At 73.3% G+C, this 55798-nt stretch carries 52 protein-coding genes, 1 pseudogene and 1 riboswitch (1 of these 54 cut by a window edge); of the genes and pseudogenes, 18 read left to right on the forward strand and 35 right to left on the reverse strand.

Going from position 1 to position 55798, the window contains the following annotated elements; all coding sequences use genetic code 11:
- Positions 1-112 precede the first annotated feature (112 nt).
- Positions 113-337, forward strand: coding sequence for a DUF2277 domain-containing protein (locus tag ACIQZN_RS11450; protein WP_073965355.1), 225 nt, complete (start codon positions 113-115; stop codon positions 335-337).
- Here the strand turns inward: ACIQZN_RS11450 and ACIQZN_RS11455 are convergent.
- From ACIQZN_RS11455 to ACIQZN_RS11475, 5 genes are all read right to left on the reverse strand, one after another.
- Positions 324-983, reverse strand: a complete 660-nt coding sequence (locus tag ACIQZN_RS11455) for a DedA family protein (RefSeq protein ID WP_026171563.1) — start codon at positions 981-983, stop codon at positions 324-326. The genes ACIQZN_RS11450 and ACIQZN_RS11455 overlap by 14 nt on opposite strands.
- Before the next feature lie 237 nt (positions 984-1220).
- A complete protein-coding gene (locus ACIQZN_RS11460) occupies positions 1221-1679 on the reverse strand; it encodes a DoxX family protein (protein ID WP_403990886.1) in 459 nt (152 codons plus the stop codon).
- 469 nt (positions 1680-2148) lie between these two features.
- Positions 2149-2793, reverse strand: coding sequence for an HNH endonuclease family protein (locus tag ACIQZN_RS11465; RefSeq protein ID WP_403990889.1), 645 nt, complete (start codon positions 2791-2793; stop codon positions 2149-2151).
- Between the two features lie 358 nt (positions 2794-3151).
- Positions 3152-3814, reverse strand: coding sequence for an HAD-IA family hydrolase (locus ACIQZN_RS11470; RefSeq protein ID WP_403990892.1), 663 nt, complete (start codon positions 3812-3814; stop codon positions 3152-3154).
- A 164-nt stretch (positions 3815-3978) separates the two neighbouring features.
- Positions 3979-5022, reverse strand: coding sequence for a peptidoglycan-binding protein (locus ACIQZN_RS11475; protein WP_403990895.1), 1044 nt, complete (start codon positions 5020-5022; stop codon positions 3979-3981).
- A gap of 33 nt (positions 5023-5055) precedes the next feature.
- Here ACIQZN_RS11475 and ACIQZN_RS11480 point away from each other — a divergent pair, with 33 nt between their 5' ends.
- Entirely contained in the window at positions 5056-7218 is a 2163-nt protein-coding gene (locus ACIQZN_RS11480; RefSeq protein ID WP_403990898.1) for a DHA2 family efflux MFS transporter permease subunit, read from the forward strand.
- A 7-nt stretch (positions 7219-7225) separates the two neighbouring features.
- Here the strand turns inward: ACIQZN_RS11480 and ACIQZN_RS11485 are convergent, their stop codons facing one another.
- Positions 7226-7729, reverse strand: coding sequence for a GNAT family N-acetyltransferase (locus ACIQZN_RS11485; protein WP_403990901.1), 504 nt, complete (start codon positions 7727-7729; stop codon positions 7226-7228).
- A gap of 81 nt (positions 7730-7810) precedes the next feature.
- On the opposite strand from ACIQZN_RS11485, the gene ACIQZN_RS11490 reads away from it, so the two are divergent.
- Positions 7811-8875 (forward strand): serpin family protein, encoded by a 1065-nt coding sequence (locus ACIQZN_RS11490; RefSeq protein ID WP_403991597.1) that lies wholly within the window; start codon positions 7811-7813, stop codon positions 8873-8875.
- Here ACIQZN_RS11490 and ACIQZN_RS11495 read toward each other — a convergent pair.
- Entirely contained in the window at positions 8872-9963 is a 1092-nt protein-coding gene (locus tag ACIQZN_RS11495; protein ID WP_403991600.1) for a DUF2330 domain-containing protein, read from the reverse strand. The two genes, ACIQZN_RS11490 and ACIQZN_RS11495, sit on opposite strands and share 4 nt — an antisense overlap.
- 353 nt (positions 9964-10316) lie before the next feature.
- On the opposite strand from ACIQZN_RS11495, the gene ACIQZN_RS11500 reads away from it, so the two are divergent.
- A complete protein-coding gene (locus tag ACIQZN_RS11500) occupies positions 10317-12266 on the forward strand; it encodes a bifunctional glycosyltransferase 87/phosphatase PAP2 family protein (protein WP_403990904.1) in 1950 nt (649 codons plus the stop codon).
- Between the two features lie 116 nt (positions 12267-12382).
- Here the strand turns inward: ACIQZN_RS11500 and ACIQZN_RS11505 are convergent, their stop codons facing one another.
- Positions 12383-13333, reverse strand: coding sequence for an AEC family transporter (locus ACIQZN_RS11505; protein ID WP_403990907.1), 951 nt, complete (start codon positions 13331-13333; stop codon positions 12383-12385).
- A gap of 124 nt (positions 13334-13457) precedes the next feature.
- On the opposite strand from ACIQZN_RS11505, the gene ACIQZN_RS11510 reads away from it, so the two are divergent.
- Positions 13458-14735, forward strand: coding sequence for an alpha/beta hydrolase family protein (locus tag ACIQZN_RS11510; RefSeq protein ID WP_403990910.1), 1278 nt, complete (start codon positions 13458-13460; stop codon positions 14733-14735).
- A gap of 81 nt (positions 14736-14816) precedes the next feature.
- Here ACIQZN_RS11510 and ACIQZN_RS11515 read toward each other — a convergent pair whose 3' ends face one another.
- The 6 genes from ACIQZN_RS11515 to ACIQZN_RS11540 form a co-directional block, all read right to left on the reverse strand.
- Positions 14817-15254, reverse strand: a complete 438-nt coding sequence (locus tag ACIQZN_RS11515) for a transglycosylase SLT domain-containing protein (RefSeq protein WP_330311860.1) — start codon at positions 15252-15254, stop codon at positions 14817-14819.
- Positions 15255-15555: 301 nt separating this feature from the next.
- The gene (locus ACIQZN_RS11520; protein ID WP_403990915.1) at positions 15556-16380 is read right to left on the reverse strand and encodes an ECF transporter S component; all 825 of its coding nucleotides are present in this window, start codon (positions 16378-16380) and stop codon (positions 15556-15558) included.
- The gene (locus ACIQZN_RS11525) at positions 16377-18101 is read right to left on the reverse strand and encodes an ABC transporter ATP-binding protein (RefSeq protein WP_403990918.1); all 1725 of its coding nucleotides are present in this window, start codon (positions 18099-18101) and stop codon (positions 16377-16379) included. Before ACIQZN_RS11525 ends, ACIQZN_RS11520 begins: the two co-directional genes overlap by 4 nt.
- Positions 18098-19258 carry an energy-coupling factor transporter transmembrane protein EcfT gene (locus ACIQZN_RS11530; protein WP_403990921.1) on the reverse strand — a complete coding sequence of 387 codons (1161 nt, stop codon included), beginning with the start codon at positions 19256-19258 and terminating at the stop codon, positions 18098-18100. Before ACIQZN_RS11530 ends, ACIQZN_RS11525 begins: the two co-directional genes overlap by 4 nt.
- Positions 19255-19965 (reverse strand): SCO2322 family protein, encoded by a 711-nt coding sequence (locus ACIQZN_RS11535; RefSeq protein ID WP_403990924.1) that lies wholly within the window; start codon positions 19963-19965, stop codon positions 19255-19257. Before ACIQZN_RS11535 ends, ACIQZN_RS11530 begins: the two co-directional genes overlap by 4 nt.
- On the reverse strand, positions 19962-21224 hold the full coding sequence (locus ACIQZN_RS11540) for a prenyltransferase/squalene oxidase repeat-containing protein (RefSeq protein WP_403990927.1): 1263 nt from the start codon (positions 21222-21224) through the stop codon (positions 19962-19964). Before ACIQZN_RS11540 ends, ACIQZN_RS11535 begins: the two co-directional genes overlap by 4 nt.
- 122 nt (positions 21225-21346) lie before the next feature.
- A riboswitch (cobalamin riboswitch) is annotated at positions 21347-21420 on the reverse strand.
- A gap of 256 nt (positions 21421-21676) precedes the next feature.
- Between ACIQZN_RS11540 and ACIQZN_RS11545 the strand changes: the two genes are divergently transcribed.
- The 3 genes from ACIQZN_RS11545 to ACIQZN_RS11555 all read left to right on the forward strand — a co-directional run bounded on the left by ACIQZN_RS11545 (position 21677) and on the right by ACIQZN_RS11555 (position 23669).
- Positions 21677-22339 carry an HAD-IA family hydrolase gene (locus ACIQZN_RS11545; protein WP_403990930.1) on the forward strand — a complete coding sequence of 221 codons (663 nt, stop codon included), beginning with the start codon at positions 21677-21679 and terminating at the stop codon, positions 22337-22339.
- A gap of 176 nt (positions 22340-22515) precedes the next feature.
- The gene (locus ACIQZN_RS11550; RefSeq protein WP_403990933.1) at positions 22516-23154 is read left to right on the forward strand and encodes a helix-turn-helix transcriptional regulator; all 639 of its coding nucleotides are present in this window, start codon (positions 22516-22518) and stop codon (positions 23152-23154) included.
- Positions 23155-23201: 47 nt separating this feature from the next.
- The gene (locus ACIQZN_RS11555; RefSeq protein ID WP_403990936.1) at positions 23202-23669 is read left to right on the forward strand and encodes a DUF3291 domain-containing protein; all 468 of its coding nucleotides are present in this window, start codon (positions 23202-23204) and stop codon (positions 23667-23669) included.
- Here ACIQZN_RS11555 and ACIQZN_RS11560 read toward each other — a convergent pair.
- The 4 genes and pseudogenes from ACIQZN_RS11560 to ACIQZN_RS11575 form a co-directional block, all read right to left on the reverse strand.
- The gene (locus ACIQZN_RS11560) at positions 23666-25888 is read right to left on the reverse strand and encodes a CDP-glycerol glycerophosphotransferase family protein (protein ID WP_403990939.1); all 2223 of its coding nucleotides are present in this window, start codon (positions 25886-25888) and stop codon (positions 23666-23668) included. The genes ACIQZN_RS11555 and ACIQZN_RS11560 overlap by 4 nt on opposite strands.
- Before the next feature lie 229 nt (positions 25889-26117).
- Positions 26118-26555: pseudogene (locus tag ACIQZN_RS11565) on the reverse strand (DNA glycosylase AlkZ-like family protein); the annotation flags it as partial.
- An 18-nt stretch (positions 26556-26573) separates the two neighbouring features.
- Complete coding sequence (locus tag ACIQZN_RS11570; RefSeq protein WP_403990942.1) at positions 26574-28556, reverse strand: helix-turn-helix domain-containing protein; 1983 nt, start codon at positions 28554-28556, stop codon at positions 26574-26576.
- A gap of 34 nt (positions 28557-28590) precedes the next feature.
- Positions 28591-29409, reverse strand: a complete 819-nt coding sequence (locus ACIQZN_RS11575) for a 3-hydroxybutyrate dehydrogenase (RefSeq protein ID WP_403990944.1) — start codon at positions 29407-29409, stop codon at positions 28591-28593.
- 44 nt (positions 29410-29453) lie between these two features.
- Between ACIQZN_RS11575 and ACIQZN_RS11580 the strand changes: the two genes are divergently transcribed.
- A complete protein-coding gene (locus ACIQZN_RS11580; RefSeq protein ID WP_403990947.1) occupies positions 29454-29648 on the forward strand; it encodes a hypothetical protein in 195 nt (64 codons plus the stop codon).
- Positions 29649-29692: 44 nt separating this feature from the next.
- Positions 29693-30943 (forward strand): alpha/beta hydrolase family esterase, encoded by a 1251-nt coding sequence (locus ACIQZN_RS11585; RefSeq protein WP_403990950.1) that lies wholly within the window; start codon positions 29693-29695, stop codon positions 30941-30943.
- Positions 30944-30997: 54 nt separating this feature from the next.
- Here the strand turns inward: ACIQZN_RS11585 and ACIQZN_RS11590 are convergent, their stop codons facing one another.
- The 7 genes from ACIQZN_RS11590 to ACIQZN_RS11620 all read right to left on the reverse strand — a co-directional run bounded on the left by ACIQZN_RS11590 (position 30998) and on the right by ACIQZN_RS11620 (position 37402).
- Complete coding sequence (locus ACIQZN_RS11590; protein WP_403990953.1) at positions 30998-31891, reverse strand: alpha/beta fold hydrolase; 894 nt, start codon at positions 31889-31891, stop codon at positions 30998-31000.
- Positions 31888-33000 carry a branched-chain amino acid ABC transporter permease gene (locus ACIQZN_RS11595; protein ID WP_403990956.1) on the reverse strand — a complete coding sequence of 371 codons (1113 nt, stop codon included), beginning with the start codon at positions 32998-33000 and terminating at the stop codon, positions 31888-31890. Before ACIQZN_RS11595 ends, ACIQZN_RS11590 begins: the two co-directional genes overlap by 4 nt.
- Positions 32997-33884, reverse strand: coding sequence for a branched-chain amino acid ABC transporter permease (locus ACIQZN_RS11600; RefSeq protein ID WP_073965380.1), 888 nt, complete (start codon positions 33882-33884; stop codon positions 32997-32999). The genes ACIQZN_RS11595 and ACIQZN_RS11600 overlap by 4 nt, the downstream gene beginning before the upstream one ends.
- Positions 33884-34630 (reverse strand): ABC transporter ATP-binding protein, encoded by a 747-nt coding sequence (locus tag ACIQZN_RS11605; protein WP_403990960.1) that lies wholly within the window; start codon positions 34628-34630, stop codon positions 33884-33886. The genes ACIQZN_RS11600 and ACIQZN_RS11605 overlap by 1 nt, the downstream gene beginning before the upstream one ends.
- Positions 34627-35415 (reverse strand): ABC transporter ATP-binding protein, encoded by a 789-nt coding sequence (locus tag ACIQZN_RS11610; protein ID WP_403990963.1) that lies wholly within the window; start codon positions 35413-35415, stop codon positions 34627-34629. The genes ACIQZN_RS11605 and ACIQZN_RS11610 overlap by 4 nt, the downstream gene beginning before the upstream one ends.
- A gap of 3 nt (positions 35416-35418) precedes the next feature.
- Positions 35419-36666 (reverse strand): substrate-binding domain-containing protein, encoded by a 1248-nt coding sequence (locus ACIQZN_RS11615; RefSeq protein WP_403990966.1) that lies wholly within the window; start codon positions 36664-36666, stop codon positions 35419-35421.
- A gap of 136 nt (positions 36667-36802) precedes the next feature.
- Positions 36803-37402: a TetR family transcriptional regulator gene (locus ACIQZN_RS11620; RefSeq protein ID WP_403990969.1), complete on the reverse strand. Its 600-nt coding sequence runs from the start codon at positions 37400-37402 to the stop codon at positions 36803-36805.
- A gap of 176 nt (positions 37403-37578) precedes the next feature.
- Between ACIQZN_RS11620 and ACIQZN_RS11625 the strand changes: the two genes are divergently transcribed.
- The 3 genes from ACIQZN_RS11625 (at position 37579) to ACIQZN_RS11635 (ending at position 40800) form a co-directional block, all read left to right on the forward strand.
- A complete protein-coding gene (locus ACIQZN_RS11625) occupies positions 37579-38910 on the forward strand; it encodes a glycosyltransferase family 4 protein (protein WP_403990972.1) in 1332 nt (443 codons plus the stop codon).
- Positions 38911-38980: 70 nt separating this feature from the next.
- Complete coding sequence (locus ACIQZN_RS11630) at positions 38981-39730, forward strand: class I SAM-dependent methyltransferase (RefSeq protein WP_403990976.1); 750 nt, start codon at positions 38981-38983, stop codon at positions 39728-39730.
- On the forward strand, positions 39727-40800 hold the full coding sequence (locus ACIQZN_RS11635; RefSeq protein ID WP_403990979.1) for a prenyltransferase: 1074 nt from the start codon (positions 39727-39729) through the stop codon (positions 40798-40800). Before ACIQZN_RS11630 ends, ACIQZN_RS11635 begins: the two co-directional genes overlap by 4 nt.
- A 9-nt stretch (positions 40801-40809) precedes the next feature.
- Here the strand turns inward: ACIQZN_RS11635 and ACIQZN_RS11640 are convergent, their stop codons facing one another.
- Positions 40810-41097, reverse strand: coding sequence for a hypothetical protein (locus tag ACIQZN_RS11640; protein WP_403990981.1), 288 nt, complete (start codon positions 41095-41097; stop codon positions 40810-40812).
- 148 nt (positions 41098-41245) lie between these two features.
- On the opposite strand from ACIQZN_RS11640, the gene ACIQZN_RS11645 reads away from it, so the two are divergent.
- From ACIQZN_RS11645 to ACIQZN_RS11655, 3 genes are all read left to right on the forward strand, one after another.
- The gene (locus tag ACIQZN_RS11645) at positions 41246-41800 is read left to right on the forward strand and encodes a hypothetical protein (RefSeq protein WP_403990984.1); all 555 of its coding nucleotides are present in this window, start codon (positions 41246-41248) and stop codon (positions 41798-41800) included.
- A gap of 41 nt (positions 41801-41841) precedes the next feature.
- Complete coding sequence (locus tag ACIQZN_RS11650; RefSeq protein WP_403990987.1) at positions 41842-42618, forward strand: maleylpyruvate isomerase family mycothiol-dependent enzyme; 777 nt, start codon at positions 41842-41844, stop codon at positions 42616-42618.
- 92 nt (positions 42619-42710) lie between these two features.
- The gene (locus ACIQZN_RS11655; protein WP_403990990.1) at positions 42711-43745 is read left to right on the forward strand and encodes a PHP domain-containing protein; all 1035 of its coding nucleotides are present in this window, start codon (positions 42711-42713) and stop codon (positions 43743-43745) included.
- Positions 43746-43816: 71 nt separating this feature from the next.
- On the opposite strand, the gene ACIQZN_RS11660 is transcribed toward ACIQZN_RS11655, so the two are convergent.
- From ACIQZN_RS11660 to ACIQZN_RS11685, 6 genes are all read right to left on the reverse strand, one after another.
- Entirely contained in the window at positions 43817-44599 is a 783-nt protein-coding gene (locus tag ACIQZN_RS11660; protein ID WP_403991650.1) for a hypothetical protein, read from the reverse strand.
- Between the two features lie 223 nt (positions 44600-44822).
- Positions 44823-45755, reverse strand: coding sequence for an N-acetylmuramoyl-L-alanine amidase (locus ACIQZN_RS11665; protein WP_403990993.1), 933 nt, complete (start codon positions 45753-45755; stop codon positions 44823-44825).
- Between the two features lie 83 nt (positions 45756-45838).
- Positions 45839-46483, reverse strand: coding sequence for a class I SAM-dependent methyltransferase (locus tag ACIQZN_RS11670; protein WP_403990996.1), 645 nt, complete (start codon positions 46481-46483; stop codon positions 45839-45841).
- Positions 46484-46583: 100 nt separating this feature from the next.
- Positions 46584-47909, reverse strand: coding sequence for a M20/M25/M40 family metallo-hydrolase (locus tag ACIQZN_RS11675; protein ID WP_403990999.1), 1326 nt, complete (start codon positions 47907-47909; stop codon positions 46584-46586).
- Entirely contained in the window at positions 47906-49297 is a 1392-nt protein-coding gene (locus tag ACIQZN_RS11680) for a cytosine permease (RefSeq protein ID WP_403991002.1), read from the reverse strand. Before ACIQZN_RS11680 ends, ACIQZN_RS11675 begins: the two co-directional genes overlap by 4 nt.
- Entirely contained in the window at positions 49297-50250 is a 954-nt protein-coding gene (locus ACIQZN_RS11685) for a DUF1177 domain-containing protein (protein WP_073863382.1), read from the reverse strand. The genes ACIQZN_RS11680 and ACIQZN_RS11685 overlap by 1 nt, the downstream gene beginning before the upstream one ends.
- Positions 50251-50398: 148 nt before the next feature.
- Here ACIQZN_RS11685 and ACIQZN_RS11690 point away from each other — a divergent pair, with 148 nt between their 5' ends.
- Positions 50399-51232 carry an IclR family transcriptional regulator gene (locus tag ACIQZN_RS11690; protein WP_403991005.1) on the forward strand — a complete coding sequence of 278 codons (834 nt, stop codon included), beginning with the start codon at positions 50399-50401 and terminating at the stop codon, positions 51230-51232.
- Between the two features lie 43 nt (positions 51233-51275).
- A complete protein-coding gene (gene pepE, locus ACIQZN_RS11695) occupies positions 51276-52004 on the forward strand; it encodes a dipeptidase PepE (protein ID WP_403991008.1) in 729 nt (242 codons plus the stop codon).
- Here pepE and ACIQZN_RS11700 read toward each other — a convergent pair.
- The 3 genes from ACIQZN_RS11700 to ACIQZN_RS11710 all read right to left on the reverse strand — a co-directional run.
- A complete protein-coding gene (locus tag ACIQZN_RS11700; RefSeq protein ID WP_403991011.1) occupies positions 51967-53760 on the reverse strand; it encodes an MFS transporter in 1794 nt (597 codons plus the stop codon). The two genes, pepE and ACIQZN_RS11700, sit on opposite strands and share 38 nt — an antisense overlap.
- 322 nt (positions 53761-54082) lie before the next feature.
- Positions 54083-55522 (reverse strand): hypothetical protein, encoded by a 1440-nt coding sequence (locus ACIQZN_RS11705; RefSeq protein ID WP_403991015.1) that lies wholly within the window; start codon positions 55520-55522, stop codon positions 54083-54085.
- Between the two features lie 40 nt (positions 55523-55562).
- Positions 55563-55798, reverse strand: the 3' end of a protein-coding gene (locus ACIQZN_RS11710; RefSeq protein ID WP_403991602.1) for a response regulator. Its footprint extends 397 nt past the window's final position; 236 of the gene's 633 nt are visible here — the last part of the coding sequence; its start codon lies beyond the right edge, outside the window; the stop codon is at positions 55563-55565.

Consider the following 55798-nt stretch of genomic DNA (forward strand, 5'->3'; position numbering starts at 1 on the left):
CGGACAGAACAGCGGGAAGACAGCCCAGCAGGGCGTCAGTCAGTGGCAGAGCCACGACCACCGGGACCTGAGTATCAGCATCAATGTCAGTGGCGCGCGTCACGCTGGACACATGTGCCGCAGTATCAAGACCCTCCGACCGCCCGTCCTGCCCGAAGAGGCCACCGAGGACGACATCCGTGCCGCCGCCCTGCAGTTCGTCCGCAAGGTGTCCGGTTTCCGCGCCCCGGCCGCGCACAACAGGGAAGTCTTCGACCGTGCCGTGGACGAGATCGCCGAGGCGACCGCCCGGCTGCTCGACGGCCTGGAGATACGGGGTGGTGTCAGGACGCCATAGGGGGCGCGGCGGCCGCGGCGGCGGCCGGGCGCCGCATGAGCAGTGCGGCGAAGGAGCCCGCGAGGAACAGGGCGAGGACCGAGACGGCCGTGCCCAGCCAGCTCGCGCCCAGCCACTGCGCGCCGAAGTAGCCGAGCCCCACGCTGTAGCCGGCCCAGGCCACGCCCGCGACGGCCGACCAGGGCAGGAATTCCTTCACCTTGCGGTGCGAGGCGCCGGCGCCCAGCGAGACGACCGAGCGCCCGGCCGGGGCGAAGCGCGCGATGACGACGAGGATGCCGCCGCCCCGGCTCAGGGCGGCGCCGAGGCGCTCCTGCGCGGAGGTCAGGCGGCGGGAGCGGGCGATGGCGCGGTCCAGCCGCTCACCGCCGTGCCGGGCCAGCCGGTACGCGGCGAAGTCGCCGAGCACCGAGGCGGTGGCGGCGCACAGGACGAGGGCCAGCAGGGAGGGGACCTCGGTCACCTGACGGGCGGCGCCCGCCGCGTCGGCGGCGACACCGGTGGTGCCGGCCGCGGCGGCCGTGGCGGCGGTGATCACCAGCACACCGCTGGGCAGTACGGGGAGGAAGACGTCCAGCAGCACGGAGAGGGCGACCGCTACGTAGATCCATGGGCTGCCGGTCAGCGCGCCCACACTCTCTAGCACCTTCTACTCCCCGATCGGTAACAACGCCGCGACGTCGCAGGGGAGCGGCAGGAGCGGCAGGGTCAGCTGTACAGCGTACGCCTGCCGTTCACCCGGTGATCCCTATATATGCGTGATGTTGGGCACCCCCGGTCGAGGGCGACTTGAGCGCGTACCGCCGGGGAGCGGTTTTCCCGGCGGTACGCGAGGGGTGCGGGGCCCGGTCGGTCCGGCGGGCCCGGGGAGCGGGGAGAGGGGTCAGACGGCGACCGGGGAGTTCTGTTCCTGGGTGTGGTCGCGGTCCTGACGGGCCGGGGTGCGGGCGGTGAGGAGGTTGTCCAGGGCCAGGGCGCCGGGGCCGGTGAAGACGAGGAGCAGGAAGACCCAGCAGAAGACGGCCGACGGCTCGCCGCCGTTCTGGAGGGGGAGGAGGGCGCTGGACTGGTGGACCGTGAAGTAGGCGTAGGCCATGGAGCCGGAGGAGACCAGGGCGGCGGCACGGGTGCCGAGGCCCAGGGCCACGAGGATGCCGCCGACGAGCTGGATCACCGCCGCGTACCAGCCCGGCCAGGTGCCGGCGGCTATGGAACCGCCGCCGTGGGCGCCGCCGAGGACGCCGAAGACCGAGGCGGCGCCGTGGCAGGCGAAGAGTCCGCCGACGACGATGCGGAAGAGCGCGAGGACATAGGGCTGTGCGCGGTGGAGGTGTGGGGTCATGGGGGGAGGCTCCTTCGGTCTGGTGGGGACGTGAACCGACTGGGCGCAAAAGATTAGGTAGACCTCACCAATACTTGCAAGTTCAACGTTTCGCTGACTGGCTGAAATTCGACGGTCTGTTGTGAGCCGTTCGGCGCGCCAATACCGCCTCGAACTGGGCAGCCTCGTTCGTTTGCTTGGCCTGAACCAATGGCGGCGCAGTTTTCCGGCCACCGGCGTCCGGTTCGGGCGGTGGGTGCTCCCACCACGGCACCCCCGACTTCCACTGGAGTCCCACTGGAGTTCCGGGCCCCTCGCGCCCCGTTGGCGGACTGGGGGCCCGTCGGCCGACCCGCGGGATGGTGTGTGGCTTGTCATGTACGGCCGTAGTAGGCCGAAAACACGTCGGTGGCCCCGCCGGCCGGCCCGCCGTCGGGGCATCGGCCGGTGGGGCCACCGGGGTTGGGGTTTCGGTCGGGTGTTTCCGGGTTCAGCAGCCGCTGAGCGCGGACTGGAGGGCCGTCTTCTCGGCCGAGTCGACGGACAGGTTGTAGTAGTGCTTCACGTGGATCCAGGCGCGTACGTAGGTGCACTTGTACGCGGCGCGCGGCGGCATCCAGGACGCCGGGTCCTTGTCGCCCTTGGACTGGTTGACGCTGTCCGTGACCGCGATCAGCTGCGGGCGGGTCAAGTCGTTGGCGTATGCCTGCCGTTGGGTGTTGGTCCAGCTGGACGCGCCCGAGCGCCACGCCTCGGCGAGCGGCACCATGTGGTCGATGTCCAGGTCGGACGCGGCGGTCCAGGTGGCGCCGTCGTACTCCGAGTACCAACTTCCGCTGGTCGCCGTGCAGCTGGAGTTCTGGGAGACGTTCGTACCGTCCCGCTTGAGGACGACCTCACGGGTGTCGCAGGCTCCCGACTGGGTGATCCAGTGCGGGAACTTGTCCCGGCTGTACCCACTGGACGAGCCCTCCGCTTTCACGGTCAGTTCGCTCAGATAGGTGCGGGCGGTGGACGCGGAGACCGGGGTGGGCATGGCCGCCTGGGCGCTCGGGGCGGTGAGCAGGCCGGTGGTGGCGGCGAGTGCGGCGGATGCGGCGAGGACGGCTATGTGACGCGCGTAGACACCTGACATGCGAACTCCCTTGACGTGGGGGGATGTGGACGGGCTGTCATGAACGGCCCGGCCATCGTGGCGGCGCCGGGTTTCCGTGGGGTGGGCGCCAGGTAACAGGGTGGCGACATGGGCACGTCACATCAAGGGATCTGACAAAGGGCTTCGTGGTGCGGGGGGCGTGCGGACCCGTGCGCGCGGGCGCGGTGAGCCGGGCCGGTGCGGAGCGGGCACCCGTGACCTGCGCGGGAGCACATGCGAACGGCCCCCGCCCGGGGTGGGCGAGGGCCGTACGGAGGTTCGTGGTGCTGGTGTTTGACGTGGGGTCAGCGGCCCCGGCGTGCTCGGTGGGCGGGGCTTCGGGCGCCCCGCCGGGAGACTACCGCGCCGCGACGTGCAGCGTGATCGCGCCGTCCGCCGCCGCCTCCACGCGCAGCTGCGTCAGGTCGGCCACATGGGCGTCCGGGGTGTGGGCCCCGGCGCGCGGGCCGACGCCCACCACGCGCATGCCGGCCGCCCGGCCCGCCGCGATGCCCGCCTCGGAGTCCTCGAAGACCACGCAGTCCTCCGGGGCGAAGCCCAGCGCCGCGGCGCCCTTGAGGAAGCCCTCCGGGTCCGGCTTGCTGGCCCCGACGCTCTCGGCGGTGACGCGGAGGTCCGGCATCCGCAGCCCGGCGGCGCCCATCCGGGCCGTCGCCAGCGCCAGGTCGGCCGAGGTGACCAGGGCGTGCGGAAGGGCGGCGATGGCGTCCATGAACGCGGGGGCGCCGCCGATCGGGACGACCCCGTCGGTGTCGGCGGTCTCCTCGGCGAGCATCACCTTGTTGTCCGCGTAGTTCTGCTCCATCGGGCGCTCCGGCAGCAGGACCGCCATCGTGGCGTAACCCTGGCGGCCGTGGACCACCTTCAGCGCCTCTTCCGGGTCCAGCCCGTTCCGCAGCGCCCAGCGGCGCCAGCAGCGCTCCACGACGGCGTCGGAGTTCACCAGGGTGCCGTCCATGTCGAGCAGCAGGGCGCGGGCGGTGAGGGCGGTGGCCGGCATGGGCGGGCTCCAGAACGGGGGGAAGCGATCGCCGCGGGGGTGAGCGGCGCGGGAGATCAAGCGGCCCCCGCCCGCCGGTCAGGGTGTGCGCGCAGGGGCCACTTTGTTTCTCCACGATACAAAAACGGGGTCGCGAATGCGAATCCCCTCCGGGAGGCGGCCCGTCAGCGGCGCCCGCGCCCGGTCGTCATCGCCTCCAGGCGGCTCCGGGTGTTCGGGCCGTAGACGCCGTCCGGGTCGCCCTCGATGCTCCACCAGGTCTGGAGGTCGCTCACGGCCTTCTCCGTGCGGTCCCCGTAGTCCGAGTCGACCGGGCCGTTGTACACCCAGACCTCCCGCAGCCGGTTCTGGAGCTCCGCGACCTCCGCACCCTGGTCGCCCCGCCGCAGGGTCCCGGCGTCGTCCGGCGACGAAGGGGGCGGGGCCACGCCCTCGACCGGGGCGCTACTGCTCGCGGTCGCCGACGGCGACGACGCCGCGCCCGTGCCCGGCGCCGTGGAGGACGCGGTGGCGGAGCGGGACGGGGAGGCGGAGGGCGAGGCGGAGGCCGACGAGGACGCGGAGGCCGAGGCGGACGAGGTGGGGGAGGCGGAACGGCTGGGCGACGCGGAGGCGGAGGACGAGGCGGAGGGCGCGGGCTCGCCGCTCTCCTCGGGGAGGCTGGTCACCGTGGAGGGCAGGGCCTGGTCCAGGTCGGCCTCCCCGCCGCCGTCCCCGTTGAACAGCCCGCCGACGAAGGCCGCCGTGCCGACCACCGCGACCACGGCCGCCCCCGCGATCACCGCGGCGAACGGCTTGCGGCGGCGCGGGGCCACCGGGTCGGGCCCGGTGAGGAGGAGGGCGGTCTCGGGCTCCCCGGCCTCGGGTGCGGCGCCCGCCGGGTCCAGGAACAGCGGCATCGTGGTCGCCGCGTCGCCCTCGGGGCCGTAGACCCGCGGAGCGCCCGGCGGGGGCGTCGTGGGCGCCGTCGCGGTGCCGTCGCCCAGGGTCACGTACGGGCGGATGCGCAGCGGGTCGAAGTCCTCCGCCGCGGCCATCTCGGCGGACCGGCCCGCGTGGTGCTCGTCGGCGATGCGCTGCTGTTCGGCGGCCCGCTCCGGGTCGGTGACGTAATCCGGCGTACCGGTCTTCCGGCCCGCGCAGGCGCAGCCCGGACCGGCGCCCGGTCTGCTCTCCGTACCGCACTCCGGGCATATATGTCCGGCCATCGTGGGTCCCCTCCCCTTGAACTGCCTGCGATTATGCAGCCCGCCGCCGAGAAGCCCAATCATCCGGCCTCCCGGCAGGCCATAACGGGGCAGAACAGACAGGATGGGGGTGTAGCGGATCCGAGGAGATGTCTCATGGCCCAGCAGCTGAGCCCGACCGCCCAGGCCCCCGGCGGGGACCGCTCCACGCGGTCGGTCCTGGTGGCGATCGGCGCACTGCTCCTCGGCATGCTGCTCGCGGCACTCGACCAGACCATCGTCTCCACCGCGCTCCCCACCATCGTCAGCGACCTCGGCGGGCTCGAACACCTCTCGTGGGTGGTCACGGCCTATCTGCTGGCCTCGACCGCCGCGACCCCGCTCTGGGGCAAGCTCGGCGACCAGTACGGGCGCAAGAAGCTGTTCCAGACCGCGATCGTCATCTTCCTGATCGGCTCCGCGCTCTGCGGCCTCGCCCAGAACATGCCCCAGCTGATCGGCTTCCGCGCCCTCCAGGGGCTCGGCGGTGGCGGTCTGATGGTGCTGTCGATGGCGATCGTCGGCGACATCGTCCCGCCGCGCGAGCGCGGCAAGTACCAGGGGCTCTTCGGTGCCGTGTTCGGTGCGACGAGCGTCCTCGGGCCGCTGCTCGGCGGCTTCTTCACCCAGCACCTCAGCTGGCGCTGGGTCTTCTACATCAACCTCCCGATCGGCGTCGTCGCCCTGCTCGTGATCGCCGCCGTGCTGCACATCCCGGTCCGCCGGACGAAGCACACCATCGACTACCTGGGCACCTTCCTCATCGCCTCGGTCGCCACCTGCCTGGTCCTCGTCGCCTCGCTCGGCGGCACCACCTGGGCCTGGGGCTCGTGGAAGATCATCGGCCTCGCGGTGCTGGCCGTGGTGCTCCTGATCGCGTTCGTGTTCGTGGAGCGGCGCGCCACCGAGCCGGTGCTGCCGCTGAAGCTGTTCCGGATCAGGACCTTCAGCCTCGTCGCGGTGATCAGCTTCGTCGTCGGATTCGCGATGTTCGGCGCGATGACCTATCTGCCGACCTTCCTCCAGGTGGTGCACGGGATCACGCCGACGATGTCCGGTGTCCACATGCTGCCCATGGTGTTCGGGCTGCTCATCACCTCGACGGTGTCCGGGCAGATCGTCAGCCGTACGGGCCGCTGGAAGGTCTTCCCGGTCGCCGGTACCGGCATCACCGCGATCGGGCTGCTGCTCCTGCACCGGCTGACGGTGTCCAGCGGCACCTGGGAGATGAGCGTCTACTTCTTCGTCTTCGGCGCGGGCCTCGGCCTGGTGATGCAGGTGCTCGTCCTGGTCGTGCAGAACGCCGTCTCGTACCGCGATCTCGGCGTGGCGACCTCGGGGGCGACGTTCTTCCGGTCCATCGGCGCCTCGTTCGGTGTGGCGATCTTCGGCACCATCTTCACCAACCGGCTCACCGACAAACTCGGCGCCGCGCTCGACGGCCGGCCGCTGCCGCCCAGTGTGGACGCGGACAGCCTGGCCGCCGACCCGCGCGCCATCGGGCAGCTGCCGGACGCGCTGCGGGGGCCGGTGCTCCAGGCGTACTCGACGTCCATCACGGACGTCTTCCTGTACGCGGCACCCGTTGTTCTGGTCGCCTTCCTCTTCGCCTGGCTGCTCAAGGAGGACAAGCTGCGCGGATCGGTGACGGCGCCGGACCCGAGCGAGACCCTGGCGTCCAACCCGGTCGAGCGCTCCTCGTACGACGAGTGCGCCCGGGCCCTGTCCGTGCTGGCCACCCGGGAGGGCCGCCGCGAGGTCTACGTCAAGATCACCGAGAAGGCGGGCTTCGATCTGCTGCCCGCCGCCAGCTGGATGCTGCTGCGGATCAAGCGCCACGGCACGGTGGAGCCCGCCCGGCTCGCCGAGGTGGCGCCCGTGCCGCTGCGGGTGATCAACGACGCGGCCAGGCAGCTGGAGGGGCGCGGGCTCGTCCGGCGGGTCGGGGTGCAGATGGTGCTCACCGAGCCGGGGGCCGAGGCGGTGGTGAAGCTCTCCCAGGCCCGCGAGGACTCCCTCGCCGAGCTGCTGGGCGACTGGTGGGGGCCGGACCGGCCGACGGACCTGGTCGCGCTGGTCTCCGAGCTGACCCGGGAGACCAGCGGGTCCAGCAAGGAGCGCCCGCACAGCCCGGAGCCGAAGCGCGACCACGCGGCGGGGCACCCGTACCGGGACTGACCTGCTGTTATACGGGGAAAGCCCCGGGCTCCGGGGCCACCTCCTTGGCGAACCAGCGCTCGCGGTACGGCCCCTGGCTGAACGCCGGGACCTCCCGGTAGCCGTGCTTCGCGTACAAGCCCCGGGCCTCCACCAGGTCGTGCCGGGTGTCCAGCCGGAGCACCGCCACCCCCAGCGCCCGGGCCCGCTCCTCCAGCGCCGCCAGCAGCAGTCCGCCGCCGCCGGTGCCCCGGAACTCCGGGCGGACGTAGACCCGGGTGACCTCGGCGATGTCCTCGGCCACGACGATCAGTCCCGCGCAGGCCGCCGCCCGGCCGCCGGAGCGGCCGACGACGAAGTCACCGGTCGGGGCGGTCAGCAGCGCGGCGCCGTCGTCGGTGAGCCCGTCCTCGATCTCCTCGGCGGTCGCCGGGCGCCCCCAGTAGCGGCTGGCCACCTCGTCGTAGTAGTCCCATCGGAGCAGGGCCGCTTCCGGGGAGTCGAAGGGTTCGGGTGCCACGGTCCAGGTCATTGGGCCATTCTTGCTACCGCACGGGTGTATGAGCCAAGCGATTTCTAGGGGGGCGCGGTGGCGCAGGGGAACGGGGCCCAGATGGTCCGGCGGCTCGGCGAGCGGTGGATCCGGGAGCTGGCCGGTCCTGGCGGCGACTTCGTCTGCTCGCCCGCCGGGCTGTGGCTGGCCCTGACCGCGCTCGCGGCCGGGGCGCGCGGGGAGACCGCCGAGGAGCTGCGGGCGGTGCTCGGGGCCGCCGGGGACGAGGCGGCCGGGGCGGCGACGGCCACGGCCCGGGCGCTGGCCGCCACCGACGGGCTGGGCGTGGCGACCCGGGTGTGGACGCGGACCCCGGTGCACCGCAGGCTCCGGAAGGCGCTGCCGGACATCGGCTTCGGGCCGATGGACCCGGACGAGGTGGACGCGTGGGTCCGGAAGACGACCGGCGGGCTCATCGAGCGGCTGCCGGTGGCCGTCAACGACCAGATGCTGCTGGTGCTCGTGAACGCGCTCGCGCTCAAGGCGGACTGGGCGATGCCCTTCGTCCGTGAGGCGACCGAGGACCGGCCGTTCACCGACGCGGACGGCGTCACCCGCGAGGTCCCGACGATGTTCGGGACCCCCTTGTCGTGGGACGTCTGGATGACCGGGGGCACGTTCGTCGTCGATCTGCGGTGCGCCCGGCAGCGGAACGGGCCGGACCCGGTCAAGGTGCGCCTCGTGCTGGGGCGGCCGGGCGAGGGGGCGGCCGATGTGCTCCCGGCGGCCTGGGCGCCGAAGGAGGCGCGGACCGCCCTGAACGCGGACGTCGTGACCCTCGCGGTCCCGCGCTTCACCCTTCGTACGCACATCCAGGCCACCCGCCAGCTGCCGGCGCTCGGGATCCGCCTCGCGTCGACCCCGGCCGCCGACTTCTCCGGGCTCTCGGCCACCCCGCTCATGCTCTCCGAAGCGGTGCAGGAGGCTGTGCTGAAGGTGACCGAGGAGGGCCTGTCGGCCGCCGCCGTGACGGTGCTGCCCGCACCGGCCGGAGCGGCGCCGGGACCGCCCCCGCGCCGCCTGCACCTCGCCTTCGACCGGCCCTTCGGCATCGTCGTCCTGGACCCCGGCGAGCAGGTCCCGCTCTTCGCCGGCTGGCAGGCGGGAACCCCCTCCGAGGACTAGCGCAGCGGCGGTGGCGTGAACACCGGCGGCGGGGGCAGGACCGGGCGCCGCCGCCGGGCGCGTACGACCAGGGACAGCGGCAGGGCCACCACCAGCAGCGCGCCGCCGAGCAGCGTGAGCAGCCAGGCCGGCATGCCGGCCCAGGTCAGCAGCGTGTCCCGGTGGACCACGGTCCGGTACGGGGCGTCCTCGGCCGTCGCCCGCAGCTCGTGGTCGCCGTCGATCCGCTCCGGCGACGGGAAGTACTGGTCGATGGCCGTCACGAAGACCGGCTTGTCCCCGGTGACCGCCCCCAGTGCCTCGTACGGCTCCTTCGCGGGGTCGACGCGGCCCGCGAACGCGACCTTCGGGGGCCGCCCGCCGATCGCGCCGCGCGGTTCCATGCGGTGGTCGGCCAGGACGTACAGATCGAGCGACTGCGGGGTGGCGGCGAGCTTGGACAGGCGCATCGGATAGACCAGCCGGTCGCTGGCGAACTTCAGCCGCAGCGGGTCGAGCGTCCCGCTCAGCGTGCCCCCCTGCTTCTCCGGCGCCAGGCGCACCGCCACGTACTCCCACTTCTGCTCGACGTACGGGCTCAGGGCCGTGGCGAGGCGGTCCGGCAGCTCGAAGCCGTTCTCCTTCAGCCAGCTCTCCAACGCCTCCGGGTCGGTCGCCGCGAGCCGCGCCACGTCGAACGGGCCGAGCCGTTCCCGGCCGATCACGTCGACCGGGGCGGCGGCCTTGGGCGCCCCGGCGCTGTCGCCCGAGGAGTTCCCCGAACCACCGAACGGCCAGTCCTTGTCACGGGGCCAGAAGTAGTGCCGCTCCTCGGTGACCGGCGCGGTGATCGCCTGGAGCTCGTAGAACAGCTTCGCGTCGCCCAGCTCGACCGTGGCGCGGTGAGGCACCGGCATGATCCAGGCCGCGTCCGGCGCGTTCCCCCGGACGCTGAGCTGCATCACGATCTGCTCGGTGCGGCCGTCCCAGCCGACCGCCGACGTCTCCCGGTCGACCGCCACCTGACTGTCCCGGTGCACCACCATCGCCCCGCAGCCGCAGGCGTACGCCGGTGCGATCAGCGACCCCACCTGGAGCGACACCAGCATCAGGAGCAGGGAGAGCCCCCGGGCCGCCCAGCCCCCCGTCCTTCCGTTTCTTCCCGCGCGCCGCATCTTCCGTCCTCCCCGTCGTTGCTGATCACGGGCTCAGACGTGTGCGGGCCCCGGCCGGTTCCGGGCCCAACGTCCACCCGGGCGGGCGGACTTTCGGACAAAGCGGAGTGACAGTCAGGCGTAAAAGGGGTTGATTGGGTCTACCCAAGAGCACAATGCGAAGGTTTCACACATGCCGGACAATCACCCGGCATCAGACCTTGGAGGGTCGGCGCAGCGTGGCGAACGCGGAGCACGGTGGCAGCACAAGCGCGACGGCGGGAGCGAGGACCGGAACGGTACGGGCGGTGCTCTGGCTGCTCGTGGCCGCACTGGCCGTCCGGCAGATGGCGGTGGTGCTGCGGCAGCCGCCGGGCGAACGGCTCACCGATCTGGAGACCTGGATCGGTGACAACGGGGTGCTCCATGTGACCGGTTCGCTGTACGACACCGACCGGTTCACCGGCACCCCGTTCTCCGGGCTCGTCCTCAAGCCGCTGACCCGCACCGCCGAACAGAGCCTCGGGGTCGCCTGGACCTTCGGCTCGCTGCTGCTCGTCGCCGCCCTCGGCCTCGTCGCCGCCCGCGCCCTGCCGGGGCCGGTCGGCCGGCGCACCGCGCTGCTCGCCGCGCCCGTCGCGATCAGCCTGCTGATGCTCTCGCTGCCGGTGCGCAACGCCCTCCACCTCGGCCAGGTCAGCATCCTGCCCGTCCTCCTGGTCCTCGTCGGCCTCTTCGCCGTCCGGGGGGAGCGCAAGGCCGGGGCCCTCATCGGCGTCGCCGCCGCCCTCCAGCCGACCGTGCTCCTCTTCGCCCTCCTGCTGTGGCTCACCGGAAGACGCCGCTCCGCGCTCACCGCGGCCGCCGCCTTCGCCGCCTGCACGGCGCTGGCGTGGGCCGCGATGCCGCACGACTCGTGGACGTACTGGGTGCACCACGTCGCCGGGGCGGGCCTCGGCGACCAGGCCGACAGCCTCGCCAACCAGTCCCTGCACGGCGCGCTGCTGCGCCTCGGCCTCGCCGGGCCGGTGGAGATCGCGCTGTTCCTGGCGCTGGCCGCCGCCGTCTGCGTCATCGGCCTGCGCCGCGCCGTGCGGTACGCGCGCGACGGGCAGCTGCTGCTCGCGGTGGCCGTGACCGGCTGCGTGGCCGTCGCCGTGTCCCCGACCGCCTGGCAGCACCAGCTGCTCTGGGTGCTGCTCGCCGTGGCCGGCCGGGCGGGCCGCAGCGCCTCCGACCGGCTGGTGTGGCCGGCCGTCGTGGTCCTGGTGACGACGCTGCCGGGCACGATGCTGCTGCCGAACGTCGGAGCGCTCTTCCCGGTACGCGACAACGTGCTGCTGATCGCCGCGCTCGGGGCCGCCTGCGTCACGCCGTTCCTGCCGCGCACCTCCCCGTACTGGCAGAAGCCCGTGCCCACCGCCTACGCGGAGCCGGTCCCGGCCCGCTGGAGCCGGGTGCCGCTGCTGCCGGTCTGGCGGCGGGTGCTCAGCCGGCCCAACCTGCTCCTGGAACTCCTCCTGATCCGCGTCGTCTACTCGGCGTACGGACACGTCAGGCTGGCCGCCACGGCCGGGCGGGGCACCGCCGAGCGCCACGGGCACCAGATCCACTCGCTCGAACAGTGGCTGCACATCGACATCGAGCACCGGATCAACCACGCGGCCGCGGGCGTGGGCGGGCTGCGGGACTTCTTCGACTATTACTACTCGACGTTCCACTTCATCGTCCCGCTGGTGATCCTCGCCGTGCTGTACGTGCGCCGCCCCGCCGATTACCGCTGGGCCCGGTCCACCCTCGGCTTCGCCACGCTCCTCGCGCTCGTCGGCTTCTGGCTCTACCCGCTGGCCCCGCCGCGCCTGATGCCCGGGCTCGGCTTCATCGACACGGTGCACGGGGTCCAGGACTTCACCAAGCCCGACTACGGGGCGCTGACGGCGGTGACCAACCAGTACGCGGCGATGCCCTCGCTGCACTTCGGCTGGTCCCTGTGGTGCGGGGTGATCATCGTGCTGCTCGCCCCCAAGGTGTGGATGAAGGCGCTCGGGGTGCTGCATCCGCTGTTCACGGTCTCCGCGATCGTCGCGACCGCCAACCACTGGGTGCTGGACGCGGTGGGCGGGGCGGCCGTCGTCGCGCTCGGCTTCCTCATCACGTACGTGCTCGCGGGGCCGCGCCGGCTGCGGGTGGCGCCGGAGGCGGCGGAGGGCGAGGCGGTCCGTGCGCCGGAGGGCGGGGCGCTGGCGGGCAGGCGGTAGCCCGCGCGCGGACGAAGGGGTGCGGGAGACGTGAAAACGTCCTCGCACCCCTTCGCCCTGTGGATCGTCGCCCCTCCAGCATCCGCCCGCCGCCCGCGCCCCGCCACCCGAACGGCTCACGCCCCCAGCGCCCACGCGGCCACCGACAGCGTGACCATCGAGACCAGCGTGGAGGCCACGATCGCGTCGCGGGCGGGTCCGGTGTCGAGGCCGTACTCGCGGGCGTAGATGAAGGAGTTCTGCGCGGTGGGCAGCGCCGCGCACAGCACGACCGCGAGCAGCTGGTGGTCCGGGAGGCGCAGCAGCGGCCCCGCGACGAGCAGCGCGGCCAGCGGCTGGCCCAGCGTCTTCACGGCGACGACCACCGCCGTCTCCGCCCGCTCCCGGCGCGCCCGGCCCCCGCCGCCGCCCGGCCCCCGGTGCAGTGACAGGCCGAGCGTGATCAGGGCCGTCGGCACCGCCGCCGCGCCCAGCACATCGCACGGGTGCGTCACGGCGGCCGGCAGCCGGAGCCCGGTCGCGGAGACGGCCACGCCGAGCAGCGAGGCCAGGATGATCGGGTTGCGCAGGGGCATCGTGAGCAGCCGCCGCACCCCGCCGCCGGGGCGCCGCCCGTCCGCCCCGCGCGTCCCGGAGTCCAGCAGCGTCAGGATCACCGGCGAGAGCACCAGCACCTGGAAGAGGATGACCTGGGCGACGAACGAGGCGTCGCCCAGCACCTGCACCGCCACCGGGATGCCCAGGTTCGCGGAGTTCACATGGCCCGAGGACATGGCGCAGATCGCCGCCTCCGCCCGCCCCCGGCCGAAGACCCGCCGGGCGAGGACGAACCCGGCCCCGGCCGCCACCGCCGTGCTCGCCGCGAACGCCACCATCGACGGATGGCCGAACACGTCGGGGCTCGCCCCCGAGACCATTGTGAACAGGGCGGCGGGCATGGCCACATGGAAGACGAACCGGCCGAGCACGGCCTCCGCCTGCGGCCCCAGCAGCCCGCCGCGCCCGACCGCGTAACCGATGCCGGTCAGGACCCAGATGGGGGCGAAGGCGGAGAACAGGGCGTGCATGGCCGCCATGATCCCCGTACGTCTGTTCGGCCCGGTGGCTGACCCCCGGCCCGGGGTGCACTCAAGTGCACTCCGAGCCGGGGGTCCACGCGGATGCCGGTGCGGAGATTCCTTTTCTACGGTCATGGGCATGAACAACAACGCGAGCAACTCGCCCCGGATCCCCGGCGCTCGGCGCCTTCTCGCGGCGGCCACCGTGGTGGTCCTCGCCGCACTGGGCACCGCCCCGGCCACCGCGGCGGCCCGCCCCACGACCGGCCACGGGCAGACGGTCGCCGGCCGGCACGAGGCGCGGGGCGCCCTCCTCGCGGTCGCCCCCGTCGCCCGCCACGACCGGGCCGGGGTGACCGCCTTCCTCGCCGAGGCCGGAATGGCCACGGACACCGTCCGCCACGGGGTCCGCGCCTACCGCCTCACCTACGCGACGATCACCCCGCAGGGCCGCCCCACCACGGCCACCGGCCTCCTCGTGCTGCCCGACGGCGGCGCCCACCGGCTGGACCTCGTCTCCGACACCCACGGCACGATGGCCCACCGCGACTACGCGCCCTCGGTCGGCGAGGACTTCGGCCGCTACGCCCCTTATCTGCACGCCTCCGCCGGGCGCGCGGTCGCCGCCCCGGACTACCTGGGGCTCGGCAAGGGCCCCGGCCGCCACCCGTACATGGACACCGCGTCGGCGGTCAGCGCCTCGCTCGACATGCTCCGCGCCTCGCGCACCGCGGCGGACCGGCTGGACCGCCCGCTCACCGGCGAGGTGTACGCGAGCGGCTTCTCGCAGGGCGGCCAGGTCGCCATGGCCCTGGGCAAGGCCCTTCAGGGCGGCGCCGACCGGCATTTCCGGCTGCGCGCGCTGGCACCCGTCTCCGGCCCGTACGACATCGAGCACGCCGAGACGCCCGCCCTCTTCGACGGCCGCGTCAACGACACCAGCGGCCTCTTCTACATGACGTACTTCCTCACCGCGCAGAACCGGCTGCACCCGCTGTGGAAGGACCCGTCCGACGTGTTCCGGGAGCCGTACGCCGATGTGGTGGACGGCCTCTTCGACGGCGAGCACTACGAGGAGGAGATCATCCCGGCCCTTCCGGCGAACCTGAAGGAACTGCTCACCGACGCCTACTACCGCGAGCTCCAGCACCCCACCGGCGCCCTGCTCGCCGCGATCCGCGCCCAGGACGGCACCTGCGCCTGGAAGCCCGCCGTCCCCGTGCGGCTCTACACCTCGTCGGGCGACACCGACGTGCCCCTCGCCAACGCCCGCAGCTGCGCGGCCGATCTGGCGCGGCGGGGCGTGAAGGCGCCGGTCATCGACCAGGGTGACCTGAGCCACAACGAGACGTATCTGACGTCGGGCCCGCAGATCGTGCGCTGGTTCGACCGGTTGGCGGCGCGCCGCTGACGTCCGGCTTCGGACAGGCCGAAGCCCCGACCGCGCAGGGCGGTCGGGGCTTTCGGGTTCACTGGCTCGGGCCGGGCCGGCTCAGTACCAGTTGTGGGCCTGCCAGAAGGACCAGGCGCCACAGGGGCTGCCGTAGCGGGAGTTCATGTAGTCCATGCCCCACTTGATCTGCGTGCCCGCGTTGGTCTTCCAGTCCGAGCCGGCGGACGCCATCTTCGAACCGGGCAGGGCCTGGACCAGGCCGTAGGCGCCGGAGGAGGCATTGGTCGCGCTCGGGTTCCAGCCGCTCTCGTGGCTGACGATGTTGCTGAAGCACTGGAACTGGGCGTCGTCACCGATCATCTGCTTCGCCGTGTCCTGGGCACTCCCCGCGGAGGTCGGTGCGGCGGACGGGGCCGCCATGGCCGGGGAGACACCCAGGCCGATGCCGGTGGCGCCCAGCAGCACGGAGGCGCCGGCGATGGCGGCCTTACGACGGGTGGTGCGGGGCTTGGCGATGAGGTTACGGGCGAACGTCACAGGGAACCTAACGTCGGGAACGGGGGAGTCGCGGCTCGGTCCGAATCCTGCGCTGACCGGCGCTCGTTGACCGCGATCCCGGTGAGGACCCTGCGGTGCTCGGCGACGAGATCCAGTCTTAGCGAGCCCGTTCGGCGGTGGCAACGACCCCTGTTACGACCCCGCCTCGCACCCGGGGCCGAAGGTCCCGAACCACCCCAAACCGCTCCATAGCAGGTCGGTCAGGGTGCGGCGGGGGCCTATCAGCCCCGTGCGCGGCTCCTAAGCCGCTTCGTACAGGACCAAGGTCCTGTGGGTGCCCTCACTCGCCAGGGACGTCGAATGTGACCTGGGCCTCGAAGGAAGCGCGCCGCGTCGCCCGCCGCAGCGCCTTCAGCAGCGGCGCCCCGACCGCCAGCGTCAGCACGATCGTGAGCACCGCCCGCCCCAGGTCCCAGCCCAGCGAGGTCGTCGCGCAGTACGCGAGGAAGCGGACCAGGTTGTCGCCCAGCGGGTCACCGGCCTGGAAGGAGATGCCCGAGGCGAGGCCCGGCACGATCGTCCACCCGTACAGATTCATGATCGTCCCGTACGCGAGCGAGGCGACGGCCCCGTAGGCCGCGAGCATCAGCAGCTCGCCGCGCCCGCGCAGCCGGTCCGGTCCCGGCAGCAGCCCCGCGCCCATCGTGAACCAGCTCATCGACAGCATCTGGAACGGCATCCACGGCCCCACCCCGCCGGTCAGCAGCGCGGAGGCGAACATCGTCACGGACCCCAGCACGAAGCCGAAGCCCGGCCCCAGCACCCGCCCGCTGAGCACCATCAGGAAGAACATCGGCTCCAGGCCCGCCGTGCCCGCCCCCAGTGGGCGAAGCGCGGCCCCGACCGCGGCCAGCACCCCCAGCATCGCCACCGCCTTCGCGTCGAGCCCGGCGTCCGCGATCATCGCGACCACCACCCCGACCAGCAGCGGCAGCAGCGCGGCGAACAGCCACGGCGCGTCCTGCGCGTGCGCGAGCCCCGAGTCCCGGTCCGCGAGCAGCGGCCACCCGAAGGCGGCGATCCCGATCGCGCTGATCAGCACCAGCGCCACGATCGCCCGGGGGCCCAGCCGGACCGGGCGGCCGCGCCTCAGCACCTCGCTCACGCGCCACCTCCCAGGGCCGCGCGCACCTGGGAGACGGTGAGCCACTCCTGCGGGGCGAGGATCTTGGCGGTCTGCGGGGCGAACGCGGGAGAGGACACCACGACCTCGGCGGTCGGCCCGTCCGCGACGACCTCCCCGTCGGCGAGGATCACCACCCGGTGTGCCAGCTCGGCGGCCAGCTCCACGTCATGGGTGGCGAGCACGATGGCGTGCCCCTCGGCGGCCAGCGCGCGCAGCACCCCGACCAGCCGTGCCTTCGCCGCGTAGTCCAGACCCCGGGTCGGCTCGTCCAGGAGCAGCAGGGGCGGCCGGGCCGTCAGCACCAGGGCGAGGGCCAGGGCGAGGCGCTGCCCCTCGGACAGGTCGCGGGGATGCGTGTCGTCCTCGACCCCCGGCAGCAGCTCCGAGACCAGGGCCCGGCAGCTGCCCGGCTCCGCCCCGGCTTCCGCGTCGGCCGCCGCGCACTCGGCGGCGACCGTGTCCGCGTACAGCAGATCGCGCGGCTCCTGCGGTACGAGGCCGACGCGGCGCACCATCTCGCGCGGCGGGGTCCGGTGCGGGGGAAGGCCCCCGGTCAGGACGGTGCCGGAGGTGGGCTCGACCATGCCGACGAGCGCGCCGAGCAGCGTGGACTTGCCCGCGCCGTTGCGCCCCATCAGGGCCACGGTCTCCCCGGCCCGGACGGTGAGCGACACCCGGCGCAGCGCTTCGACGCGGCCGCGCCGGACGCCGAGCCGTTCCGCCTGGGCGGCGGGGGCGGCGGTGCCGCCGGGGGCGGGGTCGGGGGCCTTGTGCGGGTCGCGCCGCAGGAGGCGGGAGAGGGCGCCCCGGCTGGGGGCGGGGCGCGGCGGAAGGGGGGCGGCGGGGGCGCCCGGCGTGTCCGGGGCCGGGTGCCCCGGCGCCACGTCCGCCAGCCGGTCGCGCAGCTCGCCGGCCCTCCGTCGCGCGTCCCGGACCGTGAGGGGCAGCGGGTCCCAGCCCGCGAGGCGGCCGAGCGCGACGACCGGGGGGTGCACCGGGGAGACCGCCATCACCTCGGCGGGCGTGCCCATCACCGGGGCGGCGCCCGGCGAGGGGAGCAGAACGACCTGGTCCGCGTACTGCACCACGCGCTCCAGGCGGTGCTCCGCCATCAGGACCGTGGTGCCCAGGTCGTGGACGAGCCGTTGGAGGACCGCGAGGACCTCCTCGGCGGCCGCCGGGTCCAGCGCGGACGTCGGCTCGTCCAGGACGAGGACGCGGGGGTGCGGGGTGAGGACCGAGCCGATCGCGACCCGCTGCTGCTGGCCCCCGGAGAGGGTGGCGATCGGACGGTCGCGCAGCCCGGCCAGGCCCAGCAGATCAAGGGTCTCCTCGACCCGCCGCCGCATCACGTCCGGGGCCAGGCCCAGCGACTCCATGCCGTAGGCGAGCTCGTCCTCGACCGTGTCGGTGACGAAGTGCGCCAGGGGGTCCTGGCCCACCGTGCCGACCAGGTCCGCCAGCTCGCGGGGCTTGTGCGTCCGCGTGTCGCGCCCGCCCACGGAGACCCGCCCGGTCAGTCGGCCGCCCGTGAAGTGCGGCACAAGACCCGAGACGGCACCGAGCAGCGTGGACTTGCCGACCCCGGAGGGGCCGACGAGCAGCACCAGCTCACCCTCCGGGATCGTCAGGTCGACCCCCGAGAGCGTGGGGCGCTCGGCCCCCTCGTACCGCACCGAAACAGCGTCGAACCGGATCACACGCGCTCCTCGAAGCCTGTGGGGGAGGGCGGGACGGGCGCGACCGCCGCCGGAAGCAGCCCCAGCAGAACGGCGGCGGCCGGCCACAGCGGCAGTACGGGAGCGGTCAGCGGTACGACCCCGGGGTGCAGCGCCGCCGGGTCGGCGTTCCCGGCCCAGATCATCGCCGCCGCGACCGCCGCGCCGGACCCGGCGACCAGCCAGGCCCGTACGCCCCACCGGTCGGGCCGGTAGCGGGTCCGCACCGAACGCGCCCCGCCGAGCCGGAGCCCCGCCATCGCGGCGGCGAGGCCGGCGACGAGCAGCGGCATCCCGTAGCCGGCGCCCTCGGCGGCGAGCAGCCCGTACGTGCCGGCGCAGACGCCGAGCAGTCCGCCGAGCGTCAGGACGTTCGTGGTGTGCCGGACGGCGGCCGGGACGTGGGCGGTACGCCCGTAACCGCGCGCGTCCATGGAGGCGGCCACGGCGACCGACCGTTCGAGGGCGCCCTCCAGGACCGGAAGGCCGATCTGCAGGACGGCCCGCACGCCGCCGGTCGGGCGGCCGCGCAGTCGGCGGGCGGTGCGCAGCCGCAGCACGTCGGCGACCATGTTCGGCGCGAAGGTCATCGCCACGACGACGGCCACCCCGGCCTCGTACAGCGCGCCGGGCAGCGACTTCAGCAGCCGGGCCGGGTTGGCGAGGGAGTTCGCCGCGCCGACGCAGATCAGCAGGGCCGCCAGCTTCGCCCCGTCGTACAGCGCGAACAGCAGCTGCTCGGCGGTGACCCGGCCGCCGATCCGGACGCCCTTCGCCCAGTCGGGCAGCGGGACCTCGGGCAGCGTGAACAGGGTGTGCGTGCCGGGGATCGGCGAGCCGAGGAAGACGGAGAACAGCAGCCGGACCGCGATCACGAAGAGCCCGATCCGGATGAACATCCCGTACGACCGGGCCCACGGCGCGTCCGTGCGGCGCGCGGCCACCACGTATCCCGCGACCCCGACCAGCAGGCCGAGCAGCAGCGGGTTGGTGGTCCGGGACGCGGCGGTGGCCAGGCCCAGCGCCCACAGCCACCACGCCCCGGCCGGCAACGCGTTGGAGCGCGTCGCGGCCGGGGCGCGCCAGGCGGGGAGCCGGTCCGCGGCGGTGTCCGTGCGGCCGGCCGTCGAGCCGGTCATCCGCGGCGGCGGCGGGCCTGCGCGACTGCGGCGATGCCGAGGAGCAGCACGGCGCCGATCCCGACGAGGATGCCGGCGGACGGGCCGCCGTCGTCGCCGTGGCCGCCGGTGGAGGAGGCGTCGGAGGCGGTCGTGGTGGGCGCCTCGCTGCCGCCGTCCGTACCGCCGTTGGAAGCGCCGCCGTCCGTGCCGCCGCCGGTTCCGGAGACCTGTTCGCCGCAGCCGGTGGCCGGGTAGCCGGAGATCGCGCAGAGCATCGCGCTCGCGTCGTAGCGCAGCGGCTTGGCGACCGCCGCCAGGGCCTCCGCGCTGCTCGCGTCCTTCGCGACCCGCGCGCAGGCGGTACGCGGCGGGGGCGGGGTCTCCCCGTCCGGCGCGTCGGCCGCGGTGCCCGGGTCGATGACGACCGCGACGCGCTTGCTGCCGTCCTTCGCGGGGGTGCCCGCGCAGACCTTGGCGAAGTCGGGGGCGCTGCGCGGCTTGGACGCGTCCTGGGAGTCCGCGCTCACCGCGAAGCGGAAGCCCGCCACCGAGCCGTCCTCGGGCCGTACGAGCGACGGCCCCTGGGTGGCGTACGACCAGCCGTCCGCCGAGCCCTCCCAGAACGACCAGTAGCGGTAGCCCGCCGCCTGGGCCGCGCCCGCGCCGAGCAGCGCCAGGACGGCGCCGACGACGAGGAGCGCGAGCGCCCGTGCGACGCGGCTCACAGCTGCTGGTTCTTGCGGCGGCCGCTGATCAGGAAACCGGCGCCCGCGCCGACCGCGAGGCCGATGCCGACGAACCACCAGACGCCGCCGATGCCGTCGCCGTCACCGCTGTCCTTCTTCTCCTCGTCCTCCGTGGCCGTCGGCTGCGGCTTCTTCACGGCGGCCGGCTCGGGGCCGGTCGCGTTCAGCTGGGAGACGAGGTCGGCGCCGCCGAAGTCGCGGACGTCGGCGCCGGTGGCGTGGGCGGCCAGGATCAGCTGGGCGTAGGCGGCGGGGCCGCTCTGCTTCGCCCAGGCGGCGGAGTTCTTCTTCAGCCAGGCGACCGGGCCGGCCGCCTTGTCCTTGTGCCCGGCGGCGGACAGGGCGACGACCGCGTCGGCGGTGTTGCCGAAGTCGGGCTGCGGCTTGCTGTCCTCCGCACCGGGCATCGGGGCCGCGTCGAGGTGGCCGCTCTTCGCGAGTGCGGTCGCGAGGTAGGAGGCGCCGTTCTGCGCGGCCTGCTCCGGTTCGAGAGGGGAGCCCTTGTGGCAGGCGGGGTCCTTCACGGCCGCGTTGTCCGAGACGACCAGGCCCTTGCCGAGCGCGCCGAGGACACCGGCGGCGGTGGCGTCACCGTTGGCGGCGAGCTTGCCGGCCTTGTCGGGCTGGTAGGCGAAGGCGCCGCCGTCCTTGCCGCCGCAGGGGATGGAGAACGTGAGCAGGGCGGCGTACGGGGTCTTGCCGCCGTGCGTCGTCACGTCGCCCAGCTTCTCGCCGGCCCGGGCGAGGGTGCCGATCACGATCGACGTGGAGTTCGCGTCGCTGGGGCTGCCGGCGGTGTAGCCCCAGCCGCCGTCCTCGTTCTGGACGGACTTGAGCCAGCTGACCGCGTTCGCGACGGCGTCCTGGTGCCCGCCGACCGCGCGCAGGGCCTGGGCGGCGGCGGCCGTCGCGTTGGTGTCGACCATCGTCTTGTCGGTGCAGGGCGCGGAGGCGTCCGGGCGGTACGCGGGGAACGCGCCGCTGTCGCACTGCTGGCCGGTCAGCCAGTCGACGGCCTTCGTGGCCGGGGTCACGCCGGTGGCCTGCTGGGCGAGGAACGCGAGCGACTGCCGCCACACCCCGTCGTACGTGGGGTCGCCGGTGCCGTAGAGCCCGGAGGGCAGCGCGGCCGAGGGGGAGGGCGACGGAGACGGCGCGGCGACGGCGGCCGGGGCGGCGGCCGCGCAGAGCGCGGCGGCGGTGACGGCGAGCGCGGCGGCGCTGCGGCGTGCGGTCATGGCGGGCGGTGCCTCTCCTGGGGGCCGGGGCAGGCACACACGGCACCAGGCTCCGGCTCCGTATACCTCGACGGGGCGGGCCACCGGGGTTCCGGCGGCGTGAGCCGGTCACGACTCGGACAGGGCATTCCGGCTTCCGCCGTTGGTGGCGGTTTACGGCTGCGGGTCAGCGCCGGATTCGCACCGGCTTCCCCCTGAACGGGCATAGTGACGACGCGGCCAGTCTAGCGGGCGGTGTTTGTTCCCCTACCCGCCCCTTCCCGTAACCGGGGCCCTGCCCCGGACCCCGCGCCTCAAGCGCCGGCGGGGCTGGATTTCGGGGCTCCGCCCCGGACCACGCTTTTCACGCGCTGGTGCAGGCACTACTCCTCGTTACGACCGCGAGACGTCGTGACGGTGGCTCGGTGCGGGTAGCGTCCCCGCTAGACCACTCGCGGAAGGGGCATCACCGCATGTCGCACAGCACTGTCGCCGCCGACGGGCACGAACAGCGCGGCCTGATCCTTGACTTCGCCGGTGTGCTCACCGCCAGCCCCGTCACCGTCCACCGTGCCTGGTGCGTATCCGAAGGGCTGGCCCCCGGAGCGTGGCGCAGCACCCTCAACGATCATCCCGAAGGGCGGCGGCTTTACGCCGCCCTAGAGATCGGGAAGATGGGGCAGGCCGAGTGGAACGAGGGCACGGCCCGTCTCCTCGGCAAGCATGTGGATCCGGTGAACCTGATGGGCCGCGCCTGGGCCGAGGTGCCCGTTGCCCGCCGGATGGTCGCGCTCGCTCGCGCAGCCCGCGCCGCCGGTCACCGGCTCGCGCTGCTGTCCAACAGCTTCGGCCTCGACCCGTTCAACCCGTATGAACACGTCGGCATCTGGGACCTGTTCGACGTGCACGTCGTGTCCGAGCTGGTGGGCCTGGCGAAGCCCGACCCGGAGATCTACCGAGTCACCCTCGATCTCATCGGTGTCCCGGCCGAGCAGTGCGTCTTCGTGGACGATCACGCGGTGAACCTGCCTCCGGCGGCCGAACTGGGTATCACCACCGTCCACGCGACGGACGAGGACACGGCCGTGGCCGAGCTGGAGACACTTCTCGGCGTGACGGCGGCGTTCGCCACGTAGATCCCACTGCGGCTTGATTTGAGGCTGTCAGTCACGCCGCTTGAACCAGTACTGTCCGTGTGGGACCCATCACATGGAGGTCTGGATCATGCAGTGGTCGGAGTGCACCACCTCCGAGCGCATGAAGGGGTTCGGGGGCAGCGCCCCCGAGAGGCGCGCCGCCTAGACTTGGGCTCGTGAGCAGTGATGACGCCGCCCTGGACGCGCTAGCGATGCTCGGGGACCCCGTACGCCGTGGGCTGTACCGACACGTGGCCGCCGCCCCCGGCGACGTCACGCGGGACGCCGCGGCCGACGCGGTCGGGGTGACGCGGGCCGTGGCGGCGTTCCACCTGGACAAGCTCGTGGACGCCGGGCTCCTGGAGACCACGTTCCGCCGGCTCTCCGGGCGCACCGGACCCGGCGCCGGGCGGCCCTCCAAGCTGTACCGGCGGGCGGACGGCGAGCACGCCGTCTCCGTGCCGCCGCGTTCGTACGACACCGTGAGCGCGTTGCTGGCCGAGGTGGTCGAACGTGCCGGGCTCGACACCGAGTTGCAGGCGGCGGCCCGCGCCGCCGGGGAGGCGGCCCGCGCGGCGGACCCCGTCCACGCGCTGCGCGAGCGCGGCTACGAACCATACTGGGACTGCGGGAAACTCCGCCTCCACAACTGCCCGTTCCACGCGCTGGCGGAGCAATTCCCGGCCCTGGTCTGCGGGATGAACCTCGCCGGCATCGAAGGACTGCTCACCGAGGGCTGGAGCGCCGCCATGGACCCGCTGCCGGAAGGCTGTTGCGTCGCGATCGAGGGGCCCGAAGGGGCCGGCGAAGTCTAAAAAAGAATCCGTTGACTTTAGAAGGTTCACCCGGCCATGCTGAGCCCGTGAACGACTTCCACCTTGCCCAGGTCAACGTCGGGCGCCTCCTCGCCCCGCTCGACAGCCCGCAGATCGCCGACTTCGTCGCACAGCTCCCCGAGATCAACGCCCTCGCCGACCACGCCCCCGGCTTCGTCTGGCGGATGGTGGACGAGGAGGGCGCCGACGCCACGAACCTCCGCCCCGAGGACGGTGACGACCTCTTCCTGATCAACTGCTCGGTCTGGGAGTCGGTCGACGCGCTGAAGGCGTACGTGTACCGCAGCGACCACCTCAGGGTCCTGGCCCGCCGCCGCGAATGGTTCGAGCGCCTGGCCGAGCACCACGCGGCCCTGTGGTGGGTCCCGGCAGGCCACCGCCCTAGCACCCAGGAAGCGATGGACCGCGTCGTCCTGCTCCGCGCGAAGGGCGACACCCCCGACGCCTTCACCTTCCGCGCCCCGCACCCCCCGCCGACGGGGAGCGCTTCCTAGACTCGGCCGGGCCTCGGCGCCGGCGTGCGCCGCGCGAGCGGAACCGGCGCGGGGCCCGCGTCCTCGGAGAGGAAGAGGCGGCGGACGACGCGCTCGGCGGCGTGCCCGTCGTCGTACGGGCAGAACCGCTCCCGGAACGCGGCGCGCAGCGCGGCCGACTCGGCGTCGCGCCAACGACCGCTCCGGAAGACCTCGGTGAGCTCGTCCTCGGTGGCCGTGACCGGCCCCGGGGTGTCGCCGGGAAGGCCGGAGAGCAGGTCGAAGGTGACCCCGCGGACCTGGTTGTACGTCTCCCAGTCGTTGGCGTGGATGACGATGGGGCGGTCGAGATTGGCGTAATCGAAGATCGTGGACGAGTAGTCCGAGACGAGTACGTCGGCGGCCAGGCACAGTTCCTCGACCGAGGGGTGGCGGGAGACGTCGATGACGCCGTCGTGCCCGGCGAGTTCGCTCAGGAGCGGGCTCCGACTGTCGAGCGGGTGCGTCCGGACCAGCAGGACGAACTCCTCGCCCAGCGACGCGGCCAGCCGCGCCGGGTCGAAGGGTGGCGTCCACTCCTTCCGGTAGTCCCGGTGGGTCGGCGCGTACAGCACGGCCGTCCTGCCGGGGGCGATGCCGAGCCGGGCCCGGGCGGCGGCGACGTCGTCCGCGCCGGACGTGTAGAAGCGGTCGTTGCGCGGGTACCCCGTGGCCAGGGACGCGAAGGTCCCGGGGTAGACGCGCTCCCACTGGGCCGTGGAGTGCTGGTTGGCGGAGACGCTGAGGTCCCACTGGTCCACCCGCTCCAGGAGCCGGTCGAAGTCCATGTTCCGGGCGGCGGCGGGATAGGCCTTCCGGTCCAGGCCCATGCGCTTCAGCGGAGTGCCGTGGTGCGTCTGCGCGTACACCTGGCGCGGGCGCTTGACGATGCCGTCCGGGAAGTCGCCGTTGCTCACGAAGTACGTGGCGCGGGCCATCACCTCCCAGGAGCGGCGCGACCCGTGAACGACGTAATCGATGCCCTCGGGCACCTCGCGAGCCAGTTCCGCGCGCACCAGCCACACACCGCGCACCTCCGGGGCCAGCTCCCTCGCCTTCTCGAAGACGGCCAGCGGATTGCAGGAGGGCAGCCCGCCCCCGTACGAGGAGAAGACCGCGAGGTTCGGGTCCAGCGGGCGTCGGCGGTGCACGCCGTACAGGCGCTCAGCCACGCGCTCGCCCGCCTTCGCCGTGATCCTCCGGACCTTCTTCGGCCCCTTTCGCCTGGCCCGGACGGCGAGTTCGGTCGCCCGATAGCCGCCGAACGACCGCTTGGCAAGGGCCCGCATGGCTGCCCCGACCGCCCCGCCCGGCGGCGTGAACCCGGCCGGGAGATGCTTCGCGTAGAAGTCCGCGGTGAGGGCGAAGAAGTCCTTGCGGTCCGCGACCTGCACCCGGTCGGGGCGCTTGAGCACGAACAGCATGTGGTCCATGGCGCGCCCGAACAGCAGGCTGTGCGCCCAGGCCAGTCCGGGACGCTCGGCGAGGGCCGCGAACAGCCCCTCGTACTGCCCGAAGATGTCGAAGTGCTTGCGGCCCGGCGTCTTGGTGATCGCGCCGTGGCGGCGCTGGCGGTATTCGACGCCGACCCGGTCCAGGCAGCCGATGCGCGCGGCGGTGACCATCGCCAGATGGGAGACGGGCGCGTCCTCGTACAGGCCGGGCGCGTACTGGAAGCCCTCCTTCAGGAAGAACTCCCGGCGGAACGCCTTGTTCCAGGCCACCAGGAACAACTCTATGAACTCGGGCCGGTCCTGGATGCGGAAGACGTCCGTGCCCGCCCGCGCGACCAGCTCCGCGGTCTGGCTGCGCGGGCCCTTGCCGTACCAGTGGGTGCGCACATGATCGAAGACCAGGATGTCCAGATCCCCAGCCGCGTCGAGCCGTTCGGCGAGCGCCTGGAGCAGGCCGGGGGTGTAGGAGTCGTCGCTGTCCAGGAAGAGCACGTAGTCACCCTGGGCGTGTTCCAGTCCGGCGTTGCGCGCCCGCCCCAGGCCCACGTTCTCGGGCAGGTGCACCGCCTTGACGCGCGCGTCGCGGGCGGCGTACTCGTCGATGATCGCCCCGCAGGCGTCCGGCGAGCAGTCGTCGACCGCGATCACCTCGATGTCCCGGAACGACTGCCCCAGCACCGAGTCCAGGCACGCGTGCAGGTATCCCTGCACCTTGAACACGGGCACTACGATGCTGAATCGGGGCATTCGGGAACTCCAGGTGACGTACGGGACTGCGGAAGGTCGGACAAGGAAGACTCCCGACCCCGCCGAAGCGTTGTACGAGGTGAGGAGGGGTGCGTCCGCACTCTGCCGCGTACCTTATGGGCTGACGCCGGACGGCACGCCCTGGGTGTACCGACCTGTGGGTCGGGGGGCCGTGAACCGAGGGACGGAAGAGTCAGAGCATCCGCACCTCCGCGTCCGGAAGCTTCGCCCACCAGTGGTGGTAGCGGTTGTAGACCCCCCGCTCACGGTCCCCGAGGAACGCGGCCAACGCCTCCACCTCCGCGACCAGTTCCTCGCCGTCCGCCGGGGTGAGCCCGGACGCGGTGAACCGGGAACCCAGCCGCGAGGCGTACAGCACCGGCTGCATCGCCGCCCGGAAGGCCGGGTAGTCCTCGGCGTGCACCGCGTGCAACGTGATCCGCATGAGCGTCGCCTTGACCACCGACCGCTCCGCGAAGGCCGCGTCGAGGTCCGCCGGGGCGAAGCCCGAGAGCCGGTTCCACAGGGCGATGTACGGCGAGGCCGGATGCTGGGCCTGGAGCGCGACCACCCGCCGCACCCCCTCGGACGCGGTCAGCGGCTCACGGGCCAGCAGCAGTTGACGGCTGAGGGTCGCCCGGTTCAGGGCGCGCGCGGTGATCGTCACGGTCCAGGATTCTGCCCGTCAGGCCGGCCGCGTGTCCCGCGAGGACCCCGACAACAGGTGCAGCCGCAGCGCCAGCTGGAGCTCCAGCGCCCGGTCCGGCTCGTTCCAGTCGCGTCCCAGGAGCACCTGGATGCGGTCCAGGCGCTGCACCACCGTGTTCACATGGACGTGCAGCTCGTCCTTGGCCCGGATCAGGCTGCCGCCCGCGCCGAAGTACGCGCTGAGCGTCCGCACCAGATGCGTGCCGCGCTGCGCGTCGTACTCCAGCAGCGGCCCCAGCGCCGCCGCCACGAAGCCGTCCACGTCCTGCGCGTTGCCCAGCACCACGCCCAGGAACCCCAGCTCCTCCACGCACGCGCCCTCGCCGCTCCGCCCCAGCACCCGCATCGCCCGCAGACAGCGTGCCGCCTCCGCGTACGCGGCGGCCAACTCCCCGGGGCCCCGGGCCGGACCGGCGGCCGCCACCGTGACGGGGGCCTGGGCCAGCTGCCCCAGCTGGGCCGCCGCCGCCCGGGCCGCCGCACCCGCACCCGTACCGGTGTCCTCCGTCAACAGCACCACCGCGCCCGCGTGTTCGGCGCTCACACCCTGGTGCTCGCCGCCGAACAGGAAGCGCATCGCGGCCGGGGCAAGCCGCTCGCGCGCCCCGGTCTCCGCCACGAGCAGCAGATGCGGGCGGTCCAGGTCGATGCCGAGGCGGCGGCCCCGCTCGGCCAGCCCCGCCGGGTCACGGGCCGGGTCCGACAGCAGGTCCGCGATGAGCTCACCGCGTATCCGGTTCTCCGTCTCGGCCACCGTGCGCCGCAGCAGCAACAGCAGCCCCGTCACCACCGCCGACCGCTCGAACAGCCGGCGGTCCGAGTCGTCCAGCGGGCGGGCCCGGTGCAGGACGAGCCCGGCCAGCAGCTCCTGGCCGGCGAGCACCGCGCACACCACCCGCCCGTCGCGGTGCACGGCCCGCGCGCCCGTACGCGACTCCTCGGCCGCCTCGGCCAGCCAGCCGGCGTCCATGCTGTCGGCGGCGAAGCCCGTACCGTCCGGGCGGACGGCGGCCAGCGGGCGGCCGCCCGGGTCGTGGATGGTCAGCGGCGAGCCGAGCAGCCCGGCGACCGCCGCCGCCACGTCCTTGACGTCCCGGCCGCGCAGCACCAGGTCGGTGAGCCGGTCGTGCGACTCCTCCGCCCGCCGCATGGCCGCCGAGTGCGCCCGCACGGAGGCGTTGGCCTCGGCCAGCTCCGCGTTCGCCTCGGCCAGTTCGGCGAGCGCCGCCGTGGTGTCGGCGAGGGCGCGGGCGGTGTCGATGGCGATCGCCGCGTGCGCCGCCAGCGAGCAGAGCAGGGCCACCTCGTCCGGGCTGAAGACCCGGGGCGAGCGGTCCGCCGCGAAGAGGACGCCGATCACCTTCCCCGTACCGCCCCGGCTCGACCCCAGCAGCAGCGGCACGCCCAGGATGGCGACCAGGCCCTCGTCCAGCACCCCGGCGTTGATGTTGCGGGTGTGGCGGAAGCGGTCGTCGGTGCGGTAGTCCGGCGTCGCGTACGGGCTCGCCGTCTGCGCCACCAGGCCGCCGAGACCCTCGCCCAGCTCAAGCCGCAGCCGCTGGAAGAGCACCGAGACCGAGCCGTCCGTGACCCGCATGTAGGTGTCCCCGGCCTCCTCGTCCGGGAGCGTCAGATACGCGGTGTCCGTGCCCAGCAGCATCCTGGCCCGCCGCACGATCGCCTTCAGCACGTCGTCCAGGTCGCGCGACGCCGCCAGGTCGCCCGCCGTGTCGAACAGCGCGGTCAGCTGGGCCTCGCGGCGCCGGTGCTGGCGCAGCGCGCTCCTGATCCGCAGCGCGGTCGCCGTCGCCCGCTCCACCTCCGCCAGCTCCCCGGCGGGCACCCCGTCCGCCCGCGCCTGCGAGGAGACCGCCCCCAGCGCCTCGGCCGGGGCGTCGTCGGCCAGCAGGTCGAACAGGCGCCGGAGGTGGGGCGCGGCGGCGGGGAGCGGTTCAGGCATGGCGTCCAGTGTTCCTCGGGGGTCGGGGCGGCGGTCAGTTCGCGGTCCAGCCGCCGTCCATGGAGAGCGAGGAGCCGGTGATGTGCCCGGTGCGCGGGCCGCACAGCCACAGGACCGCCTCGGCCACGTCCGCCGGTTCGATCAGCCGCTTGACCGCGCTGCGCTCCAGCATGACCCGGCCCACCACCTCCTCCTCGGAGATGCCGTGCGTGCGGGCCTGGTCGGCGATCTGGTTCTCCACCAGCGGGGTGCGCACGTACCCGGGGCAGACGCAGTTGCTCGTCACCCCGTGCTCCGCCGCTTCGAGCGCGACCACCTTGCTCAGCCCCTCCAGTGCGTGCTTGGCCGTCACATAGGCCGATTTGTACGGGCTCGCGCGCAGCCCGTGCACCGACGAGATGTTGACCACGCGCCCCCAGCCGCGTTCGTACATGCCCGGCAGGGTCCGGCGCAAGACGCGGAACGGGGTCTCCACCATCACGCGCTGGATCAGCGCGAACCGGTCCGGCGGGAATTCGTGCACCGGCGCCACGTGCTGGATGCCCGCGTTGTTGACCACCACGTCCACATCGGCCGGCAGGGTGTCCACGACATCGGGATCGGAAAGGTCCACCACCCAGGGCGTCCCGCCCAGCTCCTTCGCCAGGCGCTCGGCGGCCTCACCGGCCCGGTCCACGACGTGCACATGGGCGCCCGCGCCGGCGAGCGCCCGCGCGCAGGCCCGCCCGATGCCGCTCGCCGCCCCGGTCACCAGCGCGGTGCGCCCGGCCAGGACGGGTTCTGCGGGCGCCTGCGCGGGGCCGCCGGACGCGGCGGCGGCGGGCTGGTGATCCGGTCTGCGGGAAGTCTCCATGGCCGTCACCGTAGGTACGCGCGGGCCCGCGTCACACGGCGTCGGTGCACACACCCGCGTACCGGGGCATGGTGCGGGCGTACATGGTGCGGCCCGGCGCCCGGCCGCCGGGCCGCACCCGCCGGGGCACGCTTCTCCCGGTCCACCGCCGCACCCCGCCGCGCAAGGGCGTCGGGGCACACAGCGGGGGCCGGGGTGTGGCCACCGGTCCCATGGGCGGGGGCCGGTGGCGCTCGTAGGTTCCGGCAGCAACCCGTACCCCCACGGCAGGGAGAAAGCACCCGTGCGCCCACCGATCCTGAAACGCCTCTGCCGCCGCATCGCGGCGACGGCCGTCCTCGGACTGCTCGCGGCGACGCTGAGCGTCACCACCGCGCAGCCCGCCGCTGCCGCCGGCCTCCAGCAGGTCACCGGCTTCGGCTCCAACCCCGGCAACCTCCAGATGTACGCGTACACCCCCGCAGGACTCCCCGCGAACGCCCCCCTGGTGGTCGCCCTGCACGGCTGCACGCAGACCGCGAACGCGTACTACACCAGCTCCGGCTGGCCGAAGTACGCCGACGAGTGGGGCTTCGCCGTCGTCTTCCCGCAGACCACATCGGCGAACAACGCGCTGTCCTGCTTCGGCTGGTTCGACCCGAACGAGGACACCCGGGGCAAGGGCGAGGCCGCGTCGATCGTGCAGATGGTCGACTACGCGAAGAAGACCTACGGCTCCGACGGGCGCCGGGTGTACGTCACCGGGCTCTCGGCGGGCGGCGGGATGACCGCCGACCTGCTCGCCGCCTACCCGGACGTCTTCGCGGGCGGCTCCGTGGCCTCCGGGCTGCCCGCCCAGTGCGCGACCAGCCAGGCCGCCGCGTCGGGCTGCCAGACGGGCCCGCAGAAGCTGACGCCCGCGCAGTGGGGCGACAAGGTCCGCGCCGCCTACCCCGGTTACAGCGGTCCCTGGCCCAAGGTCGCGATCTGGCAGGGCACCTCGGACTACACGGTCTATCCGGCCAACGCGACGGCCCTGCGCGACCAGTGGACCAACGTGTGGGGCATCAGCCAGACCCCGTCGTCCACGGACAGCCTCCCCGGCAGCACCACCCGCACCGTCTACAACGACGCCTCGGGGAAGCCGGCGGTGCAGATGTACTCGGTCTCCGGCATGGGCCACGGCCTGCCGGTCAGCCCCGGCTCGGGCGCCCAGCAGTGCGGCTCGACGGCCGCGTACTTCCTGAACACCCTCTGCTCCACGTACTACACGGGCGTCTTCTGGGGCCTGGACGGCGGCACCGACCCGGGCGATCCCGGTGATCCCGGCGACCCGGGGGACCCCGGTGACCCGGGCGACCCCGACCCCGCGCAGTGCTACACCGCCACCAACTATGCCCACGTCGCGGCGGGCCGGGCACACATGTCCGGCGGGTACGTCTACGCCAACGGCTCCGACCAGAACATGGGCCTGTACAACGTCTTCGTCAGCCACACCCTGAAGGAGACCCCGGCCGGCTACTTCGTCATCGCGGACAGCGGCTGCACCGCCTGACGCACACGACGAGCGGGGCCCGGCACACCCGCCGGGCCCCGCTCGTAGGGGCTTTCAGCCCCGCGCCAGCGCCACCAGCCGGTCCGCGATCTCCCGGCCGCCCCGGTCGCCCGTGAGGACCGTGTAGTGGTTCACGTCCTTCACCGCGACCGGCTCGACGCGGGTCCCGTCAAGACCGGCGGCGGCGAGCCGGCCCTCGTCGTACAGGCCCTGCTCCTCGTTCATCAGGCCTCGCGCGGCCCACAGCAGCGTCGCGTCGACGGGCAGCTTCCGCACCGCCGACAGGACCTCCTCGTCGAACAGCCCGACCCCGTCCGTGCGGATCGCCTCGATCCGGCAGGACGAGCGCAGCTCCGGCTCCTCGCCCGTCAGGTCGCGCTGGATGTACGCGTCCACCTCGTCCGACCACGCCCCCGCGAACGCCGGATGCGCCTGCCAGAACGCCCGGTAGGCGGCCCGGTCCGGGAAGGTCATCGACAGCCGGTCCATCGCCGGGCCGATCACCGCCGTCATCAGCTCGTCGGGCGTCAGGTGCGTCGGCGCCGGGAAGCCGATGCCGCCGTCCACGAGCAGCAGCGGTCCGAAGCGGTCCGGGTGGCGCACCGCCGCGAGGGCCGCCACGAACGCGCCCATCGAGTGGCCCGCGAGCACCACCCGGTCCCGGCCCAGGGCCTCGGTCAGGGCGGCGATGTCATCGGTGTGCGCGGCGATCCCGTACGGGCCCGGCAGCCGTGCGCTCCCGGCCCGGCCGCGCAGATCCGGGGCGACCAGCGTGACCCGGCCGTCCAGCAGCCGGGCCACCGCCGCCCAGGACAGGGCGTTGGAGGTGATGCCGTGCAGGGCCACCACGACCGGGGCCTCCGGGGCGGCGGCCGGCCAGCGCAGGGCCGCCAGGGAGCCCCCGCGCACGGGGACTTCGATCTCTTCGTACTCCGCGAGCGGGCTCAACTGACTCCGGTCTCCTTACGGTTGGACGCGCCCCTGAGCCGGGACGGAAGGCGGGCCAGGCCGCCGGGCAGCAGATGTACCACGGCCACGAACAGCGCGCCCAGCAGGAACAACGGCTGCGACAGGGGTACGCGCAGCACCGCCGGCAGGTCCGCGACCGCGCCCGAACCGGCGAGGTCGCCGAGCCGGTGGTCGGCCCAGGTGTACAGGATGCCGCCGACCATCGGGCCCCACCGGGTGCCCGAGCCGCCGAGTACCACCATCACCAGCAGCGACAGCGTGAAGTCCGACGTGGTCGTCTGCGGGGTCGAGCCGCCTGTCAGCAGCAGGTGCACGATCCCGCCGAGCGCGGCGAGCGCCCCCGCGACCACGAAGGCCGTCAGCTTGAACCCGTACGGCTTCAGGCCCAGGACCTCCACCCGGCGCTCGTTCTCCTTGATCCCCTCCCAGACCCGGCCGGTGGGGGAGCGGACCGCCCAGTGCACGACGCCCAGGGTCAGGACGAGGTAGGCCAGCGCGATCCAGTACAGGTTCGCGGTGTTGTCGATGCCGACCAGCGAGGACGGCAGCAGGTCCGAGGGGGCAGCCCGGCCCTCCTCGCCGCCCGTGACCCCGCCGGGGTTGCGCGAGACCAGGATCGAGCCCGCCTGCGCGAAGGCCAGGGTCACCATGGAGAAGCCGATCCCGGTCACGCGCAGGCTCACCGAGCCCAGGGCAAGAGCGAGCGCGATCCCGAAGAGCAGCCCGAGGACCGTGGCGAGCGCGAACGGCAGCCCCGCCTCAAGGAGGAACAGATTGGTGGCGTAGCTGCCCGCCGCGAAGTACAGGGCGTGCCCGAAGGAGAGCAGCCCGGTCCGCCCCAGCAGCAGGTCGTAGCCGGTGGCCAGGGCGCCGAACAGCAGGCAGGTCGCCAGGAGTTGCAGGCTGCCCGCCGAGCCCAGCGGCCCGTCGAGCAGGCCCGGCACCGGCACCGCGCTGAACGGCGCGACCACCAGGACGAGCAGGACGGCGGCGGGCCACCAGCGCAGCAGCCGGGCCCGCCCGGCCGGGGCCGGGACGGTGGCCGGGCGGCCGGCGGTGCGGTCGGGTGTGTCGGTGGCGGTGCTCACGCGAGCCTCCCCGTCAGTCCGCGCGGCCGGATCAGCAGCAGCACGGCGAGCAGGACGACGACCGCCAGGTCGCCGAGCCCCGCTGCGGTGTAGTAGTTGGCGAACTGCTGGACCAGGCCGATGACCACCGACGCCACGGCGGCGCCCGTCACCGAGCCCATGCCGCCGGTGACCACGACGACGAACGCGAAGATCAGCAGCGAGGTCCCCTGGCGCGGGTCGACCGAGCCGAAGTACAGCCCGCCGAGCGCCCCGCCCAGCGCCGCCGCGCAGCCGCCGATCGCGAAGACCAGCGTGAACGCCTTGCGGACGTCGATGCCGAGCGCGGTGACCATCGCCCGGTCCTCGACACCGGCCCGGACGACCAGTCCGTGCCGGGTCCGCCCGAGGAACAGCCGGAGCGCCACCAGCACCACGACCGCCGCGCCCACCAGGACCAGCCGGTTGACCGGGACCTGCGCGCCCAGCAGCCCGAAGGTCCCGGACAGCGCCTCGGGCCCGGGGAAGGTGTGGGCGTCCGAGCCCCAGATGCCGGAGAGCAGCGCGGGCACCGCGAGCCCCACCCCGACCGTGGCGAGCACCTGCTCGCGCGGCCGGGTGTAGAGCGGGCGGACGACCGCGAGTTCGAGGAGCACGGCGGCGGCGGTGCCCACCGCCGTTCCGAACAGGACCGCCAGGACGAAGCCGGCGCCGCCGGGGCCCGCGCCGGGGAGGTTCCCGGACGCGGCCCACCAGGTGCCGTACGCGCCGATGGAGAGCAGCGCCCCGTGCGCGAAGTTGAGCACGTCCATCAGGCCGAAGATCAGCGAGAGTCCGGACGCGACGAGGAAGTAGAGGGCCCCCAGACCGAGACCGGTCATGGTGAGCAGGACGAGGGTGGACATCAGGAATCCGCCTTCACGGAAGGGTGTGCGGGGAGCGGGCCGTGGCCCACACCGAGCAGCGTGCGGGCCGCCTCCGCGTCGCCCAGCAGCTCGGCGGCCGGGCCCCGGTGGGCGGTGCGGCCGTCGGCGAGGACCACGCAGTGCCCGGCCAGTCGGCGCACCACGGCGAGGTTCTGCTCCACCAGGAGCACCGGCACCGCCTCGGCGGCCCGTTCCAGCACCTGGGCCACCTCGGTGACGACCTTCGGCGCCAGGCCCTTGGTCGGTTCGTCCGCGATGATCAGCCGGTTGGCGTTGAGCAGGGTGCGCCCGATGGCCACCATCTGCTGCTGACCGCCCGACAGCGTCCCGGCGAACTGCCGTGCCCGCTGTTTGAGTTCCGGGAACAGTTCGTGGACCAGGCCGTACGCCGGCTCGCCCGCGCCGCGCCGTTCGGCCAGGCGCAGGTTCTCCGCGACGGTCAGCCCGGCGAAGATCCCCCGGTCCTCGGGGGCGTAGCCGATGCCGCGCCGGACCAGGGCGTGCGTGGGCAGGCCCGCTGTCTCCTCACCGTCGAGCCGGACGCTCCCGGCGCGCGGGACGAGCCCGAGGATGCCCCGGACCGTGGTGGTCTTCCCGGCACCGTTGCGCCCGAGGAGCGCGGTGACGCCGTGCGCGGTGACGTCCAGGTCGACGCCGTGCAGGATGTGCCGGCCGCCGATGAGGACCCTCAGGTCCCGTACGTCCAGGAGGGGTTGCTCCGTCACAGCCCCTCCCCGAGGTACGCCTGCTGGACGACCGGGTCGGCGGTGACCGCCTCCGGGGTGTCCAGGGCGAGCAGCCGGCCGTGGTGCATCACGGCGAGCCGGTCGGCGAGGCCGAGCAGGACGTCCATGTGGTGTTCGACCATGAGGACCGTGCGCCCCTCCTCGCGGTGCAGGGTGCGGATGAGTTCGGTGAGGGCGGGGACCTCCTCGGCGCTGACCCCGGCCATCGGCTCGTCGAGCAGCATCAGCCGGGGCTCGCCCACCAGCAGCACGGCCAGCTCCAGCTTCCGCTTCTCGCCGTGTGACAGCTCGCCCGCCGTGGCCCCGGCCCGGTGGCCGAGGCCGGTGCGTTCCAGGACGCCGGCCACTTCGGCGGTGTACGGGGCGGCGCGCCGCCACAGCCGGTACGAGCCGCCCCGGGCCGCCTGCGCGGCGAGGCGTACGTGGTCGGCGACGGTCATCGCGGGCCACAGGCTCGACGTCTGGAAGGTCCGGCCGACACCGCGCCGGGCCCGGACGTGCGCGGGCCGGTCCGTCATTTCGGCGCCGTCCAGCTCGATCCGCCCGGCGGTCGGCAGGTTGAGCCCGCTGATCAGGTTGAACAGGGAGGTCTTGCCCGCCCCGTTGGGTCCGATGAAGGCCAGGAACTCGCCCTCGCGGACGCTCAGGGAGACGTCCTCGACGATGGTGGCGCCGCCGACGCTCCAGCCGAGTCCTTCCAGCCGGAGCACCGGCGTCTCCCGGTCCGCCGGGCTCGCCTGCCCGAGGGTGTGGGGTGCGGTCACGGTTCAGCCCGCCGCGGGCTTCACGGGCGGGGCGACGGCGTCCAGCTGCTCGGTGTCCAGCAGCTCCGGCTCGGCGGTCGTGCCCTTGCCGTCCAGCTTGGCCACGAACATCGGCTGGAGCAGCGCGTGGTCCTCGCCGCGTACCCGGGTCTGTCCCTTGACCCCGTCGAAGCTCCAGCCCTCCAGGGCCTTCACCATCGCGGCGGTGTCGGTGGCGCCGCCCTTCTCGACGGCGTGCACGATCATCTGGGCGGCCGTGAAGCCGTCCGGCGTGAACAGGTCGGGCTTGCCGCCGTTCTTCTTCACGGCGTCCAGCATCGCCTTCTCCACGGCGTTGTTCCCGCCCGCGCCCGGGAAGTAGTGCGCCAGGAACGACACCTTGGCCCCGGCGGCGCCGAAGATCGGGTACGAGGCGGTGCCGGCCAGGCCGGTGACCACCTTGCTCGCGCCGAGCACACCCTGCTGGTCGAGGGCGGTCCACAGCGCCGGGGCGGTGGAGCCGGCCCAGGCGACGAAGACCAGGTCGGGGCCGCCCGCCTTGACCTGCCGGGCGAACGGCGTCAGGTCCGTCGCGCTGGGCGGCGCCAGCACCGAGCCGACCTTGGCGCCCTTCCCGCCGAGGACCGCCTTCACGGCGGCCACGTTGGCCTGGCCGAAGGTGGAGTCCTGGGCGAGCACCGTGACCTTCTTGCCCTTGGCGTCGCCGAGCATCGTGCCCGCCGTCAGGATGTCCTGGTAGGACTGGCGGCCGGAGCGGAAGGTGTAGTCGTTGATGCCGGTCACCGCGTCGGTGGCGGCCGGTCCGCTGACGTACAGCACCTTGTTCTGCGCGGCGAGCGGGGCCATCTGGAGCGCGACTCCGGAGTCGGTGGTGCCGGCCAGCACCTTGTAGCCCTTGCCGATGAGGTTCTTCGCGGCGGAGACCGCCTTGCCCGGGTCGCCCGCGTCGTCCTGCTCGGTGACCTCGATGCGGTGTCCGGCGACCTTCCGGGTGCCCTTGGTGGCGTAGTCGAGGCCGGCCATGAAGCCGTCGCGGTACTGCTTGCCGTAGTCGGCGAGGAGGCCGGTCCTGGAGTACACCAGGCCGACCTTGACGGCCGCGTCGTCGGCGGACTTCGCGGAGTCGGAGTCGCCCGCCTTCCCGGCGGCGGTGCAGCCCGTCAGCAGCAGACCGGCTGCGGCCAGGACGGCGACGGTACGGATGTCACTGAGGGATCTGCGGGCTCTGCTGGCGGTACGGCTGCGGGGCATGGTGACCGGCTCCTCGGCGTGTTCCTGTGATGTCGCCGAACCGTATGAACACCGCGCCGCCGTCGATATGGTGCAGGGCACCCCACCTCGCCCCCGGGGCGTGTGGGTGCCGCACATGGCAGCTCAACGAGAAGCGCTAGGGGGCCGCCGGGCCGACCAGCCGGCACACCGTCTCGATGTCCGTGCGCACCTGCTCGATCGACGCCCGGCCGGCGAGCCAGGTGATCAGCGCGGAGTGCCAGGTGTACTCGATCACCCGCACGGCGGAGAGCTGTCCCGGCGTCGGGTGGCCGGTGCCCATCGCGTCCAGGATGATCGCCGTCGTGAGCCGTGACACCGCGTCGACCTCGCTGCTCGCGCTCCGGTCCGCGAAGGTCAGCGCGCGCACCATGGCGTCCGCCAGTTGCGGTTCGCGCCGCATCGCCCGGAACGCCCGCATGAGCGTCTCGGCGACCCGGGACCCCGCGTCGTCCCCGGCCGGGGGATGCTCGCGGAGGGCGGTGCGCAGATGCTGGAGGCGGTCGCGCAGGGTGGCGACGAGGAGGTGGATCTTGGACGGGAAGTACCGGTACAGGGTGCCGAGGGCGACCTCGGCCGCCTCCGCCACCTCGCGCATCTGCACGGCCTCGAAGCCGCCCCGGCCGGCCAGCTCGGCGGTGGCCCGCAGGATGCGGCGGCGGCGGGCCTCCTGGCGCTCCGTCAGGGGCGGCGATGCCGGTCTGGCTTCCGCTGTCATGTGTCCCGTCCCGTGGCCAGGGTGTGTGCCGTGGCGTGAATCACCTGATCCGGCCGTTGCACCGTCGCTACCTGCCGGTAGATTCGTAGCTCATTGAACTACCCAGTCTGAAACTTGTTCTAGATTAGCGCCAGCGGTTACGCTCCGGCGAACACGCAGTGAGAAGGGGGCCGAGTGTGACCGCTGAGGCCGTTGAGTCGGGCCCCCGTACGGGCGTCGCCGCACCGGGCACGGGCCCCGGCGACGGACCCCTGCGCATCGCGCTCCTCACCTACAAGGGCAACCCCTTCTGCGGCGGCCAGGGCGTCTACGTACGCCACCTCGCCCGCGAACTCGCCCGCCTGGGCCACCGCGTCGAGGTCATCGGCGCCCAGCCCTACCCGGTCCTCGACGAGGGCGTCCCGCTCACCGAGCTGCCCAGCCTCGACCTGTACCGGCAGCCCGACCCGTTCCGCACCCCGAGCCGAGGCGAGTACCGGGACTGGATCGACGCAGCCGAGGTCGCCACCATGTGGACCGGCGGCTTCCCCGAACCGCTCACCTTCAGCCTGCGGGCCCGGCGCCACCTCGCCGCCCGGCGCGGCGAGTTCGACGTCATCCACGACAACCAGACCCTCGGCTACGGGCTCCTCGCCGACCTCGGCGCGCCCCTGGTCACCACGATCCACCACCCCATCACCGTCGACCGGCAGCTCGACCTGGACGCCGCGACGAGCCGGCGCCGCCGGGCCTCCGTGCGCCGCTGGTACGGGTTCACCCGCATGCAGAAGCGGGTCGCGCGCCGGCTGCCGTCCGTGCTCACCGTCTCCGGCTCCTCCAAGCAGGAGATCGTGGACCACCTCGGCGTCGACGCGCGCCGCGTCCAGGTCGTGCACATCGGCGCCGACACCGATCTGTGGTCGCCCGACCCCTCGGTCCCCGAGGTCCCGGGCCGCATCGTCACCACGTCGAGCGCCGACGTCCCGCTCAAGGGCCTCGTCCACCTCGTGGAAGCCCTCGCCAAGCTCCGTACCGGCAACCCCGCCGCCCACCTCGTCGTCGTCGGCAAGCGTGCCGAGGACGGGCCGGTCGCCCGGGCCATCGAGCGGCACGGGCTCGCGGACGCCGTCGAGTTCGTCAAGGGCATCAGCGACACCGAGCTGGTCGACCTGGTGCGCGGCGCCCAGATCGCCTGCGTCCCCTCGCTGTACGAGGGCTTCTCGCTGCCCGCCGCCGAGGCCATGGCCACCGGCACCCCGCTCGTCGCGACGACCGGCGGCGCCATCCCGGAGGTCGCCGGACCCGACGGGGAGACCTGCCTCGCGGTCGCGCCCGGCGACCCGGGGGCCCTCGCCGACGCGCTCGGCCGGCTGCTCGGCGACGCGGAGCTGCGCGCCCGCCTCGGAGCCGCGGGACGTGAGCGGGTGCTCGCCCGGTTCACCTGGAAGCAGGCCGCCATCGGCACCGCCGAGCTCTATCGGCAGGCCATCGCCGCCCGCGCCGCCACCGGCCCCGGCGGCCGGCGGTGACCCCGGCCCTTCTGCCGGGCCCCTGACCCCGTTCCCCCCTCCCGACCCCCGACCGCGAAAGCAGGCACTCGTGCTGACCGTGGACTTCACCCGCTTCCCGCTCGCCGCCGGCGACCGCGTGCTCGACCTCGGGTGCGGCGCCGGACGCCACGCCTTCGAGTGCTACCGGCGCGGCGCCCAGGTGGTGGCCCTCGACCAGAACGGCGAGGAGATCCGCGAGGTCGCGAAGTGGTTCGCCGCGATGAAGGAGGCCGGGGAGGCCCCCGAGGGCGCCACCGCCACCGCGATGGAGGGCGACGCGCTCAACCTGCCCTTCCCCGACGAGTCCTTCGACGTCGTGATCATCTCCGAGGTCATGGAGCACATCCCCGACGACAAGGGCGTCCTCGCCGAGATGGTCCGCGTGCTGCGGCCCGGCGGCCGGATCGCCGTCACCGTCCCGCGCTACGGCCCCGAGAAGGTCTGCTGGACGCTCTCCGACGCCTACCACGAGGTCGAGGGCGGCCACATCCGCATCTACAAGGCCGACGAACTGCTCGGCAAGATGCGCGGCGCCGGTCTCAAGCCGTACGGCACCCACCACGCGCACGCGCTGCACTCCCCGTACTGGTGGCTGAAGTGCGCGTTCGGCGTCGACAACGACAAGGCGCTGCCGGTGAAGGCGTACCACAAGCTCCTGGTCTGGGACATCATGAAGAAGCCCGCCCTGACCCGGGTCGCCGAGCAGCTGCTCAACCCGGTCGTCGGCAAGAGCTTCGTGGCGTACGCGACCAAGCCGCACCTGCCCCTCGCCGCCGCGGCCGCCGAGGCCGAGGCGTGAGCCTTCCGGAGCGGACCGAACACCTCGTCCTGCCCGGAGTCCTCACCGCCGCGCAGGCCGCCGAGACCGTCGCCGCGGTGCGCGCCGTGCAGCGCCCGGACGGCGCCATCCCGTGGTTCCGCGGCCACCACCTCGACCCGTGGGACCACACCGAGGCCGCCATGGCCCTGGACGCGGCCGGCGAGCACGCCGCCGCGGAACGCGCGTACGAGTGGCTGGCCCGGCACCAGAACGCCGACGGCTCCTGGTACGCCGCCTACCACGACGGCGACGCCGAGCAGCCGACCGACCGCGGCCGGGAGACCAACTTCTGCGCCTATGTGGCCGTCGGCGTCTGGCACCACTACCTCGCCACCGGCGACGACGCCTTCGTGGACCGCATGTGGCCCACCGTCTACGCGGCCGTCGAATTCGTCCTGCGGCTCCAGCAGCCCGGCGGCCAGATCGGCTGGAAGCGGGAGGACGACGGCACACCGGTCACCGACGCGCTGCTCACCGGCTCGTCCTCGGTCCACCAGGCCCTGCGCTGCGCCCTCGCCATCGCCGAACGCCGCGAGGAGCCCCAGCCCGACTGGGAGCTGGCGACCGGGGCCCTGGGGCACGCGATCCGCAGCCACCCGGAGCGCTTCCTCGACAAGAACCGGTACTCGATGGACTGGTACTACCCGGTCCTCGGCGGGGCCGTCACCGGCGCGGCGGCCAAGGAGCGCATCGAGGAGGGCTGGGACCGCTTCGTCGTCCCCGGCCTCGGGGTGCGCTGCGTGCTCCCCAACCCGTGGGTGACCGGCGGCGAGAGCTGCGAACTGGCCCTGGCCCTGTGGGTGATGGGCGAGTCCGACCGGGCGCTCGACATCCTCCAGTCGGTCCAGCACCTGCGGGCCGAGGGCGGCATGTACTGGACGGGTTACGTCTTCGAGGGGAACCGCGCCTTCTGGCCCGAGGAGCACACCTCCTGGACGGCCGGTTCGCTGCTCTTGGCGGTGGCCGCGCTCGGGGGGGACGAGGCGACCACCGCCGTGTTCGGCGGGGACAGGCTCCCGAAGGGGCTGGAGCCGGACTGCTGCGGCTGAAGGTGTGCGTCAGCGCCGGACGCGGCCCGCGATGGCGTGCCCGATGAACAGGTACACCAGGGCGGCGAGGCCGTAGCCGGCGACGACGTTGGCCCACGTCTTGTCGAACGTGAACAGGTCGTACGACCAGCCCGCGAGCCACCTGGCGGCGTCCCGCACGAACTCGACCAGCTCGTTGCCGCGGTTCGCGTCGAGCAGGTACATCAGGATCCACAGGCCGATGATGAAGGCCATGACGTCCGCCACGAGGGCGATGACACGTGCTGCGGTGAAGCCGTTGCCTCTGCTGTAGGACATGGTCTCCGCTTTGCCGCTCCGGCGCGGCCGAAACCCGTCGGCCGGACTCGTACGGCCGCGCAGCGGTGGCGGGTTGCCCGGGACGCGGCGAGCCTGGCGGGGAGTGCCGGTCCCCGGCACCCGATCCGCCCGGCCAGGGAGGTCCGCCGTGCCCCGACCCGTACCGCTCCGCCGCCTGCTCCTCGCGCTGCTGCTGGCCTGCACCGTGCTGGCGGGCACCACCGCGTGCGGCGGCGACGACAAGAACAGTGGTACGAGCAGCTCGGCATCGCCCACCGGCACCTCGTCGGCCGAGGCGCAGAAGTGGGCCAAGACCAGGTTCGTCGCCAACGCGGGGCTCGCCGCGGGAGCCACGTACCAGTGGATCGTGAAGCCGTACCGGGCCGGGAAGTTCAAGAAGGGCGCCGACGGGCGCACCTTCGCCCTCGTCAAGGCCGGGCTCGCGGGCGGTTTCGCCTACAACCGGCTGAAGGCCGCCACCGAGAACGCCAAGGGGGACCCGCTGCTGTCGAAGGCCGTCGCCCCGCTCACCGCGGGCATCGCCTCGCTCAAGGGCCTCGGCACCAAGCTCCGCAAGGGCGAGGCGGGAGCCGGTGACATCGGCATGTTCGAGGACGTCATCAGCGGCATCAAGGACGCCGGGAAGAGCGCGGGCGCCGAGGTGAAGGACAAGGTCCCGTCCACCTCGCAGCTGGGCGGATAACCGCGTGTGGCGGCTGCGGCCGTCGCACTAGGGTGCGGGGCATGGCTCTTCTTGCGCATGAACGGTACTGCGATGAAATCGTCCGGCTGACCGGGGAGTTGAGGGCGGCGATCCGGGGAGCCGACCTCGGCGCCACCGTGCCGACCTGCCCCGACTGGACCCTGCGCGAACTCGCCGAGCACGTCGGCCGCGCCCACCGCTGGGCCGGCGAGATCGTCCGCACCCGGGCCGCCGAGGCGGTGCCGGACGAGAAGGTGCCGGACAACAGCCCGGCGGGCGACGACCCCGCCGCGCTCGACGCCTGGCTCGCCGAGGGCGCCGCCGGCACCGCCGACGCGCTGCGGGAGGCCGGGCCCGACGCCGAGGTGTGGTCCTGGTCCTGGGACCGCAGCGCGGGCTTCTGGGCCCGCCGCATGGCCCTGGAGACCGTCGTCCACCTCGCCGACGCGGCCCTCGCCGCGCGGGTCCCGTACACGATGAAGCCGGAGCTGGCGGCGGACACCATCGAGGAATGGCTCCAGATCGTCCGCTTCGCCCAGGGTGATGGCGACCGCGAGGTCGCCCAGCTGCTCGGGGACGGACGCTCCCTGCACCTGCACGCCACCGACGCGCCCGGTGCCGAGTGGCTGATCGAGCTCGGCGCGGACGGCGTCACCTGGAGCCGTGAGCACGGCAAGGCGGATGTGGCGCTGCGCGGGCCGCTCACCGACCTGATGCTCGTCTTCAACCGCCGCCTCGCCCCGGGCAGCGACCGGGTCGAGGTGCTGGGCGACGCCGGACTGCTGGACTTCTGGCTGGCGCGCACCTCCTTCGGCTGAGCGGGAAGCGCCCGGCCGGTGTGCGGGCCCGGCCGGGCTGGGCCAAGCTGGACGGGCGGCCGCCAACCGTCCCGTCCCGCGAGGAGGTGCCGATGGACCCCGTCCGGGCCCTGGAGCGGACCGCCTTCCTGCTGGAGCGCGGCAGGGCGGTCACCTACCGTGTCCAGGCCTTCCGCACCGCCGCGCGCACCGTCGCCGCGATGGACGACGGCGAGGCGGAGCGGCGCGCGGCCGACGGCTCGCTGGAGCGGGTCAAGGGCATCGGCCCCCGCACCGCCCAGGTGATCCGCGAGGCGCTGGCCGGGGAGACCCCCGGCTACCTGGAGCGGCTTGAATCCGAGGGTGCCGGGCCCCTCGCGGAGGGCGGCGAGCACCTGCTGTCCCTGCTGCGCGGCGACTGCCATACGCACTCCGACTGGTCGGACGGCGGCAGCCCCATCGAGGAGATGGGCCGCGCGGCGGCGGAGCTGGGCCACGACTGGACGGTCCTCACCGACCACTCGCCCCGGCTCACGGTTGCCAACGGCCTCTCGCCGGAGCGGCTGCGCAGGCAGCTCGCCGAAGTGGCCGAACTCAACGAGCGCTGGGCGCCGTTCAGGCTGCTCACCGGCATCGAGTGCGACATCAACCTCGACGGCTCCCTCGACCAGGAGGAGGACCTGCTCGACCAGGTCGACCTGGTCGTGGTGTCCGTCCACTCCAAACTCCGCATGGACGCCGCCCCGATGACCCGGCGCATGGTCGCCGCCGTCCGCCATCCCCAGGCGAACGTCCTCGGCCACTGCACCGGGCGCCTCGTCACCGGACGGGGCCGCCCCGAGTCGTCGTTCGACGCCGACGAGGTCTTCGCCGCCTGCGCGGAGGCGGGCACCGCCGTCGAGATCAACAGCCGGCCCGAACGGCTCGACCCGCCCCGCGGGCTACTGCGCCGGGCCGTGGCGGCGGGCACCCTGTTCGCCGTCGACACCGACGCGCACGCACCCGGGCAGCTGGACTGGCAGGCGTACGGCTGCGCCCGCGCCGAGGAGTGCGGGGTCCCGCCGGAGCGCGTGGTCACCACCTGGACGGCCGACGAGCTGCTGCGCTGGACCCGGAAGGGCAAGGTCCCCAAGAGGGCGGCCGGTTGAGCCCCGGCGCACGGCAGCGGCCCCCCGCCCGGAAGGGGCGGGGGGCCGCGTGACGGAGCGGGTGCGGGGCCTCAGCCGCGCTGGATACCCGTGGTGTCCTGGAGGACGCCGCGACGGCCGTCCTGCGTCTGGGCGATCAGCGCCGAACCGCGCTGCTCGACCGCGAGGTACCAGGTGCCCGGCGCCAGTTCGGCGATCGGGGCCTGCGAACCGTCCTCGTTGTACAGCTGCCGCGCCACCGGCACCGCGAACCAGAACGGGGTGAAGTCACCGGCGCCGCCACCGGCCGCCGGCGCCGCAGGAGCCTGCTGCGCCTCGGGCTGACCCGGGTGGCCCGGCTGCTGCGCACCGTACGGCTGCGGCTGGCCCGGCTGCTGACCGCCGAAGGCCGGCTGCGGACCGCCCGGGTAGCCGTAGCCCTGGCCGGGCTGGCCACCGTACGGCGGCTGCACGGCCTGCGGGTTCGGGGCACCGGCGAGCGGGGCCTTGAGGGCCGGGACCAGCGGCGAGGCGACCGCGCCACCGGCCAGCGCCAGGGAGGCGATGAAGCCGAGGATCAGGCCGGCGCCCGCGTCGATCTGGCCCAGGTCGATGATCGTCCAGAACAGGTTCCACGCGGTGAACACCGTGGCGGCGACACCGAACTGGCCGAGGTCGAGACCCACGACCTTGCGCGGCTGGGGCTGGGAACGGGAGAGCACGATCAGCGCTGCGCCGATCACTCCGACCATGTAGACGCCGATGCCGTTGCCCAGCATGTCCCAGGAGTTGGGGGCGTCGGCGGCGGCGTTTCCGTAGTCGTAGTAGTCCAGGAACGAGGCGATGAACAGCACGACCGCTGCTCCGATCACCACGCCGTCGCCTCGAGTGAGGGAGCGGATATTCACGTGAAGGTCCTTAGTCGATCGTCTCGTCGGGGCGGTCGTCGCTGCCGCCGGATACACGGCGGGCACGGCTTGAAGCTCGGGAACGGCTCCCCATCGTAGGGATGAATCTATCGTCTGGCCCGGCGGGTTGTGTTCCTGCCCGGTTGGTGCGGGAACATCCTCCCGAATTCATCGCAGAATCACCCCTTGACTACCCCTTGAGGTAGCTGCTGATGCCGTCCGCGATGCCCTGGGCCGCCTTCTGGCGCCAACCCGGGCTGGTGAGCAGGGCGGCATCCTTGGGATCACGCATATTGCCGCATTCGATGAAGACTTTGGGCACGGTCGACAAATTCAGTCCGCCGAGATCCTTGCGCACGTCCAAACCCGTTTTGCCGCCCACATAATTGGAAGGGGAACTTCCGGTACTGCGTACGAACAGTCCGGCGATACGGATGCCGAGATCGCGTGAAGGCTCAACAATCTTCGAGGTGTCCGCGCCCCCGCCGCGCACGAGTGCGGGAAGGATCACATGGAAACCCCGGTTTCCCACGGCAGATCCGTCCGCGTGCACCGAGACCACCGCGTCCGCGTGTGCCTCGTTGCCGATCCGCGCCCGCTCGTCCACGCACGGCCCGAACTCCCGGTCCCCGTCGTACGTCAGGAGCACCGTCGCACCCTGCGCCCGCAGCAGGTCCCGCAGCCGGTGCGCCACGTCGAGGGTGAACTCCGCCTCCGCGTAACCCCCGTTGGTGGCGGTCCCGGTGGTGTCGCACTCCTTGTGACCGGTGCCGATGTCGACCTGGCGGTTGATCGCGGCGGTGTGCAGGTGGTTGCGCGGGTTGTGCCCGGGGTCGATGACCACGGTCTTCCCGGACAGCGGCCCGTCGGGAGGCTCGGAGGGGGACTTCGCCGGCGGCTTCACCGGGGACTTCGACGGCGACGGGGCGGCCTTCGTGGGCGCCGGTGACGGCGAAGCCGGGGCGGCCGGGCCGGTGGCCGCACCGCCGCTCGGGCCGGCCTGGGCCTGCGCGGTGCCGCCTCCGTCGCCGCAGCCGGCCAGGCCCAGGCACAGCAGGGCAGCGGCGGCGGCGAGCCGGAGCGGGCGGCGCGGGGTGGGGGGAAGGCTCTCGTGGTGACGCACCCGGCGATGCTACCGGCCGCCCCTTGCCCTGTCCGGGGCGTCCGCGGACCGGCCGGGAACACCCCGTAAACGGGTCTTTACGGTCAGATGCCCGGTCCGGTGCGGCGCAGCACGCGCAGCGAGTCCGTGACGGAGACCTCCGTGAAGGCGCCCGACTCCAGCGCCCGCAGGTACACCCGGTACGGGGCCTGGCCGCCGTGCGCCGGGTCCGGGAACACGTCGTGGATCACCAGCAGCCCGCCCTCGGCGACATGCGGGGCCCAGCCCTCGTAGTCGCCGTTCGCGTGCTCGTCGGTGTGGCCGCCGTCGATGAAGACGAAGCCCAGCGGGCCGCCCCACACCGCCGCCACCTGCGGCGAGCGCCCCACGAGCGCCACCACATGGTCCTCCAGGCCCGCCGCGTGCAGCGTCCTGCGGAAGGTGGGCAGGGTGTCCATCCGGCCGACCTCCGGGTCCACCACGGTCGGGTCGTGGTACTCCCAGCCGGGCTGCTGCTCCTCGCTGCCCCGGTGGTGGTCGACGGTGAGCGCGGTGACACCGGCCGCCCGCGCCGCGTCGGCGATCAGGATCGTGGAGCGCCCGCAGTAGGTGCCGACCTCCAGCAGCGGCAGGCCGAGCGTGGCGGCCTCGGTGGCGGCGTCGTACAGCGCGAGCCCCTCGACCACCGGCATGAAGCCCTTGGCGGCCTGGAAGGCGGCGAGAATCTCCGGCTTGGGCTCGGCGGTCACGGCGTTCCTCCTGGTGGGACGGGTAGGGCGCCATCGTGCCGTACGCCCCCGCCGAAGGTACCGGCGGGGGCGTACGGAGGGGCGCCTGGCGTGGCTCGGGTCAGCAGCTCTGCCAGAGGCGGGTCATGACGCGGACGCCGAAGCGCAGGCCCTCCAGCGGGACGCGCTCGTCCACGCCGTGGAACAGGCGGCCGTAGTCCAGGTCGTGCGGCAGCTTGAGGCCCTTGAAGCCGAAGCAGCGGATGCCCAGGTGCGTGAACGCCTTGGCGTCGGTGCCGCCGGGGTTGCAGTACGGCACCGGGTGGCCGTCCGGGTCCTCGGCGCGGACCGCCGCGCACATGGCGTCGACCAGCGGTCCGTCGAACGTGGTCTCCATGGCGATGTCGTGGTTGACCCACTCCCGGCTCACCGAGGGCAGCAGCAGCCGGTCGATCGTGTCGATCAGCTCCTGCTCGTGGCCCGGCAGGAAGCGCCCGTCCACGCGGGCGGTGGCCTTCCCCGGGATCACGTTGGTCTGGTAGCCGGCGCTGAACATCGTCGGGTTCGCCGAGTTGCGCAGCACCACCTGCATGAAGTCGGCGACCGGGCCGAGGCGGGCCAGGCTGCCCTCGATGTCGTCCTCGTCGAACGCGACGCCGTAGAGCCGGGCGGCCTCTTCGAGGAGCGCGCGGACCGGCTCGATGAGGCGGATCGGGAAGGTCTCGCGGCCGATCCGGGTCAGCGACTCCGCGAGGTCGGTGACCGCGTTCTCGTCGTTGGGGGATGAGCCGTGGCCGGCCCGGCCGGTGGCGGTGAGCTCCATCCAGGCCATGCCGCGCTGGGCGTTCTCGATGGGGTACAGCCGCCGGGTGTCGTCGATGGCGAAGGAGAACCCGCCGCCCTCGCCGATCGCCTCGGTGACCCCGGCGAACAGTTCCGGGCGGTGCTCGACCAGCCAGTGCGCGCCGAACTTGCCGCCCGCCTCCTCGTCCGCGAGGAAGGCCAGGACCAGGTCGCGCGAGGGAGCCGTGCCGGTGCGGGCGAAGTGCCGGGCGGTGGCCAGCATCACCGCGACGGTGTCCTTCATGTCGATCGCGCCCCGGCCCCAGAGGTAGCCGTCGCGGATCTCGCCGGAGAAGGGCGGCACCTGCCACTCGGAGGCATCCGCCGGGACCACGTCCAGGTGGCCGTGGACCAGCAGGGCGCCGCGCTCCGGGTCGCGGCCGGCGATCCGGGCGATGACGCTGGCGCGGCCGGGCGCGGACTCGACCAGCTCGGAGCCGATGCCCACCTCGGCCAGCCGGGCCACGACCCACTCGGCGCTCGCGCGCTCGGTGCTCGTCGGGTTGGAGGTGTCGAACCTGATCAGCTCGGCGCAGAGGGCGATGACCTCGTCCTGGGCCTCGTCGGAGGCCGGGACCGGGGCGGTGTCGGGTGCGGTGCTCATGCTGCTCCCACAGGGGTGGTGGTGCGGGCGGCCGGGGCCGGGCCGTCCTGCTCGTCGGCGAGGACGGAGGTGCCGTAGGGCTTGATCCAGCCCAGCAGGCCCAGGGCGCTGTACAGGACGAAGGCCGTGGCCAGCGAGTTCAGGGCCGGGATGCCGCCGTCGTAGAACTTGCCGACGCAGAACGCGGCGATCCAGATCGCGATCGACATCGGCACCCAGGTCGGCGAGTGCGCCGGCAGGGTCTGGGCCTCCCGGGTCTCGTCCAGCGGCTTGCGCATCCGCTTCACGACCCAGTACTCGGCCACGATGATGCCGCCGATCGGCGGGATGGCGACGCCGAGGATCGTCAGGAACTCGGTGAAGTGGCTCATGATCCCGACGGCCGACAGGACCGTGCCCGCGATGCCCAGGACGATGGTGACCGCGCCGCGGTGGACGCGCTTGTTGAAGACGACCTGGAAGAAGTTGACGACGCCGAGCGAGGAGCCGTACAGGTTCCAGTCGTTGATCTTCGCCGTGGACATCAGGACGACGAGCACTCCGAAGGCGCCGGAGGTGGAGAGCACGATGTGCGAGACCTCGCTGCTCTTCACCAGGTGGCCCAGGAGCACACCGGTCAGGCCGACGATGTACTCGGAGAGGATCATGGACGAGGCGCTCTGCAGGAAGACGTGCGAGCCCTTTCGGTTGTAGCGGGTCATCTCCGGGGAGACGATCGCGCCCGTCATATAGCCGCCCGCGATGGCGGTGGCGGCGACGGCCAGCGGGATGGTGTCGCCCGGCGGCGGCGAGTGGACCAGATCGCTGAACGAGTGGTCGTTCAGGGTCCGGATCACGGAGAAGGCGACCATGGCGAAGAACAGCGGCGTGACGACCTTCGCGAAGTTCGCCATGTACTTGAAGCCGAAGATCACCAGAGCCGTGATGGCGATGCCCGCGAGCACGCACCACATCCAGGACGGACCGCCGACCAGCGCCGAGACGCTGTCGCCGAAGATCTTGTTCTGGACGCCGAACCAGCCGACCAGGCTGACCGCGATCACAAAGCTGACCAGCGCCGAGCCGTTGCGCCCGAAGCCGACCCAGCGGGTCAGCATCGGCGTCGCCAGGCCCTCGCGCATCCCGGCCAGGCCGATCGCGAAGATCACCACCTCCAGGATCACCGCGCCCAGCGTGAACGCGAGGAACGCGTCGCCGAAGGTCATCCCGACGCCGATGGTGGCACCGAGCGTGAACTGCGAGATCGAACCGGACTGGGCCAGCCACTGGAGGAGCATCGACCAGAAGCCGAACCGCTTGTCGCGCGGGACGCGCGAGAGCGCGTAGTCGTCGCTGCCGATGCTCTTGGGCGCGGGCGCCACGGCACCGGGCTGCGGGGCGGCTGCCATCAGGACTCCTGGGGTGTACGGCCGAAGGTCTGCAGGTGGGTCAGCGAGCCGTAGCGGCTGACGAGGTTGTCGAACTCCACCGCGTCGTGGAAGTCCAGCCGGCCGTCGCCGTACGCCTTGGCGACCTCGACGGCATAGCGGGCGGCGGACGCGATGTCGCTCTCGTGACTCGCGCCCGTCCCGCAGCCCGGCACCGCCGCGGCCGAGGTGATGGCGAGGCCGATCACGGGGGCCGCCGTCGCGGTGGAGGGCTGGAGGATCGAATTGATGTGGTGTGCCCCATTACCGTACGGGGTGATGTCCTGGGTGGTCACGGGGTACGTGACCAACGGCTCACCGGTCACCACAGCCAGCAGCTCCCCAAGCTGCTCGTTGACGCGGAGCACCCAGCCCTCCTTGACGGTGGGCGACAGGGCGAGGCCCTTGTGGTTGATGATGCGGTTGCCCTTGGTGGTGTCGATGGAGAGCACGGCCTCCATCTCGCCGGTCACCTCGTGACGGTTCATCGTGGCGATGTCCACCGGCGAGCCCATGAACGGCACCGGATCGTGCGGCTCGGTCGGGGCGTCCGGGCAGATGTGGGTGGCGATGATCACGTCACCGGGCAGCACATCGCCCCGGCGGCGCATGTCGAGCAGCTTGGCGGCGGCGGCCAGCGCCGAGATCGCGCCGTCGGCGTCGGAGACCAGACCGGTCACCTCGGGCCGGGCGCCGATCCCGCCGAGCCGGCCGACGACGCCCAGGGTGCGGGCGTCGCCCCCAGCCGTACGGCCCCGGGAGCCGGGGATGCGGACCGACACGAAGTCCGTCGAGCCCCGCTCACCGGCGACCGTGGTGACCTGTGCGGACGAGCCTTCGGCCCCCGCCGCGGCGTCCAGGTACTCGACGGCCGTCTTGCCATTGGCCTGGGGGTCGTCGAGCAGCTCGACGAGGTCCAGTACGTACTTCAACATGGGGGGCCTTTCTCGCGCATCCGTCACACCCGTCCGGAACCGGCCAGGGAGCCGCGGCTCCGGACGGGGTGCTGAGAGCAGATTCGGGATCGGATAGCGTTGAGCGCAATGATTTCCCGTTATCTGCAATTCACGTCTGAATGGTGAGATGGCCATGGCGGAGTTCGAACTCGACCGGCGCACCCCCGCCGGAGCCCTCCAGACCGTCGACCGCGCGCTGCTCGTGCTGCTCGCGTTCGAGCGGACCCGGCCCGACTGGGGTGTGACCGAAGTCGCGGCCGAGTTCGGCTGGGACACCTCCGTCGCCCAGCGGCTCCTCGCCACCCTCGCGGGGCGCGGCTTCCTGGTCTCCGACCCCGCCACCCGGCGCTACCGCATCGGCCCCGCCGTGCTGCGCCTCGGCCGGCTCTGGGAGCGCTCGGGATCACTGGAGCTGCTGGCCGGACCGGTCCTGGAGGAACTGCGCCGGGTCACCGGCGACACCGTGCTCTTCTGCCTGCCCGACAGCTTCCACATGCGCTGTGTGGCCGCCGAGGAGGGCGAGGCGGGGCCGCTGCGCTACTACCCGCTGGTCGGCGAGCTCTACCCGGCGCACGCCGGCGCGACCAGCAAGTCCTTCTACGCCTACCTGCCCGACGAGCAGCGCCACCGGCTCTTCCGGGGCCGCCCGATGGCCCGCTTCACCGACCGCACCGTCACCGACCCGGACGTGCTGGAGCAGCAGCTCCTCAAGGTCCGGGCCCAGGGGTACGCCTGGACCGTCGGCGAGTACGACACCGGCATCGCGACCCTCGCCGTCCCCGTCTTCCTGGGCCGCGAACCGTACGGGAGCCTCAGCCTCGGCGGCGCCGAGGAACGGTTCGAGGGCGCGCCGGAGAACCGCCTCGACGCGCTCCGGCACGCCGCCGCCCTCCTGGAGAAGCGCCTCACCCACCCACCGCAGCGCCCGAAGCCCCGCGCCCGCCGCACCCCGTCCGCCTGATCCGAAGCACGACCTGCTCCGAAACACCCCCGAGAGGAACCCCGTGCACCTGCTCCTGCTCTCCAACTCCACCCAGTACGGCCGCGGCTACCTGGAACACGCCCTGGACACGGTCACCGGCTTCCTGCCCGCCGGCGCCCGCCTGGCCTTCGTGCCGTACGCGCTCGCCGACCACGACACGTACACCGCGCGCGTCCGCAGCGCCCTGGAACCGGCCGGGATCACCGTGCGAGGCGTCCACGAGCACGCCGAGCCGGCCGCCGCGCTGAAGGACGCCGACGCCGTGTTCATCGGCGGCGGCAACTCCTTCCGGCTGCTCAGCGCGCTCTACCGGACCGGGCTGCGCGAGGCCGTCGTGGACGCCGTGCGCGCCGGGCTGCCGTACATGGGCGCCAGCGCCGGCACCAACATGGCGGCGCCCACCCTGCGGACCACCAACGACATGCCCATCGTGCAGCCGCCGTCCTTCGAGACCCTGGGCCTCGTGCCGTTCCAGATCAACCCGCACTACCTGGACCCGGACCCCGCCAGCACCCACAAGGGCGAGACCCGCGAGGAACGGCTCACCGAATTCCTGGAGGAGAACGACGTCCCGGTCCTCGGCCTGCGCGAGGGCTCCTGGCTCCGCGTCGAGGACGAGGCGGCCCACGTCGAGGGGGCCCGCCCCGCCCGCCTGTTCACGCGGGGCGCCGGGCCCCGGGAGCTGGCGGCCGGGACGGACGTGTCCCACCTGCTCAGGACGGAACCGCGGTTCGACGCTCCGGCGCGCTGACACCCCCCAGCACGAGGTCGGTGACCGCGGGGCCGCCCTGCGCCGGGCAGGCGCGCGGCGCGTGCCCCGTGGCCGACGCCGCCAGGACGAACGTGCCGGCCTCCGGGGCCGCCAGCGCCCAGCGGCCCAGCGCGTCCGTGGTGGTCAGCCCCGCCTGCCGGCCCTGCCGGTCGATCAGGGTCACATTGGCCCCGGCGACCGGAGCCCCTTGCGCGTCCAGGACCCGGCCGCGGAAGCCCCCGGGGCCCGGCAGGGGGAGCGGTTCGGTGTTTTCAGCGGCGCGCCGGGCCGCCTCGTCGCCCTCGCTGCTCGCCAGCAGGACCGGCGCGGTGGCCGTGCGCCGGGACGGCAGGAACGAGGCCAGGACGAGACCGGCGACCACGGCGCCCGTCGCGATGAGGAACGAGATCCGGAAGCCCTTCATCGTGGGCACCGCGACCGGGCCCATCCGGGTCGAGGTGTGGGCCAGGACCATGCCGATCACCGCGCTGGACACCGAGGTGCCGATGGAGCGCATCAGGGTGTTGAGGCCGTTCGCGGCACCGGTCTCCGAGGCGTCGACGGCGCCGATGATCAGGGCGGGCAGCGAGGAGTAGGCGAGCCCGATGCCCGCGCCGAGGAGGACGGCGATGATCACGGTCTGCCAGGCGGCGCTCATCAGGCCGAGCCCGGCCCCGTAACCGATGGCGATGACCAGCATGCCGAGGATCAGCGAGACCTTCGGGCCCCTGCGGGCCGAGATCCGCGCGTACAGCGGGGCGACGAACATCATCGTCAGGCCCAGCGGGGCCACGCAGAGCCCGGCGACCACCATCGACTGGCCGAGGCCGTAACCGGTGGACGCGGGCAGCTGGAGCAGCTGGGGGAGGACCAGCGAGACGGCGTAGAACGCGACGCCGACCATGATCGAGGTCAGGTTGGTGAGCAGCACCTCGCGGCGGGCCGTGGTCCGCAGATCGACCAGCGGCGCGTCGCTGCGCAGCTCGAACAGGCCCCACAGCACCAGCACGACGAGCGAGGCCGCGATCAGCCCGAGCGTGGTGGGCGAGGACCAGCCCCAGTCACTGCCCTTGGTGATCGGCAGCAGCAGGAGCACCAGACCGAGCGAGAGACCGAGCGCCCCGACGACGTCGAACCGGCCGGGGGCGCGCAGCGTGGTCTCGGGCACCGCGAACACGGTGAGCGCCATGGCCAGCACGCCGAGCCCGGCCGAGCCGAAGAAGAGGGCGTGCCAGTCGGTGTGCTGGGCGACGAGCGCGGCGGCCGGCAGCGCGAGTCCGCCGCCCACCCCGATCGACGAACTCATCAGCGCCATCGCCGAACCGAGCTTCTCGCGCGGCAGCTCGTCGCGCATGATGCCGATCCCCAGCGGGATCGCGCCCATCGCGAAGCCCTGGAGGGCGCGGCCCACGATCATGACGACGAGGTCGTCGGTGAAGGCGCATATCAGGGAGCCGACCACCATCACGGCGAGGCTGGCCAGCAGCATCCCGCGCTTGCCGTACAGGTCTCCGAGCCGCCCCATGATCGGGGTGGCGACGGCCCCGGCGAGCAGGGTGGCGGTCATCACCCAGGTCGCGTTGGAGGGGGCGGTGTGCAGAAGGGCGGGCAGATCCTTGATGACGGGGACGAGCAGGGTCTGCATCACGGCGACGGTGATACCCGCGAAGGCGAGCACGGGGACGATCCCCCGGCCCGCCTTCGCGCGCGGATCAGGAAGCTCCGCGGTGGGCTGTTCGTGCGTCGTCTGTGGCATGCGTGCGGCCTCCGGGCGGCGGTGAGAAGCGGGGTGTACGAACGGTTGCGGTCGGTGCTGCGGGCAGCACCGACCGCCAAGTCTGTGCAGGGTGAACCTTCCTCGGCTACGGCGTATTCCGGGGCGCGGGGTGCGCGTGCCGCGCGGCTGCGCGCGGGGCGTACGGAGGCACCGCCTCGGGCGGGTGCCTCGCGGGCCGGGGACGGGCCGCGGGCACGTGCGGAGCCGACTCGACGCCGTGCCGCGCCGGGCGCCGGCCGCGCGCCGGTGGTCCGGCCCGCGTTCCTGCCGGCTCGTCTCCCGCGCCACCGGCCGGAACGCCTCACTTCCGTGCGTACAGCGTCACCCGACGCCCCCGTACCCGCTCGTCCTCGATCACGGTGAAGTAGTCCTTCAGGACGGCCGCCTTCACCTTCTCCCGCCGCCCGTTCTCCGGACGCGCCGCCCCCGGCGCGTCCGTGACCAGCAGTATCCGGCGCTGGGCGAGCATCGCGTCCCTTATCCGGGCCGGTGCCGCCTCCACCCCGTTCAGGGTCCCGGACGCGCGCGGGCTCCGGGCCAGCGCTATGTCCCGCAGACCGGTGAACGCCTCGGGCGAGACCAGCCTCGCGTCGCGCCGGGCACCGGGCAGGAACACCACGGCGGTGCCCGGCTCCTTCATCCGGCGCACGTCCGCCGTCATGGCCAGCACGTCGTCCACCCGGCTCGACGGCGACCGCTTGGCCAGCGACTGCGGCAGCAGCGCCGCCACCGCGCAGGCCAGCAGCACGGGCACCAGCCACCGCGACGCCGCCGGGAACCGGGGCGCCACCGCCCGTACCGCAGCCCCCAGCAACGAGCCGATGAGCAGCGCCAGGCCGAGCAGGCTGAAGAGGATGTAGCGGTCCAGGAAGAGCGGCTTGTACAGCGAGGCGGCGGCCAGACCGAGCTGGGGGACCGCCAGCAGCGGCAGCCCCACCGACGCCATCGAGAGCCGGCGCCCGCCCGGCCGGTCCACCAGGGCCCCGAGCCCGCCGACCGCCAAAAGCACCGCGGGGCCGATCATCATGTGCCAGGTCAACGGCGGTATCCAGGACACCTGCTTGGACTGGCCCGAGGTGAACAGGATCAGCGGCAGCGCCCCCGCCACGGCAGCCCCCGAGGCCGCCGTCCAGCGCGCCCACACCCGGCGCCCGGCCCCGCTCCACGCCAGCGTCGCCGCGTGCGCGGGCAGGATCAGCAGCGAGAACCAGTTCAGCAGCGCGCAGACCAGCACCGTCGCCGCGTACGCCGCCCAGCGCCCCCACCGGTCGCGCCCGCCGAGCAGCGTCACGAGGAGCAGCGTCGACACCCCGGCGCCCGCCGCGACCAGCGCGTACGGGCGGCCCTCCTGGAAGTAGAACTGCACCGCCGGCAGCAGGCAGAGCGCCATCCCGCCGCCCAGGCCCGCCCATCTCCCGGCCAGCCGCTCGCCGATGACCGTCACACAGCCCGCCGCCACCGCCATGGCCAGCACGGAGGGCAGCCGCAGGGTCGCGGCCGTCGGCCCGAACCAGTCGAACAGGCCGTGCATCAGCAGGTAGTAGAGCCCGTGGACCGCGTCCACGTTGGCCAGCATGGCCCGTATGTCGGCGGCGGACCGCAGCGCCACCTGCCAGGTCGCCGCCTCGTCCCGCCACAGGCTGTCCTGCCGGGAGAGCCCCCAGAGCCCGAGGCCCAGGGTCCAGAGCGGAGGTATGAGCCAGAGCGGGAGGCGCCGGGGCGCGGATATTCGAGAAGGCATGGCGGGCGGGCTTTCCGGGCGTGACGGAGCGCGGACGCGGTCAGAGCCAGCCCTGCTGCCGGGCCGCGCGGACCGCCTCCATGCGGTTGCGGGTGCCCGTCTTGCCGATCGCCGACGAAAGGTAATTGCGGACCGTTGATTCTGACAGATGCAGTTTCGCGGAGATGTCGGCGACCGTCGCCCCGTCCGCCGACGCGAGCAGCGCGTCCCGCTCCCGCGCGGTGAGCGGACTCGGCCCCGAGCTGAGCGCGGCGGCGGCCAGCGCCGGATCGACCA

It is taken from the genome of Streptomyces sp. NPDC097595 (genome assembly GCF_044761525.1).
Classification (GTDB): domain Bacteria; phylum Actinomycetota; class Actinomycetes; order Streptomycetales; family Streptomycetaceae; genus Streptomyces; species Streptomyces drozdowiczii_A.

Bases quoted from the DNA above. Each gene is read 5' to 3' on its own strand.
- ACIQZN_RS11470 (WP_403990892.1), bottom strand. From the start codon at position 3,814: ATGCCGGCCACCGCCCTCACCGCCCGCGCCCTGCTGCTCGACATGGAC.
- ACIQZN_RS11460 (WP_403990886.1), bottom strand. From the start codon at position 1,679: ATGACCCCACACCTCCACCGCGCACAGCCCTATGTCCTCGCGCTCTTC.
- ACIQZN_RS11575 (WP_403990944.1), bottom strand. From the start codon at position 29,409: ATGGAGACTTCCCGCAGACCGGATCACCAGCCCGCCGCCGCCGCGTCC.
- ACIQZN_RS11540 (WP_403990927.1), bottom strand. From the start codon at position 21,224: ATGACCGCACGCCGCAGCGCCGCCGCGCTCGCCGTCACCGCCGCCGCG.
- ACIQZN_RS11640 (WP_403990981.1), bottom strand. From the start codon at position 41,097: ATGTCCTACAGCAGAGGCAACGGCTTCACCGCAGCACGTGTCATCGCC.
- ACIQZN_RS11560 (WP_403990939.1), bottom strand. From the start codon at position 25,888: ATGCCCCGATTCAGCATCGTAGTGCCCGTGTTCAAGGTGCAGGGATAC.
- ACIQZN_RS11490 (WP_403991597.1), top strand. From the start codon at position 7,811: ATGGTCCGGCGGCTCGGCGAGCGGTGGATCCGGGAGCTGGCCGGTCCT.
- ACIQZN_RS11510 (WP_403990910.1), top strand. From the start codon at position 13,458: ATGGGCATGAACAACAACGCGAGCAACTCGCCCCGGATCCCCGGCGCT.
- ACIQZN_RS11495 (WP_403991600.1), bottom strand. From the start codon at position 9,963: ATGCTGGTGTCGCTCCAGGTGGGGTCGCTGATCGCACCGGCGTACGCC.
- ACIQZN_RS11685 (WP_073863382.1), bottom strand. From the start codon at position 50,250: ATGTTGAAGTACGTACTGGACCTCGTCGAGCTGCTCGACGACCCCCAG.
- ACIQZN_RS11650 (WP_403990987.1), top strand. From the start codon at position 41,842: ATGGCTCTTCTTGCGCATGAACGGTACTGCGATGAAATCGTCCGGCTG.
- ACIQZN_RS11485 (WP_403990901.1), bottom strand. From the start codon at position 7,729: ATGACCTGGACCGTGGCACCCGAACCCTTCGACTCCCCGGAAGCGGCC.
- ACIQZN_RS11705 (WP_403991015.1), bottom strand. From the start codon at position 55,522: ATGCCTTCTCGAATATCCGCGCCCCGGCGCCTCCCGCTCTGGCTCATA.
- ACIQZN_RS11545 (WP_403990930.1), top strand. From the start codon at position 21,677: ATGTCGCACAGCACTGTCGCCGCCGACGGGCACGAACAGCGCGGCCTG.
- ACIQZN_RS11465 (WP_403990889.1), bottom strand. From the start codon at position 2,793: ATGTCAGGTGTCTACGCGCGTCACATAGCCGTCCTCGCCGCATCCGCC.
- ACIQZN_RS11450 (WP_073965355.1), top strand. From the start codon at position 113: ATGTGCCGCAGTATCAAGACCCTCCGACCGCCCGTCCTGCCCGAAGAG.
- ACIQZN_RS11570 (WP_403990942.1), bottom strand. From the start codon at position 28,556: ATGCCTGAACCGCTCCCCGCCGCCGCGCCCCACCTCCGGCGCCTGTTC.
- ACIQZN_RS11675 (WP_403990999.1), bottom strand. From the start codon at position 47,909: ATGAGCACCGCACCCGACACCGCCCCGGTCCCGGCCTCCGACGAGGCC.
- ACIQZN_RS11700 (WP_403991011.1), bottom strand. From the start codon at position 53,760: ATGCCACAGACGACGCACGAACAGCCCACCGCGGAGCTTCCTGATCCG.
- ACIQZN_RS11505 (WP_403990907.1), bottom strand. From the start codon at position 13,333: ATGCACGCCCTGTTCTCCGCCTTCGCCCCCATCTGGGTCCTGACCGGC.
- ACIQZN_RS11680 (WP_403991002.1), bottom strand. From the start codon at position 49,297: ATGGCAGCCGCCCCGCAGCCCGGTGCCGTGGCGCCCGCGCCCAAGAGC.
- ACIQZN_RS11620 (WP_403990969.1), bottom strand. From the start codon at position 37,402: ATGACAGCGGAAGCCAGACCGGCATCGCCGCCCCTGACGGAGCGCCAG.
- ACIQZN_RS11600 (WP_073965380.1), bottom strand. From the start codon at position 33,884: ATGTCCACCCTCGTCCTGCTCACCATGACCGGTCTCGGTCTGGGGGCC.
- ACIQZN_RS11655 (WP_403990990.1), top strand. From the start codon at position 42,711: ATGGACCCCGTCCGGGCCCTGGAGCGGACCGCCTTCCTGCTGGAGCGC.
- ACIQZN_RS11480 (WP_403990898.1), top strand. From the start codon at position 5,056: ATGCAGCCCGCCGCCGAGAAGCCCAATCATCCGGCCTCCCGGCAGGCC.
- ACIQZN_RS11615 (WP_403990966.1), bottom strand. From the start codon at position 36,666: ATGCCCCGCAGCCGTACCGCCAGCAGAGCCCGCAGATCCCTCAGTGAC.
- ACIQZN_RS11530 (WP_403990921.1), bottom strand. From the start codon at position 19,258: ATGACCGGCTCGACGGCCGGCCGCACGGACACCGCCGCGGACCGGCTC.
- ACIQZN_RS11475 (WP_403990895.1), bottom strand. From the start codon at position 5,022: ATGGCCGGACATATATGCCCGGAGTGCGGTACGGAGAGCAGACCGGGC.
- ACIQZN_RS11690 (WP_403991005.1), top strand. From the start codon at position 50,399: ATGGCCATGGCGGAGTTCGAACTCGACCGGCGCACCCCCGCCGGAGCC.